This is a genomic window from Bradyrhizobium sp. HKCCYLRH3099, from assembly GCF_051167855.1.
In the GTDB taxonomy this organism is placed as follows: domain Bacteria; phylum Pseudomonadota; class Alphaproteobacteria; order Rhizobiales; family Xanthobacteraceae; genus Bradyrhizobium.
Genome location: NZ_JBNPTW010000003.1, coordinates 227900 through 284734 on the forward strand (window position 1 = coordinate 227900; position 56835 = coordinate 284734).

Annotated in this window: 48 protein-coding genes (1 of these 48 running past the window's edge); 30 read left to right on the plus strand and 18 right to left on the minus strand. The window is 66.2% G+C overall.

The genetic code is table 11. The annotated features are described in order from the left end of the window. A protein-coding gene (locus ACQR1Y_RS09320) for an alpha-amylase family glycosyl hydrolase (protein ID WP_434876210.1) crosses the window boundary here: on the plus strand, window positions 1-792 show its end. Its footprint begins 807 nt before the window's first position; the window shows 792 of its 1599 coding nt (coding positions 808-1599); its start codon lies off the left edge, out of view; the stop codon is at window positions 790-792. Between the two features lie 225 nt (window positions 793-1017). Here the strand turns inward: ACQR1Y_RS09320 and ACQR1Y_RS09325 are convergent, their stop codons facing one another. Beyond that, window positions 1018-2751, minus strand: coding sequence for an alpha-amylase family protein (locus tag ACQR1Y_RS09325; RefSeq protein ID WP_434876209.1), 1734 nt, complete (start codon window positions 2749-2751; stop codon window positions 1018-1020). Window positions 2752-2872: 121 nt separating this feature from the next. Between ACQR1Y_RS09325 and ACQR1Y_RS09330 the strand changes: the two genes are divergently transcribed. Both ACQR1Y_RS09330 and ACQR1Y_RS09335 read left to right on the plus strand, forming a co-directional pair. After that, entirely contained in the window at window positions 2873-3355 is a 483-nt protein-coding gene (locus ACQR1Y_RS09330) for an MmcB family DNA repair protein (protein ID WP_434876208.1), read from the plus strand. Between the two features lie 214 nt (window positions 3356-3569). Then, the gene (locus ACQR1Y_RS09335) at window positions 3570-3935 is read left to right on the plus strand and encodes a hypothetical protein (RefSeq protein ID WP_434876207.1); all 366 of its coding nucleotides are present in this window, start codon (window positions 3570-3572) and stop codon (window positions 3933-3935) included. 58 nt (window positions 3936-3993) lie between these two features. On the opposite strand, the gene ACQR1Y_RS09340 is transcribed toward ACQR1Y_RS09335, so the two are convergent. Together ACQR1Y_RS09340 and ACQR1Y_RS09345 are read right to left on the minus strand one after the other, a co-directional pair. Beyond that, window positions 3994-4548 (minus strand): ActR/PrrA/RegA family redox response regulator transcription factor, encoded by a 555-nt coding sequence (locus ACQR1Y_RS09340; RefSeq protein ID WP_434858192.1) that lies wholly within the window; start codon window positions 4546-4548, stop codon window positions 3994-3996. Between the two features lie 176 nt (window positions 4549-4724). After that, the gene (locus ACQR1Y_RS09345; RefSeq protein ID WP_434876206.1) at window positions 4725-6086 is read right to left on the minus strand and encodes an ActS/PrrB/RegB family redox-sensitive histidine kinase; all 1362 of its coding nucleotides are present in this window, start codon (window positions 6084-6086) and stop codon (window positions 4725-4727) included. Window positions 6087-6184: 98 nt separating this feature from the next. Between ACQR1Y_RS09345 and ACQR1Y_RS09350 the strand changes: the two genes are divergently transcribed. The 5 genes from ACQR1Y_RS09350 to ACQR1Y_RS09370 all read left to right on the plus strand — a co-directional run bounded on the left by ACQR1Y_RS09350 (window position 6185) and on the right by ACQR1Y_RS09370 (window position 13240). Beyond that, the gene (locus tag ACQR1Y_RS09350) at window positions 6185-6976 is read left to right on the plus strand and encodes an ABC transporter ATP-binding protein (RefSeq protein ID WP_434876205.1); all 792 of its coding nucleotides are present in this window, start codon (window positions 6185-6187) and stop codon (window positions 6974-6976) included. Further along, window positions 6973-7785: an ABC transporter permease gene (locus ACQR1Y_RS09355; RefSeq protein ID WP_434876204.1), complete on the plus strand. Its 813-nt coding sequence runs from the start codon at window positions 6973-6975 to the stop codon at window positions 7783-7785. The genes ACQR1Y_RS09350 and ACQR1Y_RS09355 overlap by 4 nt, the downstream gene beginning before the upstream one ends. A 124-nt stretch (window positions 7786-7909) precedes the next feature. Beyond that, complete coding sequence (locus ACQR1Y_RS09360) at window positions 7910-9238, plus strand: polyhydroxyalkanoate depolymerase (protein WP_434858196.1); 1329 nt, start codon at window positions 7910-7912, stop codon at window positions 9236-9238. A 208-nt stretch (window positions 9239-9446) separates the two neighbouring features. Continuing rightward, window positions 9447-10286, plus strand: a complete 840-nt coding sequence (locus tag ACQR1Y_RS09365) for a M48 family metallopeptidase (RefSeq protein WP_434858197.1) — start codon at window positions 9447-9449, stop codon at window positions 10284-10286. Window positions 10287-10579: 293 nt separating this feature from the next. Continuing rightward, window positions 10580-13240: an EAL domain-containing protein gene (locus ACQR1Y_RS09370; RefSeq protein WP_434858198.1), complete on the plus strand. Its 2661-nt coding sequence runs from the start codon at window positions 10580-10582 to the stop codon at window positions 13238-13240. A gap of 202 nt (window positions 13241-13442) precedes the next feature. On the opposite strand, the gene ACQR1Y_RS09375 is transcribed toward ACQR1Y_RS09370, so the two are convergent. After that, window positions 13443-15647 carry a transglycosylase domain-containing protein gene (locus ACQR1Y_RS09375; protein WP_434876203.1) on the minus strand — a complete coding sequence of 735 codons (2205 nt, stop codon included), beginning with the start codon at window positions 15645-15647 and terminating at the stop codon, window positions 13443-13445. 147 nt (window positions 15648-15794) lie between these two features. Between ACQR1Y_RS09375 and ACQR1Y_RS09380 the strand changes: the two genes are divergently transcribed. From ACQR1Y_RS09380 to ACQR1Y_RS09395, 4 genes are all read left to right on the plus strand, one after another. Next, window positions 15795-16220, plus strand: coding sequence for a DUF1330 domain-containing protein (locus ACQR1Y_RS09380; protein WP_434858200.1), 426 nt, complete (start codon window positions 15795-15797; stop codon window positions 16218-16220). A 260-nt stretch (window positions 16221-16480) separates the two neighbouring features. Next, window positions 16481-16813 carry an ArsR/SmtB family transcription factor gene (locus ACQR1Y_RS09385; RefSeq protein WP_434876337.1) on the plus strand — a complete coding sequence of 111 codons (333 nt, stop codon included), beginning with the start codon at window positions 16481-16483 and terminating at the stop codon, window positions 16811-16813. Beyond that, window positions 16810-17169 (plus strand): SRPBCC family protein, encoded by a 360-nt coding sequence (locus tag ACQR1Y_RS09390; RefSeq protein ID WP_434876202.1) that lies wholly within the window; start codon window positions 16810-16812, stop codon window positions 17167-17169. Before ACQR1Y_RS09385 ends, ACQR1Y_RS09390 begins: the two co-directional genes overlap by 4 nt. 43 nt (window positions 17170-17212) lie before the next feature. Further along, complete coding sequence (locus ACQR1Y_RS09395) at window positions 17213-17830, plus strand: ATP-dependent Clp protease proteolytic subunit (RefSeq protein WP_434876201.1); 618 nt, start codon at window positions 17213-17215, stop codon at window positions 17828-17830. A 419-nt stretch (window positions 17831-18249) separates the two neighbouring features. Here ACQR1Y_RS09395 and ACQR1Y_RS09400 read toward each other — a convergent pair whose 3' ends face one another. The 4 genes from ACQR1Y_RS09400 to ACQR1Y_RS09415 all read right to left on the minus strand — a co-directional run bounded on the left by ACQR1Y_RS09400 (window position 18250) and on the right by ACQR1Y_RS09415 (window position 24747). After that, window positions 18250-19500 carry an ABC transporter substrate-binding protein gene (locus tag ACQR1Y_RS09400; protein WP_434876200.1) on the minus strand — a complete coding sequence of 417 codons (1251 nt, stop codon included), beginning with the start codon at window positions 19498-19500 and terminating at the stop codon, window positions 18250-18252. A 386-nt stretch (window positions 19501-19886) separates the two neighbouring features. Continuing rightward, window positions 19887-21110 (minus strand): ABC transporter substrate-binding protein, encoded by a 1224-nt coding sequence (locus ACQR1Y_RS09405; RefSeq protein ID WP_434876199.1) that lies wholly within the window; start codon window positions 21108-21110, stop codon window positions 19887-19889. Between the two features lie 373 nt (window positions 21111-21483). Next, window positions 21484-21849 carry a DUF1304 domain-containing protein gene (locus tag ACQR1Y_RS09410; RefSeq protein WP_434876198.1) on the minus strand — a complete coding sequence of 122 codons (366 nt, stop codon included), beginning with the start codon at window positions 21847-21849 and terminating at the stop codon, window positions 21484-21486. Between the two features lie 102 nt (window positions 21850-21951). Then, window positions 21952-24747 carry a [protein-PII] uridylyltransferase gene (locus tag ACQR1Y_RS09415; protein ID WP_434858206.1) on the minus strand — a complete coding sequence of 932 codons (2796 nt, stop codon included), beginning with the start codon at window positions 24745-24747 and terminating at the stop codon, window positions 21952-21954. Window positions 24748-24940: 193 nt separating this feature from the next. Between ACQR1Y_RS09415 and ACQR1Y_RS09420 the strand changes: the two genes are divergently transcribed. The 5 genes from ACQR1Y_RS09420 to ACQR1Y_RS09440 all read left to right on the plus strand — a co-directional run bounded on the left by ACQR1Y_RS09420 (window position 24941) and on the right by ACQR1Y_RS09440 (window position 29477). After that, entirely contained in the window at window positions 24941-25915 is a 975-nt protein-coding gene (locus tag ACQR1Y_RS09420; RefSeq protein ID WP_434876197.1) for an aliphatic sulfonate ABC transporter substrate-binding protein, read from the plus strand. 368 nt (window positions 25916-26283) lie between these two features. Continuing rightward, window positions 26284-27132, plus strand: coding sequence for an ABC transporter permease (locus ACQR1Y_RS09425; RefSeq protein WP_434876196.1), 849 nt, complete (start codon window positions 26284-26286; stop codon window positions 27130-27132). Continuing rightward, window positions 27132-27917, plus strand: coding sequence for an ABC transporter ATP-binding protein (locus tag ACQR1Y_RS09430; protein ID WP_434876195.1), 786 nt, complete (start codon window positions 27132-27134; stop codon window positions 27915-27917). The genes ACQR1Y_RS09425 and ACQR1Y_RS09430 overlap by 1 nt, the downstream gene beginning before the upstream one ends. A 56-nt stretch (window positions 27918-27973) precedes the next feature. Beyond that, the gene (locus tag ACQR1Y_RS09435; protein WP_006611508.1) at window positions 27974-28489 is read left to right on the plus strand and encodes an OsmC family protein; all 516 of its coding nucleotides are present in this window, start codon (window positions 27974-27976) and stop codon (window positions 28487-28489) included. Window positions 28490-28676: 187 nt separating this feature from the next. Next, complete coding sequence (locus ACQR1Y_RS09440; protein WP_434876194.1) at window positions 28677-29477, plus strand: hypothetical protein; 801 nt, start codon at window positions 28677-28679, stop codon at window positions 29475-29477. 233 nt (window positions 29478-29710) lie between these two features. Here the strand turns inward: ACQR1Y_RS09440 and mutS are convergent, their stop codons facing one another. Further along, window positions 29711-32455 carry a DNA mismatch repair protein MutS gene (gene mutS / locus ACQR1Y_RS09445; protein ID WP_434876193.1) on the minus strand — a complete coding sequence of 915 codons (2745 nt, stop codon included), beginning with the start codon at window positions 32453-32455 and terminating at the stop codon, window positions 29711-29713. Window positions 32456-33006: 551 nt separating this feature from the next. On the opposite strand from mutS, the gene pcaF reads away from it, so the two are divergent. From pcaF to ACQR1Y_RS09475, 6 genes are all read left to right on the plus strand, one after another. Further along, window positions 33007-34215, plus strand: a complete 1209-nt coding sequence (pcaF, locus tag ACQR1Y_RS09450) for a 3-oxoadipyl-CoA thiolase (protein ID WP_434876192.1) — start codon at window positions 33007-33009, stop codon at window positions 34213-34215. Between the two features lie 112 nt (window positions 34216-34327). After that, window positions 34328-35221 (plus strand): dioxygenase, encoded by an 894-nt coding sequence (locus tag ACQR1Y_RS09455; protein ID WP_434876191.1) that lies wholly within the window; start codon window positions 34328-34330, stop codon window positions 35219-35221. Window positions 35222-35279: 58 nt separating this feature from the next. After that, window positions 35280-36344 (plus strand): phosphotransferase, encoded by a 1065-nt coding sequence (locus ACQR1Y_RS09460; protein ID WP_434876190.1) that lies wholly within the window; start codon window positions 35280-35282, stop codon window positions 36342-36344. 526 nt (window positions 36345-36870) lie between these two features. After that, window positions 36871-38040, plus strand: coding sequence for a PspA/IM30 family protein (locus ACQR1Y_RS09465; RefSeq protein WP_434876189.1), 1170 nt, complete (start codon window positions 36871-36873; stop codon window positions 38038-38040). A 22-nt stretch (window positions 38041-38062) separates the two neighbouring features. Next, complete coding sequence (locus tag ACQR1Y_RS09470; protein ID WP_434876188.1) at window positions 38063-38728, plus strand: OB-fold-containig protein; 666 nt, start codon at window positions 38063-38065, stop codon at window positions 38726-38728. An 8-nt stretch (window positions 38729-38736) separates the two neighbouring features. Next, window positions 38737-40446, plus strand: a complete 1710-nt coding sequence (locus tag ACQR1Y_RS09475) for a flotillin family protein (RefSeq protein ID WP_434858219.1) — start codon at window positions 38737-38739, stop codon at window positions 40444-40446. A 479-nt stretch (window positions 40447-40925) separates the two neighbouring features. Here ACQR1Y_RS09475 and ACQR1Y_RS09480 read toward each other — a convergent pair whose 3' ends face one another. From ACQR1Y_RS09480 to ACQR1Y_RS09490, 3 genes are read right to left on the minus strand one after another with little or no spacing between them, the layout of a single operon-like run. Further along, complete coding sequence (locus ACQR1Y_RS09480) at window positions 40926-42482, minus strand: DHA2 family efflux MFS transporter permease subunit (protein WP_434876187.1); 1557 nt, start codon at window positions 42480-42482, stop codon at window positions 40926-40928. Between the two features lie 4 nt (window positions 42483-42486). Further along, a complete protein-coding gene (locus tag ACQR1Y_RS09485; protein WP_434876186.1) occupies window positions 42487-43638 on the minus strand; it encodes an HlyD family secretion protein in 1152 nt (383 codons plus the stop codon). Further along, on the minus strand, window positions 43631-44110 hold the full coding sequence (locus ACQR1Y_RS09490; RefSeq protein ID WP_434876185.1) for a MarR family winged helix-turn-helix transcriptional regulator: 480 nt from the start codon (window positions 44108-44110) through the stop codon (window positions 43631-43633). Before ACQR1Y_RS09490 ends, ACQR1Y_RS09485 begins: the two co-directional genes overlap by 8 nt. Before the next feature lie 174 nt (window positions 44111-44284). On the opposite strand from ACQR1Y_RS09490, the gene ACQR1Y_RS09495 reads away from it, so the two are divergent. The 4 genes from ACQR1Y_RS09495 to ACQR1Y_RS09510 all read left to right on the plus strand — a co-directional run bounded on the left by ACQR1Y_RS09495 (window position 44285) and on the right by ACQR1Y_RS09510 (window position 48315). Continuing rightward, complete coding sequence (locus ACQR1Y_RS09495) at window positions 44285-44776, plus strand: Fur family transcriptional regulator (RefSeq protein WP_434858223.1); 492 nt, start codon at window positions 44285-44287, stop codon at window positions 44774-44776. A gap of 325 nt (window positions 44777-45101) precedes the next feature. Then, window positions 45102-46055 (plus strand): DMT family transporter, encoded by a 954-nt coding sequence (locus ACQR1Y_RS09500; protein WP_434876184.1) that lies wholly within the window; start codon window positions 45102-45104, stop codon window positions 46053-46055. A gap of 13 nt (window positions 46056-46068) precedes the next feature. After that, complete coding sequence (gene ispG, locus ACQR1Y_RS09505) at window positions 46069-47358, plus strand: flavodoxin-dependent (E)-4-hydroxy-3-methylbut-2-enyl-diphosphate synthase (RefSeq protein WP_434876183.1); 1290 nt, start codon at window positions 46069-46071, stop codon at window positions 47356-47358. Window positions 47359-47802: 444 nt separating this feature from the next. After that, complete coding sequence (locus ACQR1Y_RS09510; protein WP_434876182.1) at window positions 47803-48315, plus strand: GNAT family N-acetyltransferase; 513 nt, start codon at window positions 47803-47805, stop codon at window positions 48313-48315. Window positions 48316-48594: 279 nt separating this feature from the next. Here ACQR1Y_RS09510 and ACQR1Y_RS09515 read toward each other — a convergent pair whose 3' ends face one another. The 4 genes from ACQR1Y_RS09515 to ACQR1Y_RS09530 form a co-directional block, all read right to left on the minus strand. Further along, window positions 48595-48879, minus strand: coding sequence for a type II toxin-antitoxin system RelE/ParE family toxin (locus ACQR1Y_RS09515; RefSeq protein ID WP_434876181.1), 285 nt, complete (start codon window positions 48877-48879; stop codon window positions 48595-48597). Continuing rightward, on the minus strand, window positions 48876-49106 hold the full coding sequence (locus ACQR1Y_RS09520; RefSeq protein WP_434876180.1) for a hypothetical protein: 231 nt from the start codon (window positions 49104-49106) through the stop codon (window positions 48876-48878). Before ACQR1Y_RS09520 ends, ACQR1Y_RS09515 begins: the two co-directional genes overlap by 4 nt. Before the next feature lie 747 nt (window positions 49107-49853). After that, entirely contained in the window at window positions 49854-51461 is a 1608-nt protein-coding gene (locus tag ACQR1Y_RS09525; RefSeq protein ID WP_434876179.1) for a Na+/H+ antiporter, read from the minus strand. Between the two features lie 30 nt (window positions 51462-51491). Further along, window positions 51492-51866 (minus strand): nuclear transport factor 2 family protein, encoded by a 375-nt coding sequence (locus ACQR1Y_RS09530; protein WP_434858230.1) that lies wholly within the window; start codon window positions 51864-51866, stop codon window positions 51492-51494. 218 nt (window positions 51867-52084) lie between these two features. Here ACQR1Y_RS09530 and ACQR1Y_RS09535 point away from each other — a divergent pair, with 218 nt between their 5' ends. Then, the gene (locus tag ACQR1Y_RS09535) at window positions 52085-53986 is read left to right on the plus strand and encodes a caspase family protein (protein ID WP_434876178.1); all 1902 of its coding nucleotides are present in this window, start codon (window positions 52085-52087) and stop codon (window positions 53984-53986) included. Here ACQR1Y_RS09535 and ACQR1Y_RS09540 read toward each other — a convergent pair whose 3' ends face one another. Next, window positions 53987-54679: a DUF1345 domain-containing protein gene (locus ACQR1Y_RS09540; protein ID WP_434858232.1), complete on the minus strand. Its 693-nt coding sequence runs from the start codon at window positions 54677-54679 to the stop codon at window positions 53987-53989. A gap of 15 nt (window positions 54680-54694) precedes the next feature. Beyond that, window positions 54695-55615, minus strand: coding sequence for a polyprenyl synthetase family protein (locus ACQR1Y_RS09545; RefSeq protein ID WP_434876177.1), 921 nt, complete (start codon window positions 55613-55615; stop codon window positions 54695-54697). Between the two features lie 187 nt (window positions 55616-55802). On the opposite strand from ACQR1Y_RS09545, the gene mtgA reads away from it, so the two are divergent. Next, window positions 55803-56474, plus strand: a complete 672-nt coding sequence (gene mtgA / locus ACQR1Y_RS09550) for a monofunctional biosynthetic peptidoglycan transglycosylase (RefSeq protein WP_434876176.1) — start codon at window positions 55803-55805, stop codon at window positions 56472-56474. A gap of 168 nt (window positions 56475-56642) precedes the next feature. Then, window positions 56643-56825 carry a 50S ribosomal protein L32 gene (gene rpmF, locus ACQR1Y_RS09555; protein ID WP_006610266.1) on the plus strand — a complete coding sequence of 61 codons (183 nt, stop codon included), beginning with the start codon at window positions 56643-56645 and terminating at the stop codon, window positions 56823-56825. Window positions 56826-56835 lie beyond the last annotated feature (10 nt).

A 56835-nucleotide genomic window follows, 5' to 3' on the forward strand; every position in this document is an offset into this window, starting at 1 on the left:
CTCGAACGGCTGATGACCTATTACGGTAAGGATCTCGGCGGCGCGCATTTGCCGTTCAATTTCGCGCTGCTGTCGGCGCCATGGCACGCGCGCGAGATCGAAGCCATCATCGCCGGCTACGAGGCGGCATTGCCGGCTGGCGCCTGGCCCAACTGGGTCCTTGGCAATCACGACCGGCCACGGGTGGCGAGCCGGGTCGGGCCTGAGCAGGCGCGGGTCGCGGCGATGCTGCTGTTGACCCTGCGCGGCACGCCGACGCTTTATTACGGCGACGAGATCGGCATGCATCAGGTGCCGATCGCGCCTGAGCAGGTGCGCGACCCCTTCGAGAGGAACGTCCCCGGCATCGGCGTCGGCCGCGACGGCTGCCGCACCCCGATGCAGTGGAGCGCGTTGCCGGGGGCAGGCTTCACGAATGCGTCACCGTGGTTGCCGGTGGCGGATGACTTTACGCACGAGAACGTCGTCAATCTCACTGCTGATCGGCGCTCGATCCTCAATCTCTACCGTGCGCTCATTCGCTTGCGGAAAACGCACCGCGTGCTCGTCACCGGCAGCTACCGGCCCATCGCGGCGCAGGGCGACCTGCTGCTGTATCGCCGCGAGGGCGACGGCGAGGTTCTCACCATCGCGCTCAATCTCGGCGATGAGCCGGTCTCGATCGCCACTGAAGGCAACGGCCTCGCCGGCGCGATCCTGCTCTCGACCTGGCTCGACCGCGACGGCGAGCGCATCGACGGCACGCTGGATCTGCGGGGGAACGAGGGCGTGGTGATCGGGCGGGCGATGTAGCTCGCTTGTTGTGGCTGCGGGGCCGATCGTCGCTGTTAGACATTGTTGTGCGACGGCGGCTCCTTGCACTGGCTGTCGTCCCGGGCTTGACCCGGGACCCATAACCACAGGCAGCCGCTTGAGGCAGGATGGCAACTCCGAGCCGTCGCCACACGACCGCCTGTGGCTATCGGTCCGGGGTCAAGCCCGGGACGACACTGAGTTTGACGAGGCCATGTGGTCAATTCAGCGGCGGCGTGGCCGTGCTTGCCGTGCCTTGCCGACCTTCCGCACCCGCTTCGCCGGGCTCGCCGTCTCGATATCGCTCCGCCGCAGCAGATAGTCCAGGCCGCCGACGCGGTACCAGCGGTAGCCGTAGGGCTCCAGCACCAGGGTGTGGCGGCCGCGCTCGTCGGCGTGGCTGTGATCCTCGGACAGGAGATTGATCAGCAGCTTGCCGGTGTTGTCGGGCAGGCCGACGTCGAAGCTGATCTCGCGCGGCTTCTCATCGAGATTGTGCACGAACAGCACTGAATTGTTGCGCCAGTCGTAGCGCATGATCAGCACGGCCGGATCCTTGGTCGCGATCACGGCAAAATCGCCCCAGCCAATTTCCGGCACCTCCTTGCGCATCCGGATGATGCGCTCGGTCCAGTTCAGCATCGCGCCGGGATCGCGGCGCTGCCTGGCGGCATTGACGTGCTCGTAGCCATAGGGGCCGTGATCGATCACCGGCGAGGCCGAGGTCTCGCTCTTGGTGAAGCCGCCATGCGGCTCGGTCGACCATTGCATCGGCGTACGTGCGCAGTTGCGCTCGGGCAGGCTGAGGTCGTCGCCCATCGCGAGCTCATCGCCGTAGCGGATGACCGGCGTGCCGGGCAAGGTGAACATCAGGCTGTAGGCGAGCTCGATGCGGCGGCGGTCGCCGCCGAGCATCGGCGCCAGTCGCCGGCGGATGCCGCGGTCATAGAGCTGCATGCTCTTGTCCGGCCCGAACGCTGCGAACACCGCGTCGCGCTGCTGTTTTGTCAGGCGTCCGAGATCGAGCTCGTCGTGATTGCGCAGGAACAGGCCCCATTGCGCCGAGGCCGGCCGCGGCTTGGTCGCCTGCAGCGCTTTCGCCAGCGGCCGCGTGTCAGACGCCGCGAGCGCATAGAACAGATGCTGGTTGACGTGGAAATTGAACATCATGTGCATGCGGTCGCCGTCGTCGCCGAAATACTCCATGTCTGTCTCGGGCAGCACGTTGGCCTCGGCCAGGATGATCGCCTCGCCCTGGCGCCATTGCAGGAATTCCCTGAAGGTCCGCAGCATGTCGTATTGCTCCGCCGGCTTCTTCACGTCGGCGCCCTTGGTCGTGATCACGAACGGCACCGCGTCCATGCGGAAGCCGGAGACGCCGAGCTGGATCCAGAAGCCCATGATCTTCAGGATCTCCGCCTGCACCTCCGGGTTCGAGGTGTTGAGGTCGGGCTGGAAATCGTAGAAGCGATGGAAGTAGTACGCGCCCGACTGCTTGTCGCGTGTCCAGGTCGTCTTCTGCACGCCGGGAAACACCATGCCCTTGTCGGCATTGGCGGGCTTCTTGTCCGACCACACGTACCAGTCGCGATAGCGCGAATCCTTGGCGCTGCGGGCGTCGATGAACCACGGATGCTGGTCGGAGGTGTGGTTGACGACGAGATCTATGATCACGCGGATGCCGCGCTGCTTGCAGCCATGGGTGAACTGCACGAAATCGCCGAGCGTGCCGTAGCGCGGATCGACGCCGTAATAGTCGGCGACATCATAGCCGTCGTCGCGCTGCGGCGAGGGCTGGAACGGCATCAGCCAGATCGCGGTGATGCCGAGCCCATGCAGATAGTCCAGCCGCCGTGTCAGCCCCTTGAAGTCGCCGATGCCGTCGCCGTCGGCGTCCATATAGGTGCCGACCGACAGGCAGTAGAAGACGGCGTTCTTGTACCAGAGGTCATCGATCATGGACGGCGCTCTCCTTGCGCCGCCCAGCCGGCGGCGTTTGTTTAAGCGGAAGGCCGCCGCCGGGTTCCCGTTCCGCATGCGAGCGGTGCTGTCGGACGGCAGAATCGGCTATGCTCCGTCCATGGACTCGTCAGCCGCCCGGATCAGCCTCGTTCCCATCGACCGCCGCCAGTCGGAGACGGCGCTGGCGATCGCGCGCGGCACGTCGCGGCTGCTGCGCTCGCTCGGCTTCGCCGCGGTCAGCGAACTGCCGTTGCCGTCCGGACGGCGCGCCGATCTGGTGGCGCTGAACGAACGCGGCGAGATCTGGATCGTCGAGATCAAATCGTCGCTGGAGGATCTGCGCGCCGATCATAAATGGGAGGAGTACCGCGCCCATTGCGACCGGCTGTTCTTCGCCTTCACGCAGGACCTGCCGTGCGAAATCTTTCCGCCGGACACCGGGCTGATCGTGGCGGATGCCTATGGCGCCCATCTGCATTGCGAGGCGCCCGAGCACAAATTGCCGGCCCCCACGCGCAAGCAGATGACGGTGCGTTTCGCGCTGGTTGCTGCCCAGCGGATGAACCGCTTGATCGATCCGCAGGGGCACGCCGGCGACTGAGTTCCGGGTGGGCGCCCGGGCGTCTTCGGGCCGAGTTCGAGATCCGGTGCCGCGCGAGCCCCCCGGCTGACCAGCCGCAGCGGAGCGATGTCCCTTCCGATCCAGGTCGAATTCCCGACTTTGCCCGAGAATTGCCCCGCATGGGGCGCAACATCTCGCAATAATTTTAACACGCGAGCGGTATCCAGCCCAGGGGTGGAGAGATGGACGACAGATGCGACGGGTGGTCTTGGCGTTGACACTGCTCTTCGTGACGGGAGCGCGCGCGGAGGAGGTGGCGTTCTACGTCCTCGGCGTGGGCGCCGATTCCTGCGAGCGCTTCATCCTTGCCGCCGAGGAGCAGCCGCCCGGCACCTACAAGGCGATCGGCAACGCCGACGGTCCCTACGTCAATGCGATCTCGAAATATCAGCAATGGATGATGGGCTACGTGTCAGCCGTGAACGTCGGTCGCGGCGACGAAGGCCGGCAGATCAAGCTCGACCTCACCGAGATGGACAGCTGGATGCGCAACTGGTGCAGCCGCAACCCGCGGCGCACGGTGTTCCATGCGCTGCAGGCGTTCGTGAAGACGCACTGAGCAGGATCCGGAAACCTACGGTTTTCCGAAGAGACCATGCCCCAAGTGGGTGGCGCCGCTACTTCGGCGCGCGCTTCGCCAGGATGCGCTGCAGGGTGCGGCGGTGCATGTTGAGCCGGCGCGCGGTCTCCGAGACGTTGCGGTTGCACATCTCGTAGATGCGCTGGATGTGCTCCCAGCGGACGCGGTCAGCGGACATCGGGTTCGACGGCAGTTCTGACTTCTCGCCGGTGGTTGCGAGCAGCGCGGCGACGACATCGTCGGCATCCGCGGGCTTCGCGAGATAGTCGACTGCGCCCATCTTCACCGCGGTCACCGCGGTGGCGATGTTGCCGTAGCCGGTCAGCACGATGGCGCGGGCTTCGGGCCGCTTGCGCTTCAGCGCCGACACCACGTCCAGGCCGTTGCCGTCGCCCAGCCGGAGGTCGACCACTGCAAACGCGGGCGCCGACTTGCCGATCTGTGAGATGCCTTCCGCGACGCTCTCGCAGGAGGTGACGGTAAATCCGCGAGTCTCCATGGCGCGCGATAGCCGCTCCAGGAACGGCTTGTCGTCCTCGACGATCAGGAGAGAGCGGTCCGGGTGGTTCGTCAGTTCGGCGATGGCGCCCACGGTCATATCCTTGAGAAGAAGGCTCGATGTTGCGAGACGATCTGTCATAGGTGACATATGGGCCCTGCATGGCTCGCTGCCAAGATCGCGGGATGCCGCAGTCTGCGGCGTGACGCCGCGCGTTCCGGCGGATCTCCCGGTGTTCCGTATGCCAGCCGCCAGCCCCGAGGGTCCAGCTACTCCGGCTCGGCCTCGTCGCCATCCTCGCTGGCCTCGAACCGCCGTCGCGGCCAGACGATCTGGACCACGGCGCCATGATCCGGGAAGGTGCGGTTGGTAAACGAGACCTTGGCGCCGGTCCGCTCCAGCAAGGTGCGGGCGATGAACACGCCGAGTCCGAGGCCGCCGCCCTGATTGCCGCTCTGGCCGTCCTCGCCGCTGCGCCGGCGCGACAGATACGGCTCGCCGATGCGCTTGAGGATGTCGGGGGCGAAGCCCGGGCCGTCGTCGGAGATCACGATCTCGACAGTCTCGTTGTTCCACCAGGCGTTCACCTCGACGGCATTGCGGGCGAAGTCGACCGCATTCTCCAGGATGTTGCCGACGCCATAGAGGATAGCCGGATTGCGCGAGCCGACCGGCTCCTTGGACGCCGCGACGGCCACCCGCACCTTGATGTCGACGCCGAAGTCGCGATGCGGAGCGACGGTCTCCTCGATCAGCGTCGACAGCTTCATGCGGTCATACATCGAGCCGATCGACGACAGCTGGGTGATCTTGCCGAGAATGTCGCGGCAGCGCTGGGCCTGCTCGCGCAGGGTCCTGATGTCGCCCGTCACCTGGCTGTTGTCCTGCAGCGCCCGCTCCAGCTCGCGCGAGATCAGCACGATGGTCGCGAGCGGCGTGCCGAGCTCATGCGCCGCGGCGGCCGCGAGTCCGTCGAGCTGGGTGAGATGCTGCTCGCGCGCCAGCACCAGCTCGGTGGCGGCCAGCGCGTCCGACAGCTTGCGCGCCTCTTCGGTGACCTGGAAGGCGTAGAGGCTGGTCACGCCGATCGCCAGCGCGATCGAGAGCCAGACGCCGAACAGGTAGATCGGCGGGAAGATCAGCGGCTCCTCGCCCTCCCAGGGCAGCGGCAGATGCATGAAGAACAGCGCGGTGGCGCAGGCGACCGCGAGCAGTCCGAGCATGATCGTCAGCCGCACGGGCAGGGCGGTGGCGGCGATCAGCACCGGCGCCAGGAACATGTAGGAGAACGGGTTCTCCAGCCCGCCGGTGAGATAGAGCAGCACCGTCAGTTCGATGATGTTGAGCGCGAGCAGCCCGGCCGCATGCGGCGGCTCCAGCAGCTGCATCGGGTTGAAGGTGATCTGCAGGCCGAGATTGAGCAGCGCCGAGACGCTGATCACGGCGAGGCATGGCACCACCGGCAGGTCGAACTCCAGCCCCTGCACCACGATGAAGATCGCGCTCAGTTGACCGAGCGCGGCGAGCCAGCGCAGCCGCAGGATCGTGTCGAGCCGGACGCGCTGGCGCGGATGGCGGTAATCCGTGTCGGGCGTGTCGATGATCAGGGCATCGGTGATGGCGTCGGTCATGGTCGGGAACTTAAACCCGCGCAGGCGTGGCGACAAATCAGCCGGGCCGTTGGTGGCCTGTTGCGGTTTGCGGCACAATGCCTCAATGAACTCTCGACATGATGCAAGATGACGCAGCGCCGACGCCTTCGTCGGCTTCGGGTTCAGGTTCGCCGGCCATCGCGGTGTCGAGCCTGACCAAGATCTACAAGACGGCGACCGCCGTCGACGGCATCTCCTTTGCGATCCCCCGCGGCAGCATCACCGGGCTGCTCGGCGGCAACGGCGCCGGCAAGACCACGACGATCGCGATGATCATGGGCCTGGTGCAGCCGACCTCCGGCACCGTCGAGGTGCTCGGCCACACCATGCCGGGCGAGGCTGCGTCCGTGCTCGGGCGGATGAATTTCGAGAGCCCCTATGTCGACATGCCGATGCGGCTCACGGTGCGGCAGAACCTCACCATCTTCGGCCGGCTTTACGCGGTCGATCACCTCAAGGAGCGGATCGCCGAGCTCGCCGCGCAGCTCGACCTGACCGACTTCATCGACCGCGCCAATGGCAAGCTCTCCGCCGGGCAGAAGACGCGGGTGGCGCTCGCCAAGGCGCTGATCAACGATCCGGAGCTGCTGCTGCTCGACGAGCCGACCGCCTCGCTCGATCCCGACACCGCCGACTGGGTGCGCGGCCACCTCGAACGCTATCGCACGCGCCGCGGGGCCACGATCCTGCTCGCGTCGCACAACATGCTGGAAGTGGAGCGCCTGTGCGACCGCGTCATCATCATGAAGCGCGGGCGGATCGAGGACGACGACAGCCCGGCCCAGATCATGGCGCGCTACAACCGCACCTCGCTCGAGGACGTCTTTCTCGACGTGGCCCGCGGCCGCGACCGGGAGGCGGCACAATGAACGATCTGTCCTTAGCGATTGCGCCGCATCGCATCGGCGCGATGGTCCTGCGCTACTGGTATCTCCTGCTGTCGTCGTGGCCGCGGCTGTTGGAGCTGATGTACTGGCCGACCCTGCAGATCATCACCTGGGGCTTCCTGCAGACCTACATCGCCAGCAATGCCGGGTTCTTCGCCCGTGCCGGCGGCACGCTGATCGGCGCCGTCATCCTGTGGGACATCCTGTTCCGCGGGCAGCTCGGCTTCTCGATCTCGTTCCTGGAGGAGATGTGGGCGCGCAACATCGGCAATCTGATGATGAGCCCGCTCACGCCGATCGAGTTCCTGCTGTCGCTGATGGCGATGAGCCTGGTCCGGCTCGCCATCGGCATCATCCCGATGACCCTGATCGCGGTGTGGTTCTTCGACTTCAACTTCTACAGCCTCGGCCTGCCGCTGATCGCCTTCTTCTGCAACCTGATCTTCACCTCCTGGGCGGTCGGCATCTTCGTGTCCGGCCTGGTGCTGCGCAACGGGCTCGGCGCCGAGAGCATCGTCTGGACGTTGATGTTCGCGCTGATGCCGCTGGCCTGTGTCTATTATCCGGTACAGGTGCTGCCGCACTGGCTGCAGCTCGTCGCGTGGTCCTTGCCGCCGACCTACGTGTTCGAGGGCATGCGCGCGCTGCTGACCGATCACGTCTTCCGGACCGACCTGATGCTGACCGCGCTCGGGCTCAATGCCGCCCTGCTGTTGGCGTCGTTTGCGGCATTCATTGCTCTGTTACGCAGCGCGCGCCGCGCCGGCTCGCTGCTGTCGTCAGGCGAATAATTGCGTTTTCCCGTGGATTTTCGGGCTCATTTCGCTGCTTTCAGGCACCAACTCGTAACACACCGCATTGACGCTTAATTGCGCATTCGGCAGTATGCTGCGTTGCAGAGAGGGTTGAACGAGAATGCCGATAGGTGAGTTTGGCGGTGCACCGCCCCTGGCGTCGGAAGGCAGTCCGGTCCTGACGACGCCGATGTACTGGATGTACGAAATGGCGCATGCCTCGCTCAATCCGGCGCGCGCTGTCACCGACGCCACCAAGATCCTGTTTCAGAACCCGCTCAATCCCTGGGCGCACACCGAGATGGGCAAGTCGATCGCGGCGGCCTGCGAACTGTTCGAGCGCACCACGCGCCGCTACGGCAAGCCCGAATGGGGCCTCGACGAGACCGAGGTCAACGGCGTCAGGACGCCGGTGGAGGTCCGCTCGATCTGGGAAAAGCCGTTCTGCCGCCTGCTGCATTTCGACCGCAAGCACATCCGCCCGCTGCGCGCGCCCCAGCCGCGGCTCCTGATCGTGGCGCCAATGTCCGGCCATTACGCGACGCTGCTTCGCGGCACGGTCGAGGCGTTCCTGCCGACCCATGAGGTCTACATCACCGATTGGGCCGATGCCCGGATGGTGCCGCTGGCCGAAGGCCGCTTCGATCTCGACGACTACATCGACTACGTCATCGAGATGCTGCGCTTCCTCGGCACCAACATGCATGTCATGGCGGTGTGCCAGCCCGCGGTGCCGGTGCTGGCGGCGGTGTCGGTGATGGAAGCCGAGCGCGACCCGTTCGCACCGATCTCGATGACCTTGATGGGCGGACCGATCGATACAAGGCGCAATCCGACGGCGGTCAACAATCTCGCCCAGGAGCGCGGCATCGATTGGTTCCGCAACCACGTCATCACCAAGGTGCCGTTCCCGCATCCCGGCGTGATGCGCGACGTCTACCCGGGCTTCCTGCAGCTGAACGGGTTCATCAGCATGAACCTCGATCGCCATGTCGACGCCCACAAGGCGCTGTTCGCCAACCTCGTGAAGGGCGATGGCGACCAGGTCGACAAGCATCGCGACTTCTACGACGAGTATCTCGCCGTCATGGACCTGGCTGCGGAATATTATTTGCAGACGGTGGAGACGGTGTTCATCCGCCACGCGCTGCCGAAGGGCGAGATGACTCACCGAGGCACGCTGGTCGATCCGTCGAAGGTCACGCGCGTCGCGCTGATGACGGTCGAAGGAGAGAAGGACGACATCTCCGGTCTTGGTCAGACCGAAGCGACGCATGCATTGTGCTCGTCGATCCCGGATCATCGCCGGGTTCACTACGTGCAACCGGGTGTCGGTCATTACGGCGTGTTCAACGGTTCGCGATTCAAGTCGGAGATCGTGCCGCGCATCAACGACTTCATGTTGTCGGCGGCCGATCCGAAGTCGCTGCTGACAATTGCCGCTGAATAGTGGGCGAGGGCGCGCGATGCGCAGTCGAATCCGGCTGCGCGTTAACTCTTTGAAGGGACTTCAAAAACCCGATTTCAGGAGTGACTCAAGCAGTGAATGTGGCGTCGCTGCTTGAGCGACGCTTCTGAATCTGAAATCAGCTCTTGAGGGCGTGCAGAGGCCCAAGCTCTGGGGTGCGGAACCTCCGGAGCCCCTGTATATTGGGCAAATGATTTGTTTTTGCGCCGAGCGCTTTCCCTGGCGGTGGATATGGCAAAATCCGGGCGAGTTCTTCCCTCCCGGACTGACAGAAATGGCCACTCGCGCGCTACTCTATCGGCGGCCCGCCGAACCCTCGCGTCTTCTCGTCAAGCACGGCTCGCAAATCTACTCGATTAGATTGCGGCGTCACCGTCGTGCGCGACGTTATACACTGAGAATCCATCCCTCGGATCGCGAAGCGATCCTGACGATGCCGCCGCGCGGCACCATCGTCGAAGCGAAAGACTTCGCGCAGCGTCACGGCGCGTGGATCGCGGCGCGTCTCGGCCGTCTGCCGAAGGCCGCGCCGTTCCTGCCGGGCACCTTGGTGCCGCTGCGCGGCGTGCCGCACAAGATCGTGCATCGCGCCGGCGAGCGCGGCACCGTGTGGACCGAGACGCGAGACAGTGGCGAGAAGATCCTGTGCGTGGCCGGCGGGATCGAGCACACCGAGCGTCGCGTGCTCGACTTCCTCAAGCGCGAGGCGCGTCGCGACCTGCAGAAGGCCTCGGACGCCTATGCCGAGCAGCTCGGCGTCAAGGTGAAGCGGCTGTCGATCCGCGATCAGTCCAGCCGCTGGGGCTCTTGCACCTCGGCCGGCTCGCTGTCGTTCTCCTGGCGCCTGATCCTCGCGCCGCCCTTCGTGCTCGACTATCTCGCCGCGCATGAGGTGGCCCATCTCATCGAGATGAACCACTCGCCGCGGTTCTGGAAGGTGTGCGGCAAGATCTGCGGCTCGGTCGAGCGCGCCAAGAAGTGGCTCGACACCTGCGGCAACGATCTGCACCGCTATGGCGTCGAGGATTGAGACGTCGCAGACCTGCGATCGAACAGCAAAATGGCCCGGCCCGTGGCGCGGGCCATTTTCTTTGCGCATGTTGCAAGCAGAACCGGCCAGGCAGCTATCGATTTCTTAAGCCTTCTGGCGCGCAACCTCAGGCGACGGCGGCATTCGACCGCGCCTTAACGTCGCTGTAACGCTGTGCTCGTCAGATTTACCTCGGATAACCAAGGTGACGTCCCTGCGAGCTGCCGGGTCGGTCGCTGCAACCCAAGTGCAGATCGTTCTCTCAGAACGTGCAGTGCCCCGTGAATCGAACGATGCTTGCAAGCGAGTTCCAACCGGCCGCGTCTATCGAACTGCTCTCGGCCGCGCTCGATCGCGCCTCCGAAGCGATCCTGTTTCTCGACCAACACCACCGTGTTCACTTCGCGAACCGGGCGGCTTCGGTGCTGCTCCGGCGGGAGACGGCCGCGCTGATCGGTGCCGACCTCGAGAGCCTGGGTCTGCCCGCCGACCTGGTCTCCGCGCCGACCGCTGCCGATGGCGATGGCCCGGATGCGGGCCAACAGCAGGACTCCGAGCCTTGCGAGCTGACCCTTCGGCATGCGGACGGCTCAAGGAACCGGTTGCGATGCTGCGCGCGCGCGCTTTCGCCGGATCAGGCGCCAGTGCAAGCGATCCTCTTCCTCCAGGACATCACCGCCGACGTGGTCCTGCGTGAGCAGAACGCGCTGCTGACCTCGGTGGCCGACCGCAGCAACCGTGCCGTCATCGTCACCGATCACGAGCTGAAGGTCCTCTATACCAACGCGGCCTTTGCCAGCATCTTCGGCTACAGCTCGGAGGAGGTGCTCGGCCAGGATGTCGAGAAGCTCCTCGTCGGGCCCTGCACCGACCCCAAGATGGTCGACCGGTTGAAGCAGTGCATCATCGACGCGCAAGGCGTCGAGGAGGACCTGCTGATCTATGACAAGGCGGGCTGCGAGATCTGGACCACGGCGCACGTCAAGGCGCACCGCAACGCGCGCGGCCAGGTCAAATATCTGGTCGGCCTGCTCAGCGACATCCGGGAGAACAAGCAGCTGCGCTCGCTGCAGCAGCTGATCATGGCGGCGCTGGCCTCCGACGTGTCGATCGCGGCGATCGCCGACCAGCTCTGCCGCCGGGTCGAGGAACTGGCCCCGGACGTGGTCTGCTCGCTTCTGCATGTCGACTCCGATGGCAAGATCCATCCGCTCGGCGGGCCGAGCCTGCCGACGGCCTATTCCGAAAGCCTCGATGGTGTAGCCATCGGACCGGATGTCGGCTCCTGCGGGACCGCCGCCTATCTCTGCGAGCCGGTGCTGGCGCGCGACATCGACAACGATCCGCGCTGGCAGCCCTACAAGGCCGGACCGCTGGAGGCGGGCCTGCGCGCCTGCTGGTCGACCCCGATCAAGGGCAAGGATGGCCGGGTCATCGGCACCTTCGCGTTCTACTTCCGGGAATGCCGCGGCCCCAGTCCCTGGCATGAGCAGATCGTCGCCGCCTGCGTCCAGCTCGGCGCACTGGCCATCGAGCGCCAGGAGGTCCGATCGACGATCTCGCAGGTCGCCTATCACGACATGCTGACCGGCCTGCCCAATCGCGCCCGCATCCCCTCGCTGATCGCCGAGGCGATCAAGGCCTGCCCGGAGGGCAGCCATCTCGCGGTGGCGTTCCTCGACGCCGACAATTTCAAGGACATCAACGATACGCTGGGTCATGCCGCGGGCGACGAGTTCCTGGTCGGCTTCGCCAACCGCCTGCGCGCGCAGATCCGTGCCGGCGACATTCTCGGCCGGCTCGGCGGCGACGAGTTCGTCATCGTGTTGCAGAATCGCGATGCCCTGGAGGCCTCGCTGACTGCGGCGCGGATCACGGCTGCGCTGGCGATGCCGCTGACCATCGGCAAGCGCCAGGTTCCGATGTCCGCGAGCATGGGGCTCAGCCTCTATCCTGACAATGCCAAGGACATCGACACGCTGATCAAGCAGGCCGATGCGGCGATGTACAAGGCCAAGCGGGCCGGGCGCGCCACCTACCGCTTCTTCAGCGCCGACATCGACAAGCTCGCCGAAGAGCGGCTGATGCATTCGAGCGCGCTGCGCGAGGCGATCGCGAGCGAGGCGCTGACCCTGCACTACCAGCCGCAGATCTGCACCAAGAGCGGCGCCATCCACGGCGTCGAGGCGCTGGCACGCTGGCACGATCCGGTGCTCGGCGAGGTCTCGCCGGCCAAGTTCATTCCGCTCGCCGAGGAATGCGGCCTGATCGAGCAGATCGGCGTGTGGTCGATCAAGACGGCGTGCCAGCAGATGGCGTCATGGCGCCGCGCCGGTCTCGACATCCCCTGCATCTCGGTCAACCTGTCGCCGATCAACTTCCAGAACGTCAATCTCGCGGCGCTGGTGGCGCAGATTCTCGCGGCCAACGACCTGCCGGCGAAGATGCTGATGCTGGAGATCACCGAGGGCGTGATCCTCAACGAGCGCGCCACCGTGATCGCGACCATGAGCGAGCTGCGCAACATGGGCGTCGGCCTGTCGCTGGACGATTTCGGCACCGGCTATTCCAGCCTGAGCCGGCTGGCGCAGCTGCCGATCCACGAGCTCAAGATCGACCGCAGCTTCATGCGCGATTTCGAGAACGAGCGCGGCACGCGGGCGATCGTGACCGCGGTGGTCAGGGTCGGCCAGAGCCTGGACGTCAAGGTGGTGGCCGAAGGTGTCGAGACCGAGCCGCAACGCAAGCTGCTCGCCGAACTCGGCTGTGACGCGATGCAGGGCTTCCTGTTCGCCCGCCCGATGGCCGCCGGCGACTTCAGCCGCTGGCTGCTGGACTACAGCGCCCATCGCGCCAGCCTGATGCTCCGCCAGATCGGACGCGCCCTGGCGCAGGCGGCGGGGCCCGCGAAGGATGGGTCGGTGCCGCGCCCGGCGACAGCTGCGGCGGGCTAGCCGTCCAAGCCTGATCATCGTCCAACGCTTGGGATCGTCATTCCGGGGCAGTCGTCAACGCGCGCTTGCGCGTGTTGGCGATTGAACCCGGAATCCCGATGTTTTTGGAAAGAACGCCGGACAATCTCGAGAGTCCGGGTTCAAGGCCTGCGGCCTTGCCCCGGAATGACGGTGGGTGTGGCGAGAACGAGTCTGGCTCAGCTCAGCGACCGCCGAACAGGCGGTCCACCAGCCAGCCGTCGAGGCCGGCAGCGGGCTCGGGCCGCACATTGCCGCGCGCAGGGCTCGGCGCCGTCGAGCGCGCCGAGTAGGCGGCATTCGGGGCAGGGGCCGATGGCGCCGTGATCTGCGAGGCGATCTGCGCGAGCGTCGGCAGTCCAGCGCCTTGCGCGTTCGGCAGCGCGGCGACCGGCACGCCCTGATGCGCCGCGCGCATGAAGCGGGTCCAGACCTCGACCGGCAGGCCGCCGCCGGTGGCTTTCTTGGTCGGCGAGTTGTCATCATTGCCGAGCCAGACGCCGGTGACGAGCCGCGCGGTGTAGCCGATGAACCAGGCGTCGCGGAAATCCTGGCTGGTGCCGGTCTTGCCGGCGGCGACCCAGCCGGGGATCTCCGCCTTCTTGGCGGTGCCCGAGATCAAGGTCTCCTGCATCATCTGGTTCATCATCGCGACGTTGCGCGGGTCGATCACCTGCGCCGCCTGCTCGTTCTGGCGCATGTAGAGCAGCTTGCCGTCGAGCGTCTTGATCCGCGTCACCACATGCGGCGACACGCTGAGGCCGCCATTGGAGAACGGCGCGTAAGCGCCGACCAGCTCGATCATCGACACCTCGGAGGTGCCGAGCGCGATCGACGGATTGGGGTCGAGCTTGGAGGCGATGCCGAGCCGATGCGCGGTGCGCACCACATTCTTCGGTCCGACCTCGAGGCCGACCCGCACGGCGACCGTGTTCAGCGACATCGCCAGCGCCTGTGTCAGCGTGACCGGACCGAAATATTCGCGCGTGTAGTTCTCCGGCCGCCAGCCCTTGAGGTCCAGCGGCGCGTCCTGCCGGACCGTATCCGGCGTCAGCCCCTGCTCGATCGCGGTGAGATAGACGAACGGCTTGAACGCCGAGCCGGGCTGCCGCTTGGCGGTGACCGCACGATTGAACTGGCTGTCGGAATAATTGCGGCCGCCGACCATGGCGCGCACCGCGCCGTCAGGCGTCATCGCCACCAGCGCGCCCTGGCTGACATTGAACTTCACGCTCTTGGCCGCGAGCTCGTCGATGATGGCGGCCTCCGCGACGCTCTGCAGCTTCGGATCGATCGTGGTCTCGACCACGATCGAGTCCTCGACCTGGCCGACGAGATCATCGAGCACCTCGCCGATCCAGTCGGCGACGTAGTTGACGGTGCCGGCGCCGGCCGGCTTCACCGCCACGGAAGGATGCGCGATCTGGGCCTGCGCCTGGGCGTCGGTGATGAACTTGGCGTCGGCCATCGCAGCCAGCACGGTCTGCGCGCGCTTGGCCGCGCCCTCAGGATTACGGTTTGGCGCCAGCCGCGACGGCGACTTGACCAGGCCGGCGAGCATCGCGGCCTCGGCCACCGTCACCTGCCGCGCCGACTTGCCGAAATAGCGCTGCGCGGCGGCCTCGACGCCATAGGCACCGGAGCCGAAATAGACGCGGTTGAGATAGAGCTCGAGGATCTCGCGCTTGGAATATTTGCGCTCCAGCCACAGCGCGAGCTCCGCCTCCTGCAGCTTGCGGGCGAGGGTGCGCTCCTGGGTCAGGAACAGGTTCTTGGCGAGCTGCTGCGTCAGGGTCGAGCCGCCCTGCGATACGCCGCGATGCAGGATGTTGGCGACCACGGCGCGCGCAATGCCGATCGGGTCGATGCCGAAATGCTGATAGAAGCGGCGGTCCTCGATGGCGATGAACGCCTTCGGCAGATAGGGCGGCAGATCCTTCAGCGCGACATTGGCGCCGGCCATCTCGCCGCGCTGCGCCAGCATGGTGCCGTCATAGCCGACGATCTCGATGGTCGGCGGCCGCTTCGGGATCTCCAAGGACTGGATCGGCGGCAGATGCGCGCCGGCCCAGATCACCACGCCGACCAGCGCGATCACGCCCCACAGGCCGCACACGACAGCCCAATAGGCCATGCGGCCGATCGATAGTCCCCAGCGTGATTTGCCGCGGGCAGGCTTCGATTTCGGTGGTGTGGGTTTCGGCTCGCGCGCCGGCACATCGTCCTCGTCGTCCGGCTGAACCGGTTTCTTCTTCGCCGATTTCTTCGGCGCGTCCTCGCCCGCCGGAATGCGGTCCTTGGGATCGAGGCGCAGGTCGGCCATCGCCGCCGCAAGGCCGAATCGCGGCTCCTTGCGTCCGCCGCCGCCCTGTTTCCGTCCCCGCGCCATACGCAACCCGAGCCCTGCCGTCCAACCACGGTAGTGGGTGGAGTTTAAGGGGCAGTTAGGAAGAGCTTAACGCGCAATTAGGAGTTCCGCGGTGCTAACGCCGCGTTATGGTTAAGCCGAGGTAAACAACGACAAGCGAGGAAGCTGATGGGCCATATCGATCCCACCAAGGAGGTGTTCGCGCAGTTTCGCGACAACGATCGGCCCGGGCCGATCCACATGCTGAACCTGGTTCGGCTGCGCGAGGAGGCGGCCTATCCCGACGGCCGCAAAGTCAGCGGCGCTGAAGCCTATGCGGCTTACGGTCGCGAGAGCGGCCCGGTGTTCGAACGTCTCGGCGGCCGCATCGTCTGGCAGGGCCGCTTCGAGCTGATGCTCATCGGTCCGCAAACGGAGCGCTGGGATCACTGCTTCATCGCGGAGTATCCGAGCGTGCAGGCCTTCGTCGAGATGATCCGCGACCCCGTCTATCGCGAGGCGGTGAAGCATCGCCAGGCGGCGGTGGAGGACTCGCGGCTGATCCGCCACGCGGTTCTGCCGGTGGGGAAGAATTTCGGCGAGGTGCCGGTGTAGTTTGTTGTCGTCGTGTGTGGACCCTTGCCTTCGCCACACAAACGGTACGTTCCCTCCCCCCTTGTGGGGGAGGGCTAGGGAGGGGGGTAGCCACGGAGACGGTCGCCCGGAGTACCCCCCTCCCCAACCCTCCCCCACAAGGGGGGAGGGAGCGCAGCGATGGCTGGGTAAGAGCGTGCCAACGGCGGCGCTTATCCGCGTCGCTGCCCGAACACATCTTCATTCAAAGGAAATCGGAGCCGCTTGCGCATTACATAAGTATATGCTTATGTCTCGTCATGATCGAGAGTGACATCTTCAAGGCCCTGGCTGATCCGACGCGCCATGCGATCTTCGAGAAGCTGGCGGCCGGCCCCATGAATGCGAGCGCGCTGCGCGAGGGCATGACGATCAGCCAGCCGGCGATGTCGCAGCACCTGGCTGTGCTGCGCAATGCCGGACTGGTGCGGGAAGAACGGCAGGGGCGATTTGTGAACTACGAGGTCGATCCCGATGGGCTGGCGCTGATCGCGCGCTGGCTGGCGAAGTACCGCGCCTATTGGCCGTCACGCGTCGATGCGTTGAAGACCTTGCTGAAGGACATGGACCAATGACCGATCTCGAGGCTCCCTCGCGCGACCAACAACTCGTTCTCGACTACGATCTCGACGCCCCGCCGGAGAAGGTCTGGCGCGCGCTCAGCATCCCCGCGCTGCGCGACAGCTGGCTGCCGAGTGGCGATCTGGTCCAGGACGCGCCGATCTCCGCGACGCCGGGCGAGGAGGTCCGTTACCGCATGCGCGACGATGAGCCGCCGTTTCTAGAGAGTATCGTCACCTTCCAGCTCACACCCAATGCGGTCGGCGGCACGCGGCTCCGCATCATTCACGGACTGGCGGCTGCACGCGCGATGGCGCCGATGCCGCGGGCGGCCAACAGCAACGCACGCAGCCTGATGCGCGCGGCCTGACGCTTCACTGTTCTCGACAAACCAACCAGCCTGGAGGTCGCCGATGCGCGAAACGATGCAGCTCGTCCCGATGGTCATCGAGCAATCCAGCCGGGGAGAACGGTCCTTCGACATCTATTCGCGGCTGCTGCGCGAACGGATCGTGTTCCTCAATGGCGAGGTCAACGACACCGTGTCCGCTCTGGTCTGCGCGCAATTGCTGTTTCTCGAAGCCGAGAACCCGAAGCGGCCGATCCACCTCTACATCAATTCGCCCGGCGGCGTGGTCACCAGCGGGCTCGCGATGTACGACACAATGCAATTCGTCAAGGCGCCGGTGCACACGCTGTGCATGGGCACGGCGCGGTCGATGGGATCGTTCCTGCTGATGGCGGGCGAACCCGGCGAGCGCACAGCCTTGCCCAATGCCAGCCTCCACGTCCATCAGCCGCTCGGCGGCTTTCAGGGCCAGGCGTCCGACATCATGATCCACGCCAGGGAGATGGAGCAGACCAAGCGCCGCATGATCCGGCTCTATGCCGAGCATTGCGGCCGCAGCTATGAGGACGTCGAGCGTACGCTCGATCGCGATCATTTCATGACGGCGGACGAGGCTCAGGACTGGGGATTGATCGACCGGGTGGTGAAGCAGCGCGACCTGGGGAGCGTCGGCGGCGATTGATACGCCCGTGCGAGGCGGTGGCGATTGCCAAGGCAACAAGTGTCGTCACCCGCAAGGCGGGTGTCCCAGCATTCCAGAGACGGTTGTGATCACCCGAGACGTCGCGGCGTACTGGATGCCTCGCCTGCGGGGGGCATGACGGCGGCGTCTTGGGCAACGGTGCGGCTATCCCGCCACGCTGCGTGGCTGTCGGCAGCGATTGGGCCACCGTGCTGACCACGGAAATAGTCCGTTCCCTCCCCCCTTGTGGGGGAGGGCTAGGGAGGGGGTAGCCACGGAGACGGTCGTCCGGAGTACCCCCCTCCCCAACCCTCCCCCACAAGGGGGGAGGGAGCGCAGTGGGGTGCTTGGCGCGATTCCCTGTCTCTCTCTCTAGCGCGCGCACGCGCGCTGAACGGCTAGACTTACGCTAGCGCGATCTACCCCGCCGCGCCCGTATCCTCGATGATCGGGCCGAACAGCTCCCAGCGCTCGCCGTTGAAGCGCATCATCTGCATCTGCTTGTTGATGCGGAAGTCGGTGGGCGAGGTGTTGATGGAGAGGCCGGGCAGCGCGAGGCTCGGGACGTAGCCCTTGATGTTGGCGGCCTGCCGCATCACGTTCTCGCGCGTCAGATCGTCGCCGCACTGGCGCAGGATCTGCACCAGCAGCTCCGCCGTCGAATAGCCGTAGGTGTTCACCGTGTTGAGCTTGTCGCCTTCCGGATAATACTTGTCCATGAACTCGAAATAGGCCTTCACGCCTGGATCGTCCTTCCATTGCGGATCGGCCGGGTCCTTGCCGTAGTTGGTGCTGATGATGTCCTTGGAGATGTCGAGGCCGGCCGGCTTGAGCGTGGCCGACACCGGGCTGGCGTTGATGTCGAGGATGTGCACCGGCTTCCAGGCGAGGTCGGCGAGTTTCTTGATCGCCTGCGCCGCGAATTTCGGCGTCGAAGCGTTGTAGAGCAGGTCGGCGCCGGACGCCTTCAGCTTGACGATCTGCGAGTCCACCGTCGGGTCGGACAGCTCATAGGACGCCTCCGACACGATCATCGTATCGGCCTTGGCGCCCAGGCCGCTGCGCAGGCCGGCGATGTAGTCGCGGCCGAGATCGTCGTTCTGGTAGAGGATTCCGATCTTGGCGTTGGGGTGATTGGCGAGAATGTATTTGGCGTAGATCCGCCCTTCCGACTGGTAGTTCGGATTGTAGGCGATGGTCCACGGAAAATTCTGCGGATCGGTGAAGCGCGACGCTCCGGTGGAGGCCAGGAGCTGCGGCACCTTCTTGGCGTTGAGATATTTCTGCACGGCCGCGTTCGACGGCGTGCCGATGATCTGGAAGGTGAACAGCACCTCGTCGCCTTCGACCAGCTTGCGCACCTGCTCCACCGCCTTGGGCGGCGAATAGGCGTCGTCATACTGGATGAGATTGAGCTTGCGGCCGTTGATGCCGCCCTTCTCGTTGATCATGCGCAAATAGGCGGCCTGGGTCTTGCCGATGCCGGCATAGGCGGACGCCGGGCCGGAGAACGGCACGGTCTGGCCGATCTTGATCTCGGTGTCGGTGGCGCCGGTGTCGTATTTCTTCTGGGCGTAGGCGGATGATGCAGGCAGCGCGACGGTCAGCGACGCAGCAAGCGCGATGGCCCACGCCTTGACGCCGACGAGACCGAACAGTGACGTTCTCATGCGAGTCCTCCCTCCGGTGATGTTTGTCGATGGTTCTTCTTGGTGTTATCTCGCCATCGCTGCACGCGAGTGTGGAGGAAGCAAGTCGACAAGGCAACGCTTGTTGGAGCGACCAACCGGCGCAATCGGTGCCGCAACGCAAAAGGGCCGCGCGATTGCGCAGCCCCTTACCAGTAAACAGCTTCCACTCCTCACCCTGAGGAGCCCGCTGGAGGCGGGCGTCTCGAAGGGCGAGGCCCCAGTTCGGGCCGGTTCTCAGGGCGATGCAAGTGCATCGCCCGAACGCGCCGCGAGCTTGTCGCTTTCGCAAGAGCGAGCTGATGGGCGCGGCGCTCCTCACCATGAGGTTCGAGAGTCGAGGGCAGACGCCGAGACCGTCAGCCGAACTAACCCGCCGCGCCCTTGTCCTCCAGGATCGGGCCGAACAGCTCCCAGCGCTCGCCGTTGAACTTCATCATCTGCAGCTGCTTGTTGACGCGGTAGTCGGTCGGCGAGGTGTTGATCTTCATGCCCGGCAGCGACAGGTCGCCGACCACGTCCTTCAGCGACGCTGCCTGCTTCATGACGTTCTCGCGGGTGAGATTGTCGCCGCACATCTTCAGGATCGTCACCAGAAGCTCGGCGTTGCCATAGCCGTAGGTGTTGAAGTTCGAGTTCTTGTCGCCGTCCGGATAGTACTTGGCCATGAACTCGAAATAGCGCTTCATGCCCGGATCGTCCTTCCACTGCGGGTCGAGCGGGTCCTTGCCGTAATTGACCGAGATCACGCCCTTCGACGCCTCCAGTCCCGCCGGCTGCAGCACGGCGCCCACCGACGTCGCATTGATGTCGACGATGTGCACGGGGTGCCAGTCGAGCTCGTGCAGCTTCTTGATCGCCTGCGCGGCCTGCTTCGGCGTCGCGGCCGAGAACAAGAGGTCGGCGCCGGCCGACTTGATCTTGAGCAGCTGGGAATCGATGGTCGGATCGGAGACCTCGTAAGACGCTTCGGCGACGATCATCGAGGCCTTGTCGCCGAGGCCGGCCTTGATGCCGTTGAGATAGTCCTTGCCGAGGTCATCGTTCTGATAGAGCACGCCGATCTTGGCGCTGGGATGCTCCTTCAGAATGTATTGGCCGTAGATGCGGCCCTCGGTGAAGTAGTTCGGATTGTATCCCATGGTCCAGGGGAAGTTCTTCGGATCGGTGAACTTGGTCGCGCCGGTGGCCGCGAACAGCTGCGGGACCTTCTTGGCGTTGAGATATTTCTGGACGGCGGCGTTGGACGGCGTGCCGATGATCTGGAAGGTCAGCAGCACCTCGTCGTCCTCGACCAGCTTGCGCACCTGCTCGACCGCCTTCGGCGGCGAATAGGCGTCGTCATACTGGATGAGCTTGATCTTGCGGCCGTTGATACCGCCCTGCTCGTTGATCATGTTGAAATAGGCGGCCTGGGTCTTGCCGATCGAGGCATAGGCCGAGGCGGGACCCGAGAACGGCACGGTCTGGCCAATCTTGATCTCGGTGTCGGACGCGCCGGGATCGTACTTCTTCTGGGCCTGGGCTGACGTGACGGAGAGGGTGACGGCCAACGCGGCCGCAGCGGCAAAGCGGAAAATTCCCTGTCGCATGGGGTCTATCGTTCCTCCTGATTTGTTGTGCGGCTGGTCTGCCCCGAGGGACGCCATCGCTGGGAGGGAGTGTGGAGGAACGGGGTGGCCGGCGCAAGGCGAGGGAATGGGCGGGTGCGGTTCCGGCGATGTCGCCATGACGTGCCCGGCTGGCAACAAGTTCGGTGTCATCCCGGCCAAGCCCTGGCGTCGCGTCGCGACGGCGGGGCGCCGAGCCGGGATCCATAGCCACCAATGGTCGTGTGGCGACGGCTCGGAGTGGCGTTCCCGCCTCAAACGTCGCCCGGGATTATGGGTCCCGGACAAGCCGCGACGCGCTGATGCGCGTCACGGCTTGTCCGGGACGACAGCGGTTTTGACGATGCGGCGTGCCTCAGCCCGCGAGCCAGACCAGCACCAGGCCGATCGCCGCCGGCACGCTCTGGATGAACAGGATCTTGCGGCTGGCAGTGGCAGCGCCGTAGAGCCCGGCGACCAGCACGCAGAGCAGGAAGAAGATCTTGATCTGGAACGCGAAAGCGGGCGCCGGATGCGCCAGGCCCCAGAACAGGCCGGCAGCGAGGAAGCCGTTGTAGAGGCCCTGGTTGGCGCCGAGCACCTTGGTCGCCTCGGCGCGCTGCGGCGTGTTGTTGAAGGCCCGCAAGCCGGCCGGCTTGGTCCAGAGAAACATCTCGAGCACGAGAATGTAGACGTGCAGCAGGCCGATCAGCCCGACGACGATGTTTGCAATCAATGCCATGGTTCGGCTCCCCCAAGCCATTCGAGACCGGCGGCGTTGCCGGCCCCCTCAATCATGCCCGCGCCGACGGCCGCAATGGCTGCGCCGACAGGTCCTCTCTCGTCACGCCGCCGGCTGAGCCGCTGCGTCGTCGCTGGCCAGCAGATGCAGCAGCGCACTTTTGATCGCGGCCTGCCGGGTCGGCGCGTTGATCTGGGCGCCGAGCAGGTCGGTCACGTAGAACACGTCGCGGGCGCGCTCGCCGAAGGTGGCGACATGGGCCGAGGCGATGTTCAGGTTCAGCTTCGAGATCGCGGTGGTCAGCTCGTACAGCAGGCCGGGACGGTCGAGGCCGGAGACCTCGATGACGGTGTAGAGCTCCGACCATTGATTGTTGATCGAGACTTCCGGCTCCACCGAGAACGCCTTGTGCTGCTTGCCGCGCGTCGTCCGCCGCGCCACCGCATCGGGCAGCCGCAGCTTGCCCTCCAGCACCTGCTCGATGGTCTCGCCGATCCGCGTCGCGCGCCGGCCCTCGTCCTCGTCGCGCTCATATTCCCTCGATATCGCGATGGTGTCGAGCGCGCGGCCGTCGGTGGTGGTGTAGATCTGGGCGTCGACGATGTTGGCGCCGGCCGACGCACAGGCGCCGGCGATGATCGACAGCAGCCAGGGATGGTCCATGGCGAAGATCGTCAGCTCGGTGACGCCGCGCGCAGGATCGAAGCCGACATTGATCGCGAGCTTGTGGCCGGCATCCTCGCTCGACCGCACGAAGCGGGCGTGGCGGATCTTGCGCGGCAGCTCGACCTTGAGCCAGTAGGCCGGATAGTGCCGGCCGATATAGGTGTTGAGCTCGTCCTCCGGCCAGTCGGTGAAGGCGTTGCGGAATTCGGCCTGCGCCGCGGTGATGCGCTTGGCGCGGTTGACCTCGGAGAAGCCGCCGGTCAGCACCGGCTCGGTCTCGTAGTACAGCGTGCGCAGGAGCTGCGCCTTCCAGCCGTTCCAGACGCCGGGGCCGACGCCGCGAATGTCGGCGGTGGTCAGGATCGTCAGCAGCTTCATCTGCTCGACCGATTGCACCACGGCGGCGAACTTCTCGATGGTCCGGCGGTCCGACAGGTCGCGCGACTGCGCCACCGTCGACATCGTCAGATGCTCCTCGATCAGCCAGGCGACCAGCTCCGTGTCGGCATTGTTGAAGCCGAGCCGCGGGCACAGCCGCCGGGCGATCTTGGCGCCGGCGACCGAATGATCCTCCGGCCGGCCCTTGGCGACGTCGTGCAGCAGCACGGTGATGTAGATGACGGCGCGGTGCTCCGGCCGGATCTTGCGCATCAAATCGGAGGCGAGCACGAACTCATCATGGCCGCCGCGCTCGATCTCCTGCAGGAAGCCGATGCAGCGGATCAAATGCTCGTCGACCGTGTAGTGATGATACATGTTGAACTGCATCATCGACACGATCCGCCCGAACGCGCTGATGAAATGTCCGAGCACGCCGGTCTCGTTCATCCGCCGCAGCACGGTCTCGGCGTCGTTGGAGGTCAGGATCTCCATGAACAGCCGGTTGGCCTCGGGATTTTCGCGCAGCTCGGTGTTGATCATGTTGAGCGAACGCGTCACCGCGCGCATCGCGTCGGGGTGGAAGGCGAGGTTGTTCTTCTGCGCGAGGCGGAAGATGCGGATCAAATTGACCGGATCGTGTTTGAAGACGTCGGGCGCGGCGAGGTTGATGCGGTTGTTGTCGACGATGAAGTCGTCGCTCTCCGGTACGCGCCGCCAGGTCGAGCCGGTGGTCAGGCGCGAGATCATCCGGCTCAGCACCGGCGCCGCCTTGGCCTGCTGGTCCTCCAGCTTGGCGCACAGGATGGCGGTGAGGTTGCCGACCTGCTTGGCGACCAGGAAGTAGTGCTTCATGAAGCGCTCGACATCCTGCATGCCCGGGTGGCTGGTGTAGCCCAGCCGGACCGCGATCTCGCGCTGCAGGTCGAACGACAGCCGCTCCTCGGGGCGTCCGCTGACGAAGTGCAGATTGCAGCGCACCGACCACAGGAAGTCCGAGCAGCGCCGGAAGGTGCGGTATTCATGCGCGTCGAACACGCCGCGCTCGACCAGCTCGGCGGTCTCGCGCACGCGGTAGACGTATTTGGCGATCCAGAACAGCGTGTGCAGGTCGCGCAGGCCGCCCTTGCCGTCCTTGACGTTGGGCTCGACCAGGTAGCGCGACTGGCCGCCGCGGCGATGCCGCTCCTCGCGCTCGGCGAGCTTGGCGGCGACGAACTCGGCGGCCGTGCCCTGCACGACCTCGCTGTCGAAGCGCTGGACCAGCTCGTCATACAGCGGCTTGTCGCCGGCGAGATAGCGCGTCTCCAGGATCGCGGTGCGGATCGTCATGTCGCCGCGGGCCTGGCGGATCGATTCATCCACCGAGCGGGTGGCGTGGCCGACCTTCAGCCCCATGTCCCACAGCGAATACAGGATCGCCTCGGCGACCTGCTCGCCCCAGGCGGTCTGCTTGTAGGGCAGGATGAACAGCAGATCGATGTCGGACTCCGGCGCCATCAGCCCGCGGCCATAGCCGCCGGTCGCGACCACGGCCATGCGCTCGGCGCCGCTCGGCACCTCCGAACGATACAGGTGCTGGGTGGCCGCGGCGTAGAGGATGCGGATGATCTCGTCCTGGACGAAGCAGAGCTGCTCGGCGCAGCGCCGTCCGTGCCGATCCTTCAACAGCTGGGCTTGCGCGGCGGCACGCGCCTTGACCAGCTCCGCTTTCAGGAATTGCACCACGGCGGCGCGGAACATGTCCTCCCGGCCGGAGTGCTGCTTGGCCAGCGTGTCGACGGCGGCCGCAATGCCGGCGCTGTCGAAATCGGAGAGGCCATCGGGATGGGATTGGGGGGCGACGCTGTCCATGGATGCAACCGGTATCGAACAAGGCCTGTGCTGTCACGAAACTTCCAATGCAGCAATCGATCCATGCTGTCACCGGCCCAAGGCGGATGATGATCGTGCTTCGATCCGCCCCGCAAAGGAAAAGCAATTCTCGTTGAGCCCTGGCATAACGCGTTGAAACAACAACGATGTTTTTACAGCAGGAGGGTTGACGATGGGTGGATTGTCGAGGCGCGCCTTGGCCGGGCTTGCGGCCGTGGTTCTACTGGGATGCGGCGTTGCAACAGCCGCGGAGCAGCCCAAGGAAATCCGGATCGATTGGGCGACCTATAATCCGGTGTCGCTGGTCCTGAAGCAGAAGGGGCTGCTCGAGAAGGAGTTCGCCAAGGACGGCATCACCGTCACCTGGGTGCAGTCGGCCGGCTCCAACAAGGCGCTCGAGTTCCTCAATGCCGGCTCGCTCGATTTCGGCTCGACCGCCGGCTCCGCCGCGCTGGTCGCCCGGATCAACGGCAACCCGATCAAGTCGATCTACGTCTATTCGCGGCCCGAATGGACCGCGCTGGTGACGGGTAAGGATTCCAAGATCGCCGCGGTTGCCGATCTCAAGGGCAAGCGCGTCGCGGTGACCCGCGGCACCGACCCGCACATCTTCCTCGTCCGCGCGCTGCTCGGCGCCGGCCTCACCGACAAGGACATCACGCCGGTGCTGCTCCAGCACGCCGACGGCAAGGCAGCGCTGATCCGCGGCGACGTCGACGCCTGGGCCGGGCTCGATCCGATGATGGCGCAGGCCGAGGTCGAGGAAGGCGCAAAACTGTTCTACCGCAAGGCTGACGCCAACACCTGGGGCATCCTCAATGTCCGCGAGCAGTTCCTGAAGGACAATCCCGAGATCGTCCGCCGCGTGCTGGCGACCTACGAGGTCGCGCGCAAGGATGCGCTGGCGAATTACGACGACCTGAAGAAGACGTTCATCGCGGTCACCAAGCTGCCGGAAACGGTCGTCGACAAGCAGCTCAAGGAGCGCACCGAGCTCACCCACAGCCGCATCGGCGCGCCGCAGCGCGACTCGATCCTGGCAGCGGGCTTGGCTCTGCAGCAGGCCGGCGTGGTCGACGCGAAGGTGGATGTGAAGGCGACGCTGGACGCGCTAATCGACGACCAGGTCCCGCTGCCGACGAACTAGGGCGGCCTACGCCTACGAAAGCGCTCACACTCGCGCGTGCCGCAACTCGCGCTACCAGCAAGGTGAGCGCGACAGAAAACGGTGGCGCGATAAAACACCGGTGTCGTCCCGGACAAGCCCGCCAACGCGACAGCGTTGTCGGGCGCCGATCCGGGACCCATACTCCGTGAAAGCTGTTGTGGGGCACCGCTGGAGCGGCATCTCGCCTCGCCACACCCGCCGCGGAGTATGGGTCCCGGCTCGGAGGCCGGGACGACACCGAGATTGAGGCGCCGTTGTCGGCTCAACCCTGACAGGCGCGCGCTGATATCCGTCGGCATACGCCCGTCACCCCGCCTTGCATTCCCACGCGAGACGCTGTTCTCACTATGGCCATGACCGTCGAACTCCAGGCCCCCGCCGCGGCGGCCACACCGCAAACCGCCAGCCGGCCCTGGGCCACCCGCCTGGCGCGGCCGCTGCTCGGGCTGCTGCTGCCGCTGTCCCTCGCGATCGCCTGGGAACTCGCTGTCCGGGCCGGCTGGTCGAACGGCCGCCTCGTGCCGCCGCCATCGAAGGTCTTCACCACCATCGCCGAACTCGCCCGCTCCGGCGAGCTGACCCGCCACATCACGATGACCTTGACCCGCGTCGGCATCGGTTTCGGCCTCGGCGTCGCCGCCGGCACGTTGCTCGGCGGCATCTGCGGCTATTGGAGCCTCGCTCGCCGGCTGGTCGATCCGACCATCCAGGCGCTGCGCGCGATTCCGTCGATCGCCTGGGTGCCGCTGTTCATCCTCTGGCTCGGGATCTTCGAGACCTCGAAGGTGGCGCTGATCGCGGTCGGCGTGTTCTTCCCGGTCTATCTCGGTCTGACCGGCGCGATCCTGTCCGTCGACCGCAAGATCGTCGAGGTCGGCCGCGTCTTCCGCCTGTCCGGCCCGGCGATGATCCGCCGCATCCTGCTGCCTGCCGTGCTGCCGGCCTATGTCGTGGCGCTGCGCGTCGGCCTGGGCCTCGGGTGGATGTTCGTCGTCGCCGCCGAGTTCATGGGCGCCTCCGAAGGCCTCGGCTACCTCTTGATCGACGGCCAGCAGCTCGGCAAGCCGGCGCAGATCGTCGCCGCCATCGTCATCTTCGCCATCATCGGCAAGGCCACCGACTGGCTGCTCGAGATCGCCACCGCGCCGCTGTTGCGCTGGCAGGACAATTTTGCGCGCCAGGGCGGAGCGGCCTGATGCTGCAGCTCGCCTCCGTCACCAAGGTCTATCCGAACGGCGTTCATGCGCTGGAGCGGTTCTCGTCGGAGATCCAGCTCGGCGAGATCGTCGCCATCATCGGCGGCTCCGGCTGCGGCAAGTCGACGCTTCTCCGCGCCATCGCGGGGCTCGACCGCGCCAGCGCCGGCAGCGTGACGCTCGACGGCGAGGCGATCCATGCGCCGCATGCCAAGGTCGGCATCATCTTCCAGGAGCCGCGACTGCTGCCCTGGCTCACTGTCGCCGACAATATCGGCTTCGGTCTCTCGGAGCTGCCCGCGGCCGAGCGCCGCGAGCGCGTCGCCCGCGCGCTCGACCGTGTCGGCCTCGCCGACAAGGCCAAGGTCTGGCCGCGCGAACTCTCCGGCGGCCAGGCGCAGCGCGTCGCGATCGCCCGCGCGCTGGTGGCACAGCCGGAGGTGCTGCTGCTCGACGAGCCGTTCTCCGCGCTGGACGCCTTCACGCGCAAGGATTTGCAGGACCACCTGCTCGACCTCTGGGCCGACACGCGTCCGACCCTGATCCTCGTCACTCACGATGTCGAGGAGGCGGTGGTGCTCGCCGACCGCGTGCTGGTGATGCGGCCGCATCCCGGCCGGCTGTTCGAGGAGATCACCATCAATCTGTCGCGGCCGCGCGACCGCAACGCGCCGCTGTTCGAGCAGTTCAAGCGCCACGTGCTGACGGCACTCGACAGGTCGCTCGATCGGACGGTGCCGGATACGCAGGGCAGGCGTGAGCCCGGCGGCGGGCTGTGGTGGTGACATCCGAGCGATCGCCCGGTACATCTCTCCTGAAATGACTCCGGGAGAGAACGACAATGGATGCTGCCGAGCTGCGCGCCATGCAGGCGCCGATCAAGGAACGCTACAAGGCTGACCCCTCCGCCGCGGTGATTACGCTGAAGGCCAAGGGCGAGGTCGGCGGCGACGGCCTGACCTGCAAGCTCGAGACCGGCCGCGCGCTGGCGGTCGCCGGCCTGCATCCCGCCACCGGCGGCTCCGGCCTCGAACTGTGCTCCGGCGACATGCTGCTGGAGGCACTGGTCGCCTGCGCCGGCGTCACGCTGAAGTCGGTCGCGACCGCCGTCGAGGTCCCGCTCAAGAGCGGCCTGGTGCTGGCCGAAGGCGATCTCGATTTCCGCGGCACGCTCGGCGTCGACAAGGAGGCGCCGGTCGGCTTCCAGGAAATCCGCCTGCGCTTCGAGGTCGACACCGACGCCCCGCAGGACAAGCTCGACCTGCTGCTCAAGCTCACCGAGCGCTATTGCGTGGTCTATCAGACCATCAAGAATGGCCCGAAGGTGTCGGTCAGTTTGAAGCGGGTGGCGGCGTAGCCCTCAGCAACGGTGTCGTCCCCGCGAACGCGGGGACCCATAACCACCGTCGGTCATGGCTGGCCCCGCTGGTCACTCCGATCTTCTCCTTCCCGTAACCGCCTGTGGTTATGGGTCCCGGGTCAGCGCTCCCCGCGGCGATGCTCGCGCATCGCCGCGGTCCGCTTGCCCGGGACGACGGCTGAACATGTCCCTCGATCCGTCCTTCCTGCTCGTCCTCGGCCTGCGCATGGCGATCGCGGCGTCGTTCGTCGTATCTGCCTCGATGATCGCCGAGCGCACCGGTCCGGTGATCGGCGCGCTGGTCGCGACCTTGCCGATCTCGGCCGGTCCGACCTACGTGTTCCTTGCGCTCGACCATGATGCCGCCTTCATCGCGCAGGGCGCCCTGACCAGCCTGCCGATCAACGCCGCGACCATCTTCCTCAGCCTCGCCTACGCCGTGCTGGCGCAACGCCACAGCGTGTGGGTGGCGAGCGCCACCGCCGTCGCGGTGTGGCTCGGTCTCGCGTCCCTGATCAAGAGCGTGCAGTGGACGCTCCTGATGGGCATCGTGGCCAACATCATCACCTTCGCGATCTGCCTGCCGCTGCTGCAGCGCTATCGCCACGCCAGGATGCCGCTGATCACAGGACGCTGGTACGACGTGCCGCTGCGTGCGTCCCTCGTCGCAACGCTCGTCGCCACCGTCACCTCGGTCTCCGGCTGGGCCGGTCCCAGCGTGTCCGGCATCCTCGCGCTGTTTCCGATCGTCTTCACCTCGATGATGCTGATCCTGCAGCCGCGCATCGGCGGACCGGCCACTGCTGCGGTGATGGCCAACGGCGCCTGGGGCCTGATCGGCTTCTCGCTCGCGGTGATCGTGCTGCATCTCGGCAGCCTCCACCTCGGTGCAGCGGTTGGCCTGAGCGGCGCGCTGGCCACCTGCGTCGGCTGGAATCTCGGCCTGTGGTGGCTGGGGAGAAGGAAGGCGGCCGTAGCCCGTTAGCTCTCTCCACGTCATTGCGAGCGCAGCGAAGCAATCCAGGGGCTCGGGTGGGACTCTGGATAGCTTCGGCGCAAGGGCGCCTCGCAATGACGGCAAGTGTGGGCCGAGCTGCCTCTCCATCCCCGCTGTCATTCCGGGGCGCGCGAAGCGCGAGCCCGGAATCCATTGGGCAGCATGTTCCGACGAGGGATGGATTCCGGGTTCGCGCTACGCGCGCCCCGGAATGACACAGGTTATTTGTTCGGCAGCTTCGACTTCAGCCGATACAGCGCATCCAGCGCCTCACGCGGGGTCATCTCGTCGGGATGCAGGTCCTTCACCGCGGCGATCAGCTCCTCCGTTTCCTTCGACATCGTGGGCTCCACCGCCGCGCGCGAGGGCACCGCGAACAGCGGGAGATCGTCGACCAGCGCCCGGGCGTTCTGGCCGCGGTCGGCGGCCTCCAGTTTCGCCAGCACCGACTTGGCGCGGCTGATCACCGCCGGCGGCAGGCCTGCGAGCTTCGCCACCTGGATGCCGTAGGAGCGGTCGGCGGAGCCCGGCAGCACCTCGTGCAGGAACACGACGTCGCCCTGCCATTCCTTGACGCGCACCGTGGCGTTGAACAGCCGCGGCAGCTTGGCGGCTAGCGCGGTGAGTTCGTGATAGTGCGTGGCGAACAGCGTGCGACAGCGGTTGCTTTCATGCAGATGTTCGATGGCGGCCCAGGCGATCGAGAGGCCGTCGAAGGTCGCGGTGCCGCGCCCGATCTCGTCCAGGATCACCAGCGCGCGCTCGCCGGCCTGGTTGAGGATCGCCGCGGTCTCGACCATCTCGACCATGAAGGTCGAGCGGCCGCGCGCGAGATCGTCGGCGGCGCCGACGCGCGAGAACAGCCGGTCGACGATGCCGATGCGGGCGCGGCTCGCCGGCACGAACGAGCCGATCTGCGCCAGCAGGGCGATCAGCGCGTTCTGGCGCAGGAAGGTCGATTTGCCGGCCATGTTCGGACCGGTGAGCAGCCAGAGCTGCCCGCTCTTGTGCCCCGGCGTGGGCGACAGGTCGCAGGAGTTCGCGATGAACGGCTGGCCCTCGCGCTTCAGCGCCTGCTCCACCACGGGATGCCGCCCGCCGTCGATGGCGAAGCCGAGCGAGCCGTCGACCTCCGGCCTGACATAGTTGTCGTCGACCGCGAGCTTGGCGAGCGCGGTCGCGACATCGAGCATCGCAAAGCCATGCGCGGCCGCGCGCAGATCGTCGCCGATCGCGAGCGCCTGTGCGCAGAGACGGTCGAAGATCTCGAGCTCGAGATTGAGCGCGCGCTCGCCGGCATTCGCAATCTTGGCCTCGATCTCGCCGAGCTCGGACGTGGTGAAGCGCACCTGTCCCGCCAGCGTCTGGCGATGGATGAAGGTCACGTTCAACGGCGCCGACATCAATTTGTCGCCGTGCTGCGCGGTCACCTCGACGAAATAGCCGAGCACATTGTTGTGCCGGATCTTGAGCGCTTTCACCCCGGTCTGGTCGGCGTAGCGCGCCTGCATCGAGGCGACAACGAGGCGCGAGGCGTCGCGCAGATTGCGCGTCTCGTCGAGCGTCGCATCATAGCCTGCACGCACGAAACCGCCGTCGCGCTTGATGAGCGGCAGCTGCTCGTCGAGCGCGCGGGCGAATTCATTGGCCAGCGCGCGCGCCGGCCGCGCCAGCGCCGCCTTGATGGACGCGATCTCCTGCGGCGGCTGGTCGAGCACGGCAAGCCGCGCCAACGCCTGGTCGGCGGCGAGGATGCCGTCGCGCAACGCGGCGAGATCGCGCGGCCCGCCCCGGCCGACCGACAGCCGCGCCATCGCGCGGGTCATGTCCGGCGCGCCGCGCAGGATGGAGCGGATGTCCTCGCGCGCGGCGCTGTCGGCGACGAACACGTTGACAGCATCGAGCCGCCGGCCGATCTGCGCAGGCTCCGTCAAGGGCGCTGCGAGTCGCTGTGCCAGCAGCCGCGAGCCGGCCGAGGTGACCGTGCAGTCGATCGCGTCGAGCAGCGAGCCGCGGCGCTCGCCGGCGAGCGTCCGCGTCAGTTCGAGATTGGCGCGCGTCGCCGGATCGATCGCCATGGTGCTGCCGGTCGCCTCGCGCGCCGGTGGCGCCAGCGGCGGGCGCTGGCCAACCTGGGTGCGCTCGACATAGGTGACGCAGGCGGCCGCCGCGGTGGCCTCCAGCCGCGACAGCACGGCGAGACCATCCATGGTCGCGACGGCGAAGTAGTCGCACAGCCGCCGCTCGGCGGTGGCGCCGTCGAACACGTCGCGGGTCAGCGGAGTGACCGCGGCGAGCTCGCGCAGCACCGGCTCGAACGCTTCGTCCGAATACAGCGAATCGGAGACGATGACTTCGTTCGGATTGATGCGCGCGAGCGTCGCGGTCAGCTCGGCAAGAGCGCATTCGGTGACGATGAAATCCGAGGTCGAGATGTCGATCCAGGCGAGCCCGAGCCGGTCGCCGCCGGACGAGCCGCGGCTGCGCGCGATCGACAGCAGGTAGTTGTTGGCGCGCGCGTCGAGCAGATTGTCTTCGGTCAGGGTGCCCGGCGTCACCACGCGCACCACGCCGCGCCTGACCACGCTCTTGTTGCCGCGCGCCCGCGCCGCCGCCGGATCCTCCATCTGCTCGCACACAGCGACGCGGATGCCCTGCGCGATCAGCCGGTGCAGATAATCCTCGGAGCGCTCCACCGGCACGCCGCACATCGGGATGTCCGCGCCCTGGTGCTTGCCGCGCTTGGTCAGCACGATGCCGAGCGCCTTTGATGCGACCTCGGCGTCCTCGAAGAACAGCTCGTAGAAATCGCCCATCCGGTAGAACAGCATCAGCCCGGGATGCGCGGCCTTGATATCGAGATACTGCTCCATCATCGGCGTGAGCTTGGCCGGCGCCTCGGCGGGCGTGGCCGAGGACACCGACTCTTGCGGAACCGGGGCGGAGATGGGCTGCTGGATCGTCATGGCGCGGAAACTAGCCAATTTGCCCGGACGGTCCTACCGCTTTGCAGGCGATGTCCCGGTTTTCCACGATGGCAATTTTGGCCCCGGCCGGTGCTGGAGAGGACCACCGGTGTCATCCCGGGGCGTGCGCAGCACGAACCCGGAATCCATCGTGCGTCAGGTGATGCCGCCCAATGGATTCCGGGCTCGCCGCGCTGCGCGCGCCGCCCCGGAATGACGGCGAGGGTGGAGCGGCGGTGTGCGCCAAACGTGCTTCGGGCAGTGGCCGCGATTGCACCTCCCCCGCTTGCGGGGGAGGTCGCTTCGCATCGAAGATGCGAAGCGGGTGGGGGCCTCTCTCCACACGACGCACCCCTCGATCACCACCCGAGCCGCGCCCCCACCCCAGCCCTCCCCCGCAAGCGGGAGAGGGGGCGCACCGATCGCGGCGCGATGGTCTCGCCTCCTCAATTCCCACGCATGCCACCCCGCGTTCCCGTCATTTGACCTGCCCCCATCGCACTCCTAAAACCGCCGTCAATTCTGACCAGAAACACCCCCGGGAGAGAGCGATGCGAGACGTGTTCATTTGTGATGCGGTGCGGACCCCGATCGGGCGCTTTGGCGGCGCGCTGGCGAAGGTGAGGACCGACGATCTCGCGGCGACGCCGCTGAAGGCGCTGAAGGCCAAGCATCCCAATCTCGACTGGGCCGCGGTCGACGAGGTGTTCTTCGGCTGCGCCAACCAGGCCGGCGAGGACAATCGCAACGTCGCGCGCATGGCACTGCTGCTCGCAGGGCTCCCCGACTCCATTCCCGGCCAGACGCTCAACCGCCTCTGCGCCTCCGGCCTCGACGCGGTCGGCGCCGCGGGCCGCGCGATCCGCGCGGGCGAGGTCGATCTCGCGATCGCGGGCGGCGTCGAATCGATGACGCGCGCGCCGTTCGTGCAGGGCAAGGCCACCGAGGCGTTCTCGCGCTCGGCTGAGATCTTCGACACCACGATCGGCTGGCGCTTCATCAATCCGCTGATGAAGCAGCAGTACGGGGTCGATTCGATGCCGGAGACCGGCGAGAACGTCGCCGAGGAATTCCAGGTGTCGCGCGCCGATCAGGACGCGTTCGCCATCCGCTCCCAGCAGCGCGCCGGCCAGGCGATCGCCTCGGGCTATTTCGCCGCGGAGATCACGCCGGTGTCGGTGCCCGGCGGCAAGGCCGGCCCGATCACCGTCGACAAGGACGAGCATCCGCGCCCAGAAACCACGCTCGAAGGCCTCGCCAAGCTGAAGCCGATCGTGCGCAATCCCGGCACGGTCACCGCCGGCAACGCCTCTGGTGTCAATGACGGCGCCGCAGCGATGATCCTCGCCTCGGAAGCCGCCGTGAAGAAGCATGGCCTGACGCCGCGCGCGCGCGTGCTCGGGCTCGCATCGGCCGGCGTCCCGCCGCGCATCATGGGCATCGGCCCGGTGCCGGCCGTGCGCAAGCTGCTGGAGCGGCTCGGCCTCAAGATCACGGATTTCGACCTGATCGAACTGAACGAAGCGTTCGCGTCGCAAGGCATCGCGTGTCTGCGCCAGCTCGGCGTCGCCGAGGATGCCGATTTCGTCAACCCGCACGGCGGCGCCATCGCGCTCGGTCATCCGCTCGGCATGAGCGGCGCGCGCATCGCGATGACCGCCGTGCACGGCCTCGAAGTCCGTGGCGGGAAGCGCGCGCTGGCCACGATGTGCGTCGGCGTCGGCCAGGGCGTCGCGCTGGCGGTCGAGACGATCAACTGACAAGCCGCCGTCATTGCGAGGAGCGAAGCGACGAAGCAATCCAGAGCCACGCGTGTAGCCCTGGATTGCTTCGCTTCGCTCGCAATGACGGAGAATGCAGAGGGACCGCGCCATGACCATCTCCCGCGAACAGGACGTTACCCCCGCTGTGCTGGCGGTAATGGAGCAGACCTCCAATCCGCGGCTGCGCGAGATCATGGTGTCGCTGGTCAAGCATCTGCACGGCTTTGTCCGCGACATCAGGCTCACCGAGGCCGAATTCCGCGAGGCCGCCGCCATCATCGCCGAGCTCGGCCAGCGCACCAATGACACGCACAATGAAGTCGTGCTGATGGCCGGCTCGCTCGGCGTCTCGCCGCTGGTCTGCCTGCTCAACAATGGCGATGGCGGCAACACCGAGACGGCACAGTCGCTGCTCGGCCCGTTCTGGCGGCTGAACTCCCCGCGCACCGAGAACGGCGGCTCGATCCTGCGCTCGCCGACGCCCGGGCCGGCGCTGTTCGTGCGGGGCCGCGTGGTCGATCCCAACGGTGCGCCGGTCGCCGGCGCCGAGGTCGACGTCTGGCACGCCTCGCCGGTGGGTTTCTACGAGAACCAGGATCCCGAGCAGGCCGACATGAACCTCCGCGGCAAGCTCACAACCGACGACGACGGCCGCTTCTGGTTTCGCTCGGTGATGATGGTCGGCTATCCCATCCCGACCGACGGCGTCGTCGGCCGTCTCCTGAAGGCGCAGGGCCGTCATCCCTATCGTCCGGCGCATCTGCACGCGCTGATCGTCAAGCAAGGCTTCAAGGTCCTGATCTCGCAGGTCTATGACCCCAACGACCCGCACATCCACAGCGACGTCCAGTTCGGCGTCACCAAGGCACTGCTCGGCAACTTCGTCCGCCACGACGAACCGCATCCGACCGAGCCCGACGTCACGGCGCCCTGGTACTCGCTCGACCATGTCTATCGCATGGAAGCCGGCGAGACCGTGCTGCCAAGGGCACCGATCAAGTAGGACTGTCTTGATTTTCTGTTAGGGTCGGTGACGCTGTAACCCTCGAAGGACAGCACCGATGACGTCTCCGGCCTTGCCGTTCGTTGCCGACCCCTCGCGTCTGACCGAGGCGCTTCGTGAATCCGGCGCGCTCGACGTGGGCGCCGTGTGTGAGGTCGCGGTGCTCAGCGCACGCGACATCATCGTCTCGCGGATCATCCGGCTCGGCCTGAGCTATGACGGCCCCGCGCCCGATGCGCCGCGGACGCTGATCCTGAAGGTTGCGCAGGAGAATTTTGCCAAGACCCTGTGGCGCGCCGGCCGCCAGGAGATTGCGTTCTACACCACGATCGCGCCGCATCTGCCGCACCAGCTGGTGCCCCGCTGTTTCGGTGCGCATTGGGATGGCGACGGCCAGGACTGGCATCTGCTGCTGGAGGATCTGACCGACAGCCATGAGATCGCGACGGAATGGCCGCTGCCGCCGGCATCGGCGCAGGCTGCTGACATCGTCGAAGCGCTGGCGCGCCTGCACGCGGCGTGGTGGGACCATCCCGATCTCGGCCGAACGATCGGCGAATTCATCGCGCCCGCTGCCATGGCTGAGGTCATGGCGCAACTCGCCGGCCATCTCGAACGTTTCACCGCGCTGCTCGGTGATCGCCTGAGCGCCGACCGACGCGATATCTACCGGCGCTTCATCGCGTCCACGCCAAGACTGCTGGCGCGCTATCATTCGCACCGCCACCTCACGATCGCGCATGGCGACGCACATAGCTGGAACTTCCTGCTCGCCAAGCCAGGCGTGGCGGACCGCGCGCGCGTGTTTGACTTCGACCAGTGGCGGATCAATGTCGGCGCCAACGATCTCGCCTATCTGATGGGCTTGCAGTGGTATCCCGAGCGCCGCCAGCAGGTGGAGCGTGATCTACTCGATGGCTATCACGAAGCCCTGCTCGGCCATGGCGTGACCGGCTACAGCCGCGCAGCGCTCGACGACGATTATCGCTATGGCGTGCTGTGGCAGATCACCAAGCCGGTGTGGCAGTGGACCGCGAACATTCCCCCGATCATCTGGTGGAACAATCTGGAGCGGATCTTCCTTGCCGTCGACGATCTCGGCTGCCGCGGTCTGCTGGATTGATCTGGCTGCCGGCTGCACCGTTGTGCAGGGCCGCTGATAGCTAATCGCGCCTGCAGCGTCGGGTTTGCCACGCGATGCTACAAATTCGATGTCGTCCCGGACAAGCCGTGACGCGCGTCAGCGCGTCGCGGCGCCGATCCGGGACCCATAATCCCGGGCAGTGTTCGAGGCACGATCGCCACTCCGAGCCGTCGCGACACGACGGCCTGTGGCTATGGATCCCGGCTCTGCGCCCTGCCGTCGCTGCGCGACGACAGGGCTTGGCCGGGACGACCCCGGACGTGGAGACGCAGCTTCGTGACAATCGAAGCGAACGGAGCGGTCATCAGATTGCTTTCGAGCATTTTGCCGCTCATCACGCCGCGCCCCTCTTAACGATCACCAGAGATTGTTTGGTCGCCCCTCAAACCAGCCCGGTAGGTCAGAGCGACATACCAACATGGGCATGGCGTTCGGTGTGGTCACGGAAAGGTGCGGCGTCCTCGGAGCCACAGACGGCTTGCCAAAGCACAATAACAGTGCTTTGATGTTCTCCATGGCCGGAAGCCCGTACGATCAGGCTGTTCGCTACCGTCTCGCGCTCACGCCTGAGGTCCGCGACGCCGTCGAGGCGACGTTCGCCGATTATGCCCGGATGATGGACATGCTCGACGAGATCGCGAGCGCGAAGGGCATCGGCGCCAATCTCGTCGCGTTGCATGGCCATGCCTATGACCCCATCCGCAAGGCCACCCGACTGCCGTCGCGGCTCGTCACGCTCGGCCTGCGCGACCGCGCGGCGTATCGGGCGGCATCGAACCCGCGGCTGCCGCTCGACGACCGATTGGTGAATGTCAGGGATGCCGGCACGCTGTCGCTCGGCACCGCGCTCGGCCGTGTCACGATTCCGTTCGAGGTGACCGGCTATGCCGTGGGCTGGCCGCACGCGACGCCGGCGCAGCTCGTTCGTACTGATAATGGTGACTTCGAGGTTCATTTCGGTGTCACCGCAGCGTCACGCCAACACGTCAGCCCACGAAAGGACCACGTCATGCTCGCCGAACACGCGCCGGCTCCCGACACGCTCCTGTCACGCGCCGGGCGCCTCATCGCCGGGATCGCCTATGGCGCGATCGAGAAGGCCGAGGACAACAACAGGGTCGCGCTGGTCAAGCAGGCGATTCGCGAGATCGAGCAGGCCGAGCGCGAGTCTCGCGAGAGCCTCGCCTCCGCGCGCGCCGAGGAGTACCGGCTCAATGCGCGCCGCGCAGAGATCGAGCGCGAAACAACACAGCTGGCCGACCAGATCCGTCTCGCGATCACCGAGAGCCGCGACGATCTCGCGCGCGCCGGGATCGCCCGGCAGATGGATCTCGAAGCGCAGTTCGAGGTGCTGTCGAAGGCGATCGACGAGAATGCCGAGCGCGTCGACGCGGTGTTGACGAGCCTGCGAGCTATTCTGTCGAGCCTGCAGGATGCGCAGGCGCGCCTCGCCGAACTCGAACGCAGCGAGGCGATGGCTCAGCAGCCGAAGTCCGCCGCGCGCAAGACCGAGGATGCCGGCCTTGCCAAGGCCGCGCGCGCGTCACGCGCGATCGCTCGCGCCACCGGCGTGCCGGAGGGCATTCCGCCGTCGCCCGATATCGACGAATTGTCGAAGCTGAAGCGCGACAAGGACATTGCCGAGCGGCTGGCGCGTCTGAAGTCGCAGAACTGAGCGGGCAGGGGCGCATCGTCCCATGACCATGTTAGACCATTTCATGCAGCCCGAGGTGCGGCCGTTTGCGGTCGCGGCCGTGATGATCGTGCTGGTCGGCGGCGTCGAGATCGGCTCGATGCTGCTCGGCCTGTCGATCAGCGAGCTGCTCGGCCAGACCATCGATCTCGGGCATGACGGCAACGGCACCGGGATCAGTCACGTGCTGTCCTGGATCAATGTCGGCGGCGTGCCGCTGATGATCTGCATTCTGCTCGGCCTCGGCATCTTCTCGATCACGGGCTTCCTCATCCAGGATGTCGCCCGGCTGCTCGCATTGCCGTTGCCAGCTTCGGCCGCAGGCGTGCTCGCCGCTGCTGCCACCGTGCCGATGCTGCGCAGCTCGACGCGTTATGCCTCCAGGCTGATCCCGCAGGATGAGAGCTACGCGGTCGGCCTGTCCGATCTCGTCGGCCGCACCGGCGAGGTCGCGGTCGGCCCGCTCGACGGCGGGCTGCCCGGGCGCGTCCGCGTCAAGGACGTCCACGGCAATTGGCACGCGGTGACGGCCTCCGCCGCGCCGGGCTCGCCGCCGCTGCCGGTGGGCGCATCGGTTCTTCTCGTCGACCGCAAGGACGGCCGCTTCATCGCGATCGCCGCAACCGCCGAACTCGTCCCGTCACAACCGGACTCAGCGTCCAGAAAGTGATCTCTGCCATGTTCGATCTCATTGTTCCCGCGTCGATCGGCGTCGCGCTGCTCGTCGTCCTCGGCACGGTGTTCGCCGTGCTCTATCACCGCTCCACCCGCGACGAGGCGTTCGTGCGCACCGGCCTCGGCGGCAAGAAAGTCGTGCTCGACGGCGGCGCCGTCGTGCTGCCGATCTTCCACTCGATCGCGCGCGTCAATCTGAAGACCCTGCGGCTGCGCGTGGAGCGCTCCAAGAAGGATTCGCTGATCACCAAGGACCGTATGCGCGTCGACATCGACGCCGAGTTCTATGTCCGGGTGAAGCCCGATGTGGATTCGATCGCGCTTGCCGCGCAGACGCTCGGCGCGGTCACCAACAATGCCGAATTGCTGCGCGACCAGGTCGAGGCCAAGTTCGTCGACGGCCTGCGCTCGGTCGCGGCGACGATGGAGCTGTTGGACCTGCAGGAGAAGCGCTCGGATTTCGTCAAGCACGTCCAGGCCGCGGTCGAGGCCGACGTGCAGTCGAACGGCCTGGAGCTGGAATCGGTGTCGCTGACCAAGCTCGACCAGACCGACATCTCCTTCTTCAATGCGGAGAATTTCTTCGACGCCGAGGGCCTGACCCGGCTCAAGACCGTCACCGAGACCCGGCGGCGGGACCGCAATGCCATCGTGCGCGACAACGAGGTGGCGATCGCCCAGAAGGACCTCGAGGCGCGCCAGCTCACGCTGACGATCGAGCGGACGAAGAAGGAAGCCGAACTCAGCCAGGAGCGCGACATCGCCAACAAGACCGCGAGCACCCGCGCCGAGGTGGCGAGCGCGACCCAGACGGCGTGGCAGACCGAGGAGAACGCCCGCATCGAGGCGCAGCAGAAGATCGCCCAGCGCGAAGCCGAGGCCCTGAAGGTGCGCGAGACCGCGACCATCGAATCCAACCTCGCGATCAACCGGCGCAAGACCGACGCCGACCGCGAGATCCAGATCGCCACCCAGGACAACGACATTCAGATCGCGACCAAGAGCAAGGAGACGTCTGAAGCCCGCGCCGTCGCCAAGGCGGCCGAAGCGCTGGCGGTATCGGCGGAGGAAAAGGTGACCACGGCGCGCGCGATCGAGATCGCCGACCGCGAACGCCAGACGGCGGTCATGGCGGCGCGGAAGGAGGCCGAGCAGCGCTCGACCGGCATCACGGTCGCGGCCGAGGCCGAGAAGCGCGCCGCGGTCGATCGCGGCGAGGCGGCCAAGACGCTCGCCGAAGCGGAAGCCGAGGCCAACAAGATCAAGGCCGCCGGCGTGCGCGAGATCGGCGAAGCCGAAGCCGCGGTGATCCTGTTGAAGAACGAGGCGCAGAACAAGCTCGGCAGCAACGTGATCGATTTCGAGCTCGCCAAGCAGCGCATCGCAACGATGCCGGCGGCGCTGGGCGAGATGGTCAAGCCGATCGCCAATCTGAAGGACGTCCGCATCCTGCACACCGGCGGCGCCTTCGGCGGCAACGGCAATGGCGCCGGCGGCGGCAATGTCGGCTTCGGCGAAGGCCTCGCCGGCGAGCTGCTCCGCGTGCATGCGCTGAAGCCGCTGATCGACGAGATCCTGGTGCAGTCCGGCTTCAAGCCGGGCGATGATCCGGTGCAGGCGCTGGCGGGCATCGTGATGCCGAAGGCGGAGGCGAAGACCGCGAATGGCGCCGGCACGATCGAGCCGCTGCCGGTGTCCGCGCCAGCACCGTAAGGAGAGAGCGCGAAGGCCGCATCAAACTCCGCTGTCGTCCCGGACAAGCCCGTCAACGCGACAGCGTTGGCGGGCGCAGATCCGGGACCCATACCGCGTGATCTCACTTGAGGCAGGCTGGATGTCGCCACGGTCGGGCGGCAAGCGCGGAACACGATGATGCGCACGAGCGTGTGCGACAAAGCGTGTGATGAATGGAGAGCCGTCCACCGCATTCGCGGGAAAAATTCCCCGGGGGCTGGGGGCGGCGCTGGAGGAGCCACCGCCCCCGCCCGGCACTTCACGAGTGGGGCGCTCATGAGGTGCAGTCCCTGCGCGCAACTCATACGCAGGGCCGAGTGGGGTATCGATAAGATAGCGAGAAACGCGCCGGATTGAAGTTACAAATCCATCACGTCGCGGTCACCTTTTTGCTACTCCCGCCACACTGCGTCCGAATAGCGCACGCTTTTTCCGTGCCGGGAACATCGGTTGGTTAACTACTCCATCACGGCATGATCGGCTGGCGCTGACTGCGCGCGTAATGCCGTGCGGGTCGAGCCGATCATCACCGCGAGCGGGATCGACACCAGGATGAACGTCATCACCAGCTGGTAGTCGTGCGAGAACGCCAGGATCTGCGCCTGCACCATCACCATCGCGTCGGCCATTGCACGACCGGCATCGGTGGAGAGGTTCAACAGACCAGCCACGTTCGGCATCTGCAGAGCGTGATTGAACGGGTTGATGTGCTCGACCAGGATCGCGTGGTTCCGCCGCGTGCCTTCCGTGAGCTGCGCGATCGCAATCGAAATGCCGATCGAGCTGGCGACATTGCGCACCAGGGTCAGCATCGAGGTTCCATCGGTGCGCAGCTCGCCCGGCAGCGTCAGGAACGCGACCGTCGACAGCGGCACGAAGACGAGGCCGAAGCCGAACCCCTGCATGATGCTGATGGTGATGATCTCGGGAACGCCGGTCTGGTCGGTCCAGGCCGTCATCTGGAACAATGACAGCGCCGTCAGCGACAGGCCGACGATGATCAGGGTGCGCGCCTCGATGTAGCGCAACAGACGCCCGACCAGCATCATCGCGGCGAACGTGCCGCAGCCGCGGGTCGCGAGCAGCACGCCCGCGGTGATGATCGGATAGCCGATGACGTTCTGTAAGTAAGGCGAGGACAGCGCCATGGTGGAGAACAGCACCAGGCCCATCACCGTCATGAACACGCAGCCGCCGACGAAATTACGGTCCTTGAACAGCGCGAACTGGATGAACGGCCGCCTGGTCGTCAGCGAATGCGCCAGGAAGTAGTAGAAGCCGACCGCGGCGACGATGAACTCGATGATGATCTCGTTGCTCTCGAGCCAGCCCTGGTCTTCGCCGCGGTCGAGCGCGATCTGCAGCGAGCCGATGCCGATGGCGAGCGCCATGAAGCCGAACCAGTCGAATGTCAGCTCGGCATTCGGCTTGGTTTCCTCCATGAACGCCATCAGCCCGAGCACGGTGACCGTGCCGAACGGCAGATTCACGAAGAACACCCAGTGCCAGGAATAGGTCTCGGTCAGCCACGCCCCGAGCGAAGGTCCCATGATCGGGCCGAGCATCACGCCCATGCCCCAGATCGCCATCGCCTTGGCGCGCTCATGCAGCGCGTAGGAGTCGAGCATCACGGCCTGCGACAGCGGCACCAGGGAGGCGCCGAACACGCCCTGCAGCAGGCGAAATAGCACCATCTGCGTGATGTCCTGGGCGAGACCGCACATCACGGAGGCGATGGTGAAGCCGGCCGAGCAGATGATGAAGGTGCGCTTGCGGCCGAAGCGGTTGGCGATCCACCCCACAGGCGCGGTCATGATTGCCGCCGCCACGATGTAGGACGTCAGCACCCAGTTGATCTGGTCGGTCGAGGCCGACAAGGTGCCCTGCATGTAGGGCAGCGCGACGTTGGCGATGGTGGTGTCGAGCGCCTGCATGATCGTCGCCGTCATGGCGCAGATCGTCACCATGTTCCGGCGGAAGCCGGGAACCGCCGATGAGGCTGCAGGCGCATTCATCACGCTACTCCTTCTCGGCGGCCTGCGCCGAGCCGAACAGCCCGGCCAGCGTGCGCTCATGGCCGGTGTCCACCGACACGTTGACGCTCATGCCCGCCTTCAGCTTGGCAACGAACTTGTCGTTCTTGTCGAAATAGATCCGGATCGGCACGCGCTGGACCACCTTGACGAAATTGCCGGTCGCATTCTGCGGCGGCAGGATCGCGAACTGCGCGCCGGTGCCCGGCGACAGCGAGCCGACCGTGCCCTTGAAGCGGTGGTTCGGGAACGCGTCGACGTCGAGCTCGACCGGCTGGCCGACCGCGACATAGGTGAAGTCGCTCTCCTTCGGGTTGGCGTCGACCCAGGGATTGCTGATGTCGATCACCGAGAACACCGGCGTGCCGGCGGCGACGAAGCGGCCGAGCTGGATCTGGTCGACCTGCGTGGCGATGCCCGGCATCGGCGCACGCAAGATCGTGTGGTCGAGATCACGCTGGGCATCCTCGAGCTTGGCCTTGGCCTGGATGTAGGGCGGGAATTCCTCCAGCGGCAGATCGGGATTGCCGAGCAGCTGGGTCTTGGCGTTGGAGAGCTGCTGCTTGATGAACTGCGCCTGTGCGCCCGCCGTCACCAGCGCGTTCGCGGCATTGTCGAGGTCGAGCTGCGAGCCGAAATTGTTCTTGGCCAGCGTCTGCTTGCGCTCGACGTCCTTCTGCTTGAGGTCGATGCCCTGGTTGGCCAGATCGAGCATCTGGCCGTAGATCTTGATGTTGGCGGTGAGGTTGTCATAGGCCGTGCGCGCCTGCGCCAGTGCCGCCTTGGCCTGATCGACCGCGAGGCGATAGGGAACGGCGTCGATCTCGAACAGCTCGTCGCCCTTCTGCACCTGCTGGCCCTCCTTGACGAGGACCTTGATGATCTTGCCCGAGATGTCCGGCGTGATCAGCACCTTCTGCGCGCCGACATAGGCGTCGTCGGTGGTCACGTAGCGGCCGCCATTGAGATACAGCACGAAGCCGCCGATCGCGGCCACGAGCGGCAGCACCACCAGCAGCAAGGTGCGGCGGTAGCGGCGCAGGACTCCGGGACGCGCCGGCTTCGCGGCGGCAGCCGCCGGCGCCGCATCGGGGCTGGCCTTCTGTTCGGTGGCGAGTTTCAGGGCTGGCTCAGCCATAGCGCTGCTCCTTTCGCTGCTCGTCGCAGAGCGACTGCAAGGCGTTTCTCACATTTTCTTTGATGGCTTCGAGATGGGTCATCAGCCGCTCGGCATCGCCTGAGCTGATCCCCTGAAGGGCGGTGTCGGTCAGCTCGGCCTTGAGCACGCCGAGCTTGGCGAGCAGCGGGCGCGCGGCCTTCTTCAGGTACAGCCGGTTGACGCGCCGGTCGGTGTCGTCGCCGCGGCGCTCGATCAGGCCGGCGTCCGCCAGCTTGTCGATCAGCCGCGTCAAGGTGATCGGCTGCATCTCCAGCTGCTCGGCGAGCTCGGACTGCTTCATCCCCTCGTTGCGCTCGACCTTGGCCAGCACGGCCCACTGTGCGCGGGTCATTCCGAAGCGCGCGGCTTCCTTGTCGGCATAGGCGCGCACCAGGCGCTGCAGCTCGCCGAGGGTAAACAGGAAGTTGGCGTCCGCGGAGGTGCGGCTCATGAGTGTCTCGTTTCGGGATCGGAGGGAACTAAGCTTTGGCTGTAATGAGCCTTGGATATGATAAGCAAGCTTATGAATATTTCATTCTGTTTCGCAGCGGCCCCGTCCCGCGATTGGCGCATGGCTCGGCCGCAGCCTTTGGCGGGATCGGTCCGAGATGCTAGATTGTGAGTGATGACCCTCGCCAAACCCATCTTCCCGGCACCCGACCACGATCATGGCCGCTGCGCGGCCGACGCCCTCGACCATGCCGAGCGCGTGTGCGCGCAGCGCGGCCAGAAGTTCACGCCGCAGCGCCGCCAGGTGCTGGAATCGCTGCTGTCGAGCCATCGGCCGCTCGGCGCCTACGAGATCATCGAGGAACTCGCCAAGTCCGGGACGCGGCCGGCCCCGATCACGGTGTATCGCGCGCTCGAGTTCCTGATGGCCAACGGCCTGGTGCACCGCATCGAAAGCCGCAACGCCTTTCTCGCCTGCGCGCATGATCACGAGCAGACCGCGCTGGTCGCGTTCCTGATCTGCGAAAGCTGCGGCGCGGTCGGCGAGGTTCCCGCAGCGCCGATCGCCGAAAGCCTCAAGAGCGCTGCGGCCGCATCGGGGTTCCTGCCGAAGATGTCGGTCGTCGAGATCACCGGCCTCTGTGCGCACTGCCAGAAGGCGGCGTGAGATCGTTGCCGCGCCGCAAGGTGTACACGTCCAACTAATCATCGTATTCGAGATTTTCGCCCCGGCGACGGTGCGCCCCCCTCTCCCCGTCCTTCACGGGGAGAGGGTTGGGGTGAGGGGCGGCCACGCGAGAAGTGCCTCAAGTGAGACCTGTACCCCCTCATCCGGATTGCATCTTGCGATGCAATCCGACCTCTCCCCGCAAGCGGGGCGAGGTGAGGACCACCGTTGCCGAACGACGTTTGCCTTGAACGAGACCAACGAACCAAGCTGACCGCACAACAAGCGGTCCAAAACAGAAACGCCTCAGGGAGCCCCAATCCTCGTGTCCGCAACGTCGCCCTCGTCCGCCGCCACCCGCCCGCTCGGTCCGGGCGCCATCGCCATCACGCTCGTGCTCTGCCTGTCCTGGGCGTTCAACCAGATCGCGATCAAGCTGGCACTGCCCGAAGTGCCGCCGATGCTGCAGGCGACGTTCCGCTCCGCCGGCGCGCTGCCGGTGCTGCTGATCTTCGCGCAGCTGCGCGGCGTGAAGATGTTCGAGCGCGACGGCACGCTGTGGCTCGGCCTGATCGCGGGCGCGCTGTTCGGCTTCGAGTTCGTGCTGATCTACCAGGGCCTGCTCTTGACCTCGGCGTCGCGCGCGGTGGTGTTCCTCTACACCGCGCCGTTCTTCGTCGCGCTCGGCTCGTTCCGCTTCCTCGGCGAGCGGCTCGGCCCGGCGCAATGGGGCGGACTTGCCATGAGCTTCACCGGCGTGGCGCTCGCGATCGGGATCCCCCAGGCCAATGTCGACAGCCGCGTCCTGCTCGGCGATCTCCTGGTGGTCGGCGGCGGCCTGCTCTGGGGCGTCACGACGGTGTTCATCAAGGGCACCAGGATGCGCCTGATCGCCCCGGAACGCGCACTCGGATACCAGGTCGCGGTGTCCGTCCCGATCATGGCCGCCGCCGCGCTGATCGCAGGCGAGCGGCTGGCCCATGTTCCCAGTCCGTTCGTCCTCGGCCTGCTCGCCTATCAGGCGATCTGGGTAGTCGGGACCACCTTCACGATATGGTTCGCGCTGATCAAGGCCTATTCGGCCAGCAAATTGTCGGCATTTACCTTCATCACCCCTTTATTCGGGGTCGTGGCGAGCTATTTCATCCTGCATGACGCCCTGACGCTGGCTTTTGGCCTGGCCGCCGTGCTTGTGATCATTGGGCTTTTTCTCGTAAACCGCCCGAACCGCGCGGTCGCCGCCGCGACTGATCCATTGCTGACCGTCACCAAAACCTGATATCCGAGCGCCCATGAACAAGCCCGAGACAGTGCCCCAGAACGACATCGCCGGACCCGCTCCCCGGCATCAGACCACCAAAGTCATGGTCGGCAACGTCGCCGTGGGCGGCGGGGCGCCGATCGTGGTCCAGTCCATGACCAACACCGACACCGCCGATGTCGAGAGCACGGTGGCCCAGGTCGCAGCGCTGGCGCGCGCCGGGTCGGAGATGGTCCGCATCACGGTGGATCGCGACGAGGCGGCCGCCGCCGTCCCGCACATCCGCGAGCAGCTCGACAAGCGCGGCATCACCACGCCCCTGATCGGCGACTTCCACTATATCGGCCACAAGCTGCTGACCGAGTACCCCGCCTGCGCCGAGGCGCTCGCCAAGTACCGCATCAATCCCGGCAATGTCGGCTTCAAGGACAAGCGCGACACCCAGTTCTCGACCATCATCGAGCTCGCCAACAAATACGGCAAGCCGGTGCGCATCGGCGCCAATTGGGGCTCGCTCGACCAGGAGCTGCTGTCCAAGCTGATGGACGAGAACGCTGAGTCCGCGAACCCGCGCGATGCCCGCGCGGTCATGCGCGAGGCCATGGTGCAGTCGGCGCTGCACTCGGCCGAACGCGCGCAAGAGCTCGGCATGCCCAAGGACCGCATCATCCTCTCGGCCAAGGTCTCGGCCGTTCAGGATCTCATCGCGGTGTATCAGGATCTCGCCGCGCGCTCCGACTACGCGATCCATCTCGGCCTCACCGAGGCCGGCATGGGTTCCAAGGGCATCGTGGCCTCCTCGGCCGCGCTCGGCATTCTCCTGCAGCAGGGCATCGGCGACACCATCCGCATCTCGCTGACCCCCGAGCCGGGCGGCGACCGCACCCTCGAAGTCCAGGTCGCGCAGGAGCTGCTGCAGACCATGGGCTTCCGCACCTTCGTGCCGCTGGTCGCGGCGTGCCCGGGCTGCGGCCGCACCACGTCGACCACGTTCCAGGAGCTGGCGCGCTCGATCCAGGATTTCATCCGCGACGAGATGCCGAGCTGGAAGACGAGATATCCCGGCGTCGAGGCGCTCAACGTTGCGGTCATGGGCTGCATCGTCAACGGCCCCGGTGAATCCAAGCACGCCAATATCGGCATCTCGCTGCCCGGCACCGGCGAAGCCCCGGCCGCCCCGGTGTTCGTCGACGGCAAGAAGTTCCGCACCCTGCGCGGTCCGACCATTGCCGCCGACTTCAAGGCCCTGGTCATCGACTACATCGACCAGCGCTACGGCAGCGGCGCGAAGGCGCCGGAGAGCGTAACCGCGGCGGAGTAGGGGCGGCCTGTCTCTGCGGCGTCTGCGCGCTTCGTAAAAGCCGCTTAGTTCGCACGCCATCCTTGGCGTGCCTTTGTGAGTTGAATCCCACCTGCCACCGCATCGACGGTGCGCTCCCTCTCCCCGTCCTTCACGGGGAGAGGGTTGGGGTGAGGGGCCGCCACACCCACCGACCGCACCGAGAGCCCCCCTCACCCGGATTGCATCTTGCGATGCAATCCGACCTCTCCCCGCAGGCGGGGAGAGGTAAGAGGGCTGCAGCACTTATCGTCGCAACTCGCGACGTTTGTCTGGCGAAGCAGTCCTGTCTCCACAACCCGCAGCCGCTTGCCCTCCGCGCACCATTCTGAAACCTTCCGCCACGCGCGCGAATGCGTTCCGACCCGCCGCCCCACTGCTGCCCGCATGATCAGCACCTTGAGGCCTGCTGAACAGGATGCCGCGATGAACCTCGATGTCAGGGAAATGGAACTCGCCGAGACCGCGCTGGTCATCGACTACTTCTATTCATCCAGCATCGAGCAGCTCGACCTGATGGGCATCGACCCGACGCGCATGCCGACCAAGCCGGTGTGGGCCGGCCTGTTCAAGACGCTCTACGAACTGCCGCTCACTGAGCGCGCCGCGCTGCTCGTGATCTGGCGCCTCGACGGCCGCCCGATCGGCTTCTCCAGCTGCGACCGCATCGTGTTCGGCAACCGCGCCCACATGCATCTGCACGTCACCGAGGCGGAGCTGCGCGGCCGCGGCTTGGGCACCGAATGCGTCCGACGAAGCATCGACCTGTATTTCGAGCGCCTCCAGCTCAAGCAGCTGTTCTGCGAACCGCACGCCTACAACACCGCGCCCAACCGCGCGCTGCAGAAGGCCGGCTTCCGCTATCTGAAGACCTACAAGACGGTGCCCGGCCCGATGAACTACCACCAGGCGGTGACGCGCTGGATGATCGAGCGGTGAAGCCGCGTCAGCCTGCTACCGCGTTTCCATTGCAGCAGCGCATCATCTCGCCAAGACGGCCCAGCTCTCTCGACGTCGTCATTCCGGGGCATTCGCGCGCAAAATGGCGCAGCCATTTTGAATCCGCGCGAATGAGCCCGGAGTCCATAACCACAGGCAGACATGGATCGAAGACGATCGCCACATCGATCCCGTCCCTCATCGGCAGTGGTGGCTATGGATTCCGGGCTCGCGCTTCGCGCGCCCCGGAATGACGCGGGGAGGGAGTGCCCAATACCGTCACTGAGTGTCGTCTTGGGCGGCATGTCGGACGTGCAAGATCACAACCTCGTTCGCTGCCATATCAATCGCGTAAAAGATCCGGAACGGATAACGCACCACGGACAGGACTCGAACCTCAGGATCGTCGGTAACATGGCCCGCAAGCGGGAAATCCGTGAGCATGGACGTCAGCCGTTCGATCCGCGCAACGACTGAAGAAGCCGCGGCCGCGTTGCGTTCATGAATGTAGGCGAAGATATCCTCGATCTCGGTCAGAGACGACTGAGACCAACGAACTCTCATGCGCGATAACGGTCGAACACGGCTGCGACCGCGGCGTCGTCGGCGAGCTTCCGCTCCCGCATCTCCCGCAATCCGCGCTGGACGGCCTTGCGCTCGTCGTCGCTGAGGCGATACGGCCCGATGTGCCGCGCCTCGATCTCTTCCAAGGATCGCACGAACTCGGCCTGGGCCTGATCAGGCCAAGCCGCAACACGCTCCAGGAGCATTTCGAGAGCTTCTCGGGTCATCGAACTCATCATAGCAGGATGCGACGGGCCTCGCACCAGGGACGTCGGCGATGATCAGAGATCGCGGGAACGCAAAATTCTGCCCGTCGCGTTACCATGTCGCACCTCCGCGCCTTGCGCCGTCGGGCAAATCAGATCGATCCTTCCGCCCGTCCCGCCTCACTGAAGAGGGGCGCTTCGCGGTCGTCACGAACGTGGAGGCGGGATGCGGTGGACGCGACGTGACGCAGCGGGCTCGGCTCGCGGACGAACGTCATGGCGCGGACGGTCAAGTCGCATGGTCCTGACATCCCGACGCTGATGCCAAGCTGGCCGATGATGGGCCGGTGACGGGGGCAAGAAAGCCCGGTCCCCGGGGAGAGTGCGAAGCAGCCGTTAAAACCATCGCGCAGGGAGGGCCGGGTCTTGTCCGGCTGAACCTGTGGTACCTGCCGCCTGCATTTTTTTCCGCAGGCGGGCCACGGGCCCCAGTCGGGGCCCGGCCTTCCCTGCGCCCTCTGATGGAAGAGGGCGAGAGATAAGATCAATGCTCGGACGCGAAACGCGGGCGCGAGGATGATGAACTGTATCTACAAACTCAGTCGACGTAAGTGTACCCAGCTCCATCCACGTCATTGCGAGCGCAGCGAAGCAATCCAGAGTCCCGCCCACCATCCTGGATTGCTTCGCTGCGCTCGCAATGACGGTGTGCGTGTCGAGCGACTGCGCCCGACAACTCGCCCACACATCGAGGCCTGCATCCCACGCCTACAACGGCGCCTGCCCATATTCCCGGTTGGCGAGGCTCGCCTCTTCCAGATCGAGATCGCGCTCGATGCGGCGGCGGGTTTCGTCGGTGATCTGGCCGTCGCGGAGCATGGCATGAATGGTCTTGCGCTCGACGCCGATCAGTTCGCGGGTCAGCTCGATGCCGCGCGCGGAGGCATCGTAGTCGTCCGGGTTGAGGTTCTCCGGCAGCTGGTTGACGCGGACCTCGTGCCGCGCGCGCAGGAGACGCACGACCTCCTCGGAGACGTCGCGGTCATTGGTCATCGTCTCCAGCGATTGCAATGCGCGATCGAGCACCTCCCGCCGCGCGGCGATCTCCTGCTCGTGCTCGCGGACATGCTCGGCGTGGCCGGTGCGGCCGACGCCGAGCCAGCGCACCACCAGCGGCAAGGTCAAACCGAGCCCGATCAAAGTGAAGAAGATCACGCCGAAGGCCACGAACAGAATCTGGTCGCGATAGGGAAAGCCGTCGCCCGTCGGCAGCGTCAAAGGCAGGGCCAGCGCGGTCGCCAGCGAGACGGTGCCGCGCACGCCGGTGAAGCCGATGATGAAGGTCTGCTGCCACGGCGGCAGCGGATCACGTGCGCGCAGCGAGCTGCTCAGGACGCGCGGCAGGATCGTCGCCGGAAAAGTCCAGGCAAACCGCGCGATGACCACGATGGCGACGACCAGCGCGGTGGCGATGATGATCTCGTCGAGCGGAAACACCTTCGACTTCTCGTAGATCAGCCGCATCTGGAAGCCGGTCAGCAGGAACAGCATGCCCTCGATCAGGTAGACCACGAGGTCCCAGAAGAACACGCCTTGCAGGCGGGTCGCGGAGGAGATCCACAACGGTCCGTTCCAGCTCATGTAGAGGCCGCAAGCCACCGTGGCGATCACGCCGGAGCCGCCGACATGCTCGGGAATCCAGTAGGCCAGATACGGCGTCAGCAGCGACAGCGTGATCTCGACGCGGGTGTCGTCGGAATAATGCCGCGCACGCAGCATCAGCCAGCCGACGCCGATGCCGAAGGCGATCTCGCCGACCACGATTCCTGCGAATTCGCCGGCGGCCACCGGAAGCGAGAAGGTGCCGGTGGTGATCGCCGCGACCGCGAAGCGGTACAGGATCAGCGCCGTCGCATCATTGGCAAGACCCTCGCCTTCGAGGATGACCATCACCCGGCGTGGCAGATGCAGCCGGCGGGCGATGGCGAGCGGGGCCACCACGTCGGGCGGCGCGACGATGGCGCCGAGCAGGAAGCCGATGCTCCAGGGCAGGCCGAGAACAAAATGGGTGGCCGCGGCCACGATGGCTGCGGTGAACAGAACGCAGCCGACTGCCAGGAACACGATCGGCCGCAGGTTGCGCTTGAACTCGCGCCAGCTCATCGCGACGCTGGAGGAATAGATCAGCGGCGGCAGCACCACGAGCAGCACCAGCTCCGGCGGCAGCGCGAAGGCCGGCATGCCCGGCACGAAGGCGAGCCCGATACCGGCCAGCATCAGCAGGATCGCCGGCGCCAGATTGGCCCGGCGCGCAACGAGCGCGGTTCCCGCCAGCACGGCCAGCAGGATCAGGAAAATTTGAAAATGCTCTTCCATCGGGGACAGCCTGGCGTCGATGCGCCGGGCTCAGTCCCGGAGGTCGTAGCGATAGGACTTGGAGACGATCTGCCAGCCGTCGGCGAGCTTCATGGCGACGAGATAGTCGGTGAAATAGCGCGGCGGCAGCTGGCAGCGCACCTTGATGAACGCCGTCTTGTCGTCCGAACGATCGATGGTGACGATGAAGTCCTCGCGGGGCTTGCCCTCGGCCTTGGCGGAGGGCCGCTTGCGCACCCAGGCCAGCCAATCCGGCACGGTCAGGATCTTCAACTCGCCCTTCTCGACCCAGCGCAGGTCGGCGGTGGGATGGAACACCGCGCCGAGCTTGTCGGCGTCGCCCTCATAGAGCGCATCGAAATAGCCCTGGACGACGGATTCGACGGTGGAACGGTCGGCGCTCATGGGCTGCTCCCTGGAATCCAGACAAACAAGGATCGCATTTTCGATGCAAAACCAAGCTTGGCAAGCCATGAACTGCAACCGATGCTCGGTCGACTGAAATATACTGGCCGAAGCGGCATGTTCCGGAAATAAAGGCTGCGTGATGCTGGTCACAAGCCAAATGGGCTGCCTCTGGTAGGCAGAGCCAGCAGGTTTCCCAGGCTGGGAGTATGTTCAAGATGTCGTGGTCAATCCGATTGAGCGGTTTTCTCGTTGCGGCAGCGCTGCTGCTCGCAGGCCACCCCGCGCTCGCCGAGAAGCGGGTGGCCCTAGTCATCGGGAATTCGGCCTATCAGAACGTGCCGCAGCTCACCAATCCCGCCAATGACGGCGCGGTGATGACCCAGACCTTCAAGAACGCCGGCTTCGACGTCGTCGATTACCGTCGCGACCTCACCGCGCGCGAGACCCGGCGGGCGCTGCGCGATTTCGCCGATGCCGCGCGCGATGCCGACATCGCGGTGGTCTACTATGCCGGCCACGGCATGGAGGTCGAAGGCTCCAACTACCTGATCCCGATCGATGCCCGGCTGGAGCGCGACACCGACGTCTATGATGAGACCTTGTCGCTCGACCGCATCCTGGTCGCCGTCGAGCCGGCCAAGAAGCTGCGGCTCGTCATTCTCGATGCCTGCCGCGACAACCCCTTCACCCGCAACATGCAGCGGACGGTGGCGACGCGCAGCCTCGGCCGCGGCCTCGCCAAGGTCGAGCCGACCAGCCCTAACACCTTGATCGCCTATTCGGCGAAGGCGGGCTCGACCGCGCAGGATGGTGACGGCAGCAACTCGCCGTTCACGCTGGCGCTGTCGCGCCACATCGCGACCCCGGGGCTCGATGTCCGCAAGGCGTTCGGCTTCGTTCGCGACGAGGTGCTGAAGTCGACCAGCAACCGCCAGGAGCCGTTCGTGTATGGCTCGCTCGGCGGCGAGGACGTGCCGCTGGTGCCCGGCGTGCCGCGCGTCGTGACGCAGATGCCGGTGACGCCACCGGCGGCCAATCCGCAGGCGGACATGCGCCGCGACTACGAACTGGCGATGCAGGTCGGCAACAAGGGCGCGCTGAACGCGTTTCTCGCGCAATATCCGGATGGCTTCTATGCGAGCCTCGCCAAGCTGCAGATCGAAAAGCTGACGGCGGAAGAGAACCGCGCCGCCGCCGCCGAGAAGGCGCGCGTGACGGAAGCCGAGCGGGCACGGCTCGCGTCCGAGGGCGCGCGCAAGGATACGCTGGCCAAGGCGGAGGCCGAGGCCAAGGCAGCCGAGCAGGCGCGTGTCGCCGCCGAGAAGGCTAATCAACTCGCGCAGCAGCAGGCTGCCGAGGCCGAGCGGAAGCGTCAGGAGCAGCAGCTCGCGGCGGCGGATAATCCGCGCGCGGCGACCTCGCCGGCCGCAACCGCCCAGCAGGGGCCGCAGGTGGCCTCGCTCACCCCGGCGTCGCAGCCGGCTGATCTCACCAAGTCGGTGCAGCTCGAGCTGCGCCGCGTCGGCTGCCTGACCGAGGACGCCGACGGCGATTGGGGCTCCGCCTCGCGCCGCTCGCTGTCGCAGTTCAACCGCTACGCCGGCACCAAGCTCGACACCCAGGCGGCGTCGGCCGATGCGCTCCAGGCGATCAAGCTCAAGCAGGCGCGCGTCTGCCCGCTGGTCTGCCAGCACGGCTACAAGTCGGACGGCGACCGCTGCACCCGCATCGTCTGCGCCGAGGGCTCGTTCGTGAACGATGACAATGAGTGCGAGAAGCGGCGCGAGAAGAAGCCGGTCGCCAAGCGTGACACCAGTGACGACGAGGATATGCCGTCGCGCCGCCGTGCCCGCGTGACACCCGAGCCGAATGCGCCGATGCCGGCTCCAAACGTCGGCATTGGCGTCGGGATCGGAGTTGGCGGCGGCGGCGTTGGCATCGGCGTGGCGCCGAGCTTTGCTCCGCCCAAGCCGCAGGCCCAGGCGCGGCCCAAGCCGTCCTCCGGCCAGATCTATTGCGACGCCTATCTGTGCCGTCCGGTCCGGCAGGGCTGCCGGCTGGAATATCGCGGCGGCGGCGGCCCGGGCGTCAACGCGACCGCCGAGGTGTGCAACTGATCAGGACGAGATCACGCTGGCTGCGATGTTGACCATCAGCGCGACCAGCGCGGTGTTGTAGACGAACGAGATGATGCCGTGGACGGTCGCGGTGCGGCGGATCACCTTGTCGGTGATCCCGACATCGGAGACCTGGGCGGTCATGCCGATGATGAAGGAGAAGTAGACGAAGTCCCAATAGTCGGCGGGCTCGTCGCTGTCGCCGCTCGGAAACTGCAGCCCGCCCGGCTTGGCGCCGCGATAATAGTCGTGGGCGTAGTGCAGGGCGAAGGTCGTATGCACCGCCACCCAGGACAGCGAGACCGTGAGCAGCGCCAGCGTCAGCGCCGGGGCGTCGCGCTTGGAGGCGCCGAGCTCGAACACGATCGCGGCGATGCTGGCGAAGGCGCCGAGCGCGGTAACCAACAGGATCACGAAGCGGCCGTCGTCCTGCATCACTGCCTTTCGACGGATGTGCTGGTGCTCGCTCCTCAGCATCAGTACCGCGACCAGCACGAGGTAGATCGTGGTGAAGATGTCCCAGCTGATCAGGAGCCGCGTGATCAGCCGCAGCGCGCCTGGCAGGAGAAAGAATGCGAGCGCGGCGATGCCCAGCGAGATGAAGGTGCGGGGACGGGCGTAGATGATGCGCAATCCGCGCGGCAATCGCGCGAAGCGCGCCAGCACCGGATCGTCAGGATGAAGTCCCGTCAACCGCGCCGTCCCGCCTCAGCTCTTGCGTTCGGCGACGAAGTGGGCGGCGGCCCGCAGCACGTCGCCCTTGGCGCCGAAGATCGACAGCGCGGCGTCGCCGCGCGCGAGCAGGTCGCGGACGCGCTGCTTGGCGCCCTCGATGCCGAGCTGGGTGACGAAGGTGGTCTTGCCGAGCTCGGCGTCCGCGCCGGCCGGCTTGCCGAGCGTCGCGGCATCGCCCTCGACGTCGAGCAGGTCGTCGGCGATCTGGAAGGCCTCGCCGAGCGCGCGGCCGTAATCGTCGAGCGCCTGGTACTCGGCGGGCGAGGCCTGGCCGAGCAGGGCGCCGGCGATGCAGCCGAAGCGGAGCAGGGCGCCGGTCTTCATCTGCTGCACGCGGGCGACGTCGACGGGATCACGATCGCCGAACCGGCCTTCGCCGGCGAGGTCGAGGATCTGGCCGCCGGCCATGCCGCCGACACCGGCGCAGCGGGCCAGCGCCCGGGTCAGCGCCAGGCGAACGCCGGCATCGGGATGGATATCGTCGCGGGTGATGATGTCGAAGGCGATCGTCAGCAACGCGTCGCCGGCCAGGATCGCGGTGGCGTCGTCATAGGCCTTGTGCAAGGTCGGGCGGCCGCGGCGCAGGTCCGAATTGTCCATCGCCGGCAGGTCGTCGTGGATCAGCGAATAGCAATGGATGCATTCGAGCGCGGCGCCCGCCATCAGCGCGCCGCGGCGGGGCACGCCGAACACGGCGGCGCTCTCGACCACCAGGAACGGGCGCAGCCGCTTGCCGCCGCCGAGGCTGGAATAGCGCATCGACTCGATCAGCCGCTTGGGACGGGCGATCTCATCGGCCATCGGCGCGTCGGACAAGAGCTCGCCGAGCAGCGCCTCGGTCTCCTCCGCGGTCTTGTCCAGGCGTTGGGTGAAGTCGGTGGCCGTCGCGGTCATTTAAGAAGAGCTCCAAGGGCAAAATTCGCCGGACAATCGTTGATGGCGGCGACTTCGTCAATTGCGGGGACGGCGGCGGCTTTCGGCCGGTTAATGGCGTAAAAGATCGGGAAACCTCATGGAGATGTCGGATAATCCACCCCTCACCGCTCCCCCCGTGGCGGTCCAACCCGAGCGACGCCTGCCCTTGCGTACCGTCAGAGCCATCCTCCTGGTCGTCGTGCTGGTGCTGCTCGTACCTTACGCGCTGACGCCGTTCTATGCCGGAGGTCACCCGGTCTCGACCCTGATGCTGTGGCGGTCGGTGACGGGCCAGCCGATGGAGCGGCGCTGGGTCGATCTGTCGGCGATGTCGCCCTATCTGCCGCGCTCGGTGGTCGCGGCCGAGGACGCCAAATTCTGCAGCCATCACGGCATCGATTGGGGCGCGCTACGCGAGGTGATGGACGACGCCGAGGACGGCGAGGTCTCCCGTGGCGGCTCGACCATCACCCAGCAGGTCGCCAAGAACCTGTTCCTGTGGCAGGGCCGCAGCTATGTCCGAAAGGCCCTGGAGCTGCCGCTGGCGTTGTGGATCGACCTCGTGCTGAGCAAGCGGCGGATCCTGGAAATCTACCTCAACATCGCCGAGCTCGGCCCGTCCGGCCAGTTCGGGGTGGAGGCGGGCGCGAATTACGCCTTCAACCGCTCGGCCGCGGGTCTGGGCCCGCGGGAGGCAGCGCTGATGGCCTCGATCCTGCCGAATCCGGTCAAGCGCAGCGCGCGCACGCCCGGTCCCGGCGTGCGGCGGCTGTCCGCGACCTATATGGTCCGGGCGCAGGCGTCCGCGCTGCAGACCTGTTGGGGCGACCGGAGGTGAGGTCTGGAGGGAGCGAATTTTGGCCAAAAATGCCTCGGGGAGCCCTAGCCATGCCGCAACCCATCCTCTATAAGCGCGGCCTTGATCGGCATCCGGGCTCGCCAGCTTCATGGTTGCAGCCGTCCCTTCGCGGACGATGCCTTCCGAATACCCCTAGAGGATACCGATATGGCCGTCCCCAGAAGAAAAACCTCGCCGTCGCGCCGCGGCATGCGCCGCTCGGCCGACGCCATCAAGAAGCCGACCTATGTCGAGGACAAGGACTCCGGCGAGCTGCGTCGTCCGCACCACCTGGACCTCAAGACCGGCATGTACAAGGGCCGCCAGGTCCTGAAGAAGAAAGACGCCTGATTGCCCGTGC

What these genes read in the sequence shown, in the direction of transcription:
- ACQR1Y_RS09325 (WP_434876209.1), bottom strand. Translation starts at nt 2,751, where the DNA reads ATGATCGATGACCTCTGGTACAAGAACGCCGTCTTCTACTGCCTGTCG.
- ACQR1Y_RS09330 (WP_434876208.1), top strand. Translation starts at nt 2,873, where the DNA reads ATGGACTCGTCAGCCGCCCGGATCAGCCTCGTTCCCATCGACCGCCGC.
- ACQR1Y_RS09335 (WP_434876207.1), top strand. Translation starts at nt 3,570, where the DNA reads ATGCGACGGGTGGTCTTGGCGTTGACACTGCTCTTCGTGACGGGAGCG.
- ACQR1Y_RS09345 (WP_434876206.1), bottom strand. Translation starts at nt 6,086, where the DNA reads ATGACCGACGCCATCACCGATGCCCTGATCATCGACACGCCCGACACG.
- ACQR1Y_RS09350 (WP_434876205.1), top strand. Translation starts at nt 6,185, where the DNA reads ATGATGCAAGATGACGCAGCGCCGACGCCTTCGTCGGCTTCGGGTTCA.
- ACQR1Y_RS09355 (WP_434876204.1), top strand. Translation starts at nt 6,973, where the DNA reads ATGAACGATCTGTCCTTAGCGATTGCGCCGCATCGCATCGGCGCGATG.
- ACQR1Y_RS09360 (WP_434858196.1), top strand. Translation starts at nt 7,910, where the DNA reads ATGCCGATAGGTGAGTTTGGCGGTGCACCGCCCCTGGCGTCGGAAGGC.
- ACQR1Y_RS09365 (WP_434858197.1), top strand. Translation starts at nt 9,447, where the DNA reads ATGATTTGTTTTTGCGCCGAGCGCTTTCCCTGGCGGTGGATATGGCAA.
- ACQR1Y_RS09370 (WP_434858198.1), top strand. Translation starts at nt 10,580, where the DNA reads ATGCTTGCAAGCGAGTTCCAACCGGCCGCGTCTATCGAACTGCTCTCG.
- ACQR1Y_RS09375 (WP_434876203.1), bottom strand. Translation starts at nt 15,647, where the DNA reads ATGGCGCGGGGACGGAAACAGGGCGGCGGCGGACGCAAGGAGCCGCGA.
- ACQR1Y_RS09380 (WP_434858200.1), top strand. Translation starts at nt 15,795, where the DNA reads ATGGGCCATATCGATCCCACCAAGGAGGTGTTCGCGCAGTTTCGCGAC.
- ACQR1Y_RS09390 (WP_434876202.1), top strand. Translation starts at nt 16,810, where the DNA reads ATGACCGATCTCGAGGCTCCCTCGCGCGACCAACAACTCGTTCTCGAC.
- ACQR1Y_RS09395 (WP_434876201.1), top strand. Translation starts at nt 17,213, where the DNA reads ATGCGCGAAACGATGCAGCTCGTCCCGATGGTCATCGAGCAATCCAGC.
- ACQR1Y_RS09400 (WP_434876200.1), bottom strand. Translation starts at nt 19,500, where the DNA reads ATGAGAACGTCACTGTTCGGTCTCGTCGGCGTCAAGGCGTGGGCCATC.
- ACQR1Y_RS09405 (WP_434876199.1), bottom strand. Translation starts at nt 21,110, where the DNA reads ATGCGACAGGGAATTTTCCGCTTTGCCGCTGCGGCCGCGTTGGCCGTC.
- ACQR1Y_RS09410 (WP_434876198.1), bottom strand. Translation starts at nt 21,849, where the DNA reads ATGGCATTGATTGCAAACATCGTCGTCGGGCTGATCGGCCTGCTGCAC.
- ACQR1Y_RS09415 (WP_434858206.1), bottom strand. Translation starts at nt 24,747, where the DNA reads ATGGACAGCGTCGCCCCCCAATCCCATCCCGATGGCCTCTCCGATTTC.
- ACQR1Y_RS09420 (WP_434876197.1), top strand. Translation starts at nt 24,941, where the DNA reads ATGGGTGGATTGTCGAGGCGCGCCTTGGCCGGGCTTGCGGCCGTGGTT.
- ACQR1Y_RS09425 (WP_434876196.1), top strand. Translation starts at nt 26,284, where the DNA reads ATGGCCATGACCGTCGAACTCCAGGCCCCCGCCGCGGCGGCCACACCG.
- ACQR1Y_RS09430 (WP_434876195.1), top strand. Translation starts at nt 27,132, where the DNA reads ATGCTGCAGCTCGCCTCCGTCACCAAGGTCTATCCGAACGGCGTTCAT.
- ACQR1Y_RS09435 (WP_006611508.1), top strand. Translation starts at nt 27,974, where the DNA reads ATGGATGCTGCCGAGCTGCGCGCCATGCAGGCGCCGATCAAGGAACGC.
- ACQR1Y_RS09440 (WP_434876194.1), top strand. Translation starts at nt 28,677, where the DNA reads ATGTCCCTCGATCCGTCCTTCCTGCTCGTCCTCGGCCTGCGCATGGCG.
- mutS (WP_434876193.1), bottom strand. Translation starts at nt 32,455, where the DNA reads ATGACGATCCAGCAGCCCATCTCCGCCCCGGTTCCGCAAGAGTCGGTG.
- pcaF (WP_434876192.1), top strand. Translation starts at nt 33,007, where the DNA reads ATGCGAGACGTGTTCATTTGTGATGCGGTGCGGACCCCGATCGGGCGC.
- ACQR1Y_RS09455 (WP_434876191.1), top strand. Translation starts at nt 34,328, where the DNA reads ATGACCATCTCCCGCGAACAGGACGTTACCCCCGCTGTGCTGGCGGTA.
- ACQR1Y_RS09460 (WP_434876190.1), top strand. Translation starts at nt 35,280, where the DNA reads ATGACGTCTCCGGCCTTGCCGTTCGTTGCCGACCCCTCGCGTCTGACC.
- ACQR1Y_RS09465 (WP_434876189.1), top strand. Translation starts at nt 36,871, where the DNA reads ATGTTCTCCATGGCCGGAAGCCCGTACGATCAGGCTGTTCGCTACCGT.
- ACQR1Y_RS09470 (WP_434876188.1), top strand. Translation starts at nt 38,063, where the DNA reads ATGACCATGTTAGACCATTTCATGCAGCCCGAGGTGCGGCCGTTTGCG.
- ACQR1Y_RS09475 (WP_434858219.1), top strand. Translation starts at nt 38,737, where the DNA reads ATGTTCGATCTCATTGTTCCCGCGTCGATCGGCGTCGCGCTGCTCGTC.
- ACQR1Y_RS09480 (WP_434876187.1), bottom strand. Translation starts at nt 42,482, where the DNA reads ATGAATGCGCCTGCAGCCTCATCGGCGGTTCCCGGCTTCCGCCGGAAC.
- ACQR1Y_RS09485 (WP_434876186.1), bottom strand. Translation starts at nt 43,638, where the DNA reads ATGGCTGAGCCAGCCCTGAAACTCGCCACCGAACAGAAGGCCAGCCCC.
- ACQR1Y_RS09490 (WP_434876185.1), bottom strand. Translation starts at nt 44,110, where the DNA reads ATGAGCCGCACCTCCGCGGACGCCAACTTCCTGTTTACCCTCGGCGAG.
- ACQR1Y_RS09495 (WP_434858223.1), top strand. Translation starts at nt 44,285, where the DNA reads ATGACCCTCGCCAAACCCATCTTCCCGGCACCCGACCACGATCATGGC.
- ispG (WP_434876183.1), top strand. Translation starts at nt 46,069, where the DNA reads ATGAACAAGCCCGAGACAGTGCCCCAGAACGACATCGCCGGACCCGCT.
- ACQR1Y_RS09510 (WP_434876182.1), top strand. Translation starts at nt 47,803, where the DNA reads ATGAACCTCGATGTCAGGGAAATGGAACTCGCCGAGACCGCGCTGGTC.
- ACQR1Y_RS09515 (WP_434876181.1), bottom strand. Translation starts at nt 48,879, where the DNA reads ATGAGAGTTCGTTGGTCTCAGTCGTCTCTGACCGAGATCGAGGATATC.
- ACQR1Y_RS09520 (WP_434876180.1), bottom strand. Translation starts at nt 49,106, where the DNA reads ATGACCCGAGAAGCTCTCGAAATGCTCCTGGAGCGTGTTGCGGCTTGG.
- ACQR1Y_RS09525 (WP_434876179.1), bottom strand. Translation starts at nt 51,461, where the DNA reads ATGGAAGAGCATTTTCAAATTTTCCTGATCCTGCTGGCCGTGCTGGCG.
- ACQR1Y_RS09530 (WP_434858230.1), bottom strand. Translation starts at nt 51,866, where the DNA reads ATGAGCGCCGACCGTTCCACCGTCGAATCCGTCGTCCAGGGCTATTTC.
- ACQR1Y_RS09535 (WP_434876178.1), top strand. Translation starts at nt 52,085, where the DNA reads ATGTCGTGGTCAATCCGATTGAGCGGTTTTCTCGTTGCGGCAGCGCTG.
- ACQR1Y_RS09545 (WP_434876177.1), bottom strand. Translation starts at nt 55,615, where the DNA reads ATGACCGCGACGGCCACCGACTTCACCCAACGCCTGGACAAGACCGCG.
- rpmF (WP_006610266.1), top strand. Translation starts at nt 56,643, where the DNA reads ATGGCCGTCCCCAGAAGAAAAACCTCGCCGTCGCGCCGCGGCATGCGC.